This window comes from Ruminococcus sp. Marseille-P328 (assembly GCF_964249465.1).
Classification (GTDB): domain Bacteria; phylum Bacillota; class Clostridia; order Lachnospirales; family Lachnospiraceae; genus Blautia_A; species Blautia_A faecis.
Window position 1 is genome coordinate 1 of sequence record NZ_CAXUBQ010000006.1, and the last position, 57,671, is coordinate 57,671.

The window sequence follows — 57,671 nt, forward strand, 5'->3', positions numbered from 1 at the left end:
CGAGGAGCCGTATGCGGGAAAGCCGCACGTACGGATCTGTGAGGGGCTAAGATTGAGAGGTCTTAGTCTACTCGACTTTGAAACAGAGAAATCGGTAGTTATGGAGGTGAAAAATGTATTTCACAGACGAAAAAGACTATATTATGCGAATGATAAAAGAAATGGTAAGAGTATTATTTTCTTTAATGTTTGGGAAAAAGTATGTTTCTGTTGAACTTGAAAAAGAAAATAAATATGAAGTATCAGGGAAAAATTTGAAAGATTTTCTTGATATGATTGATTCTGGGAAAATTAACGAAGCAGAGAATATACTTTTAGATAGCATTGATTATACAGACAGAAATGAGGTAATGGCAGCAGCTCTTTTCTACCAATATCTTAGTGAGAAGGATAGTGAGTTTTTGAAAAATAATAATTATACAAAAGAAGAAGTGATGTCTGGTTTTAAGCAATTACTTATGCAGTCAGGATATACTGATTTGCTATGTTTGGTCAAAGCTGAAGAGTAATGTAGAAAATTCAAAGAGATAAGAGTGATTGGCTGAAAGGAGAAATTGTATTATATGTTCTATATTGTTTTTGACTTTATGATGGCAGTGATTATGTTTTTGTTTGGAATGTGGTTTTATAAATCAGAAGGAAAAGCTGCTAAATTCTTGTCGGGTTATAATATGAAATCAGCGGATGAACGAAAGAAATACGATGAGAATGCTATGTGTAAGGCATATGGAAAAAGAATGATGTTTATGTCAGTTCCTTTTATTATTGGAATAATCATAGATATCCAATATCAAGGAATAGGCTGTTGGATCGCATGGGGGATATGGCTTATTATGTTTGTTTTGTTGCTTATTGATAGACATAAAAGAGAACGTTAAATTCAAGTTTGTAGAATTAAGAAAATTGGAATTTCGTGGGAGGTGTTATACAAATGAAACTGGCAGATTTATCAACTGGACCAGACTGGGTAGTATATGTTGGATTTATAATATTTGCTGTACTTTCCATAGTTTTGATTTCTGGACATGGAAGTTGGTTAATTTCCGGATATAATACAGCTTCAAAAGAAGAAAAGGCAAAATATAATGAAAAAAAACTATGCAGAACAATGGGAATTGGAATGTCTGTTATAGCAATTCTTCTATTAATTATGGGAGTGTTTGAAAATATTTTACCGGCATTTTTTGTGTATATTGCATTGGGTATTATTTTAGCTGATGTTGTGATAATTATTGTCTTGGGAAATACAATATGTAGAAGGTAACAAATTTCGACTTGTGGACTTTAACAACTCGAAATTTTCAAAGGGACTAACGAATAAATGAACAAAGAACATAATAATGAAAATAAAAATGACGAAGAAGATACTTTAACATTAGCCAAACTTTTTAGTAATTGGTATGTAGGTGCTGTTGTAGGATTTGCACTAGGTACTTTAAAGGGTGATTTAACAACAGCGAGTATAGGTTTGGTTATTGGAGCTACTGTAAGTTGGATATTTAAGAAGTGTTTAATGAGCAAAAAATGAGTTTGTTTGTTAACTTCCGGTTGACCAAGAAAAATAAGGAGGATTCATTATGAGTGAGAAAACAGAGATTACTTTCATGCAAACAAGATTAATCCGGCTTGCTTCAGAAGAGTGGCATTTACCTGTTGAACAGATTATCCACTTGTTTAAAGAAGCTGATGTTCTTGGATATATAGAAAAATGTTATGGAATTTTTCATTGTGAAGGCGATGAAGCTGTGCTTGAAGATATTACTGAATTTTTGCAAGGAAAGGGGATAGAGATTAGTGCTTGAGTTAAAAGATGGATTTGTTCTCTATCATGGAAGCTATTGTGAGGTAAAAGAGCCAGATCTTGCCAAATGTGCAAAGAGAAAAGATTTTGGGCAGGGATTTTATTTAACTACATCCAAGGAGCAGGCAGAAAGTTTTCTGAGAACCTCAATAGCCAAAGCAATCGCAACCGGAACAATTGAAGAGGGACAGAAGTTCGGATATATTTCGACTTTTGAATTCAACCTTTCAGGAAATCTTGAAACGCATATTTATGAAAATGCAGATGTAGACTGGTTACATTGCATTGCAGCTCATCGAAAGAAAAAAATGTTTATCGAAGTTGAACGTGAAATGGCAAGGTATGATATCATTGTAGGAAAGATTGCGGATGATGCAACAAACGCTACCCTTACTGCTTACCTTGCCGGGGCTTTCGGGACAGCAGGCGATAAGGAGGCAGACGATTTCTGCATCAGACAGTTATTGCCCAATAAACTAAAAGATCAATATTGCTTCAAAACAGAAGCCGCCATTAAGTGTCTGAAATTTGTGAAAGGTGAGAAGATATGGCTGAAGTAACAATTCCAAAGGAAAAAATGAATTATACAATAGACCTTCTTATCACTATGGTGACAGATGAGATTGCAGAAGAAACGGGAAAGGACAGAAAAGAGATATTGACAGATTTTCTATGTTCAAAGACAGGAAAAGCACTGTATGATGAGAAAACAAAGCTGTGGTGCAATGGTCCGGCATATATAGCTGAATTGTATAGGGAAGAGTTAAAGAAATCCGGATATCAGATTTGAGATGAATGCATATCCAGATGGTGTTAAAAACTTCCGCTATTATATCGTTGTGACAACTAAATATTTCAAAAACGCTGAGGTCAGCATTTCCTAATCATAGGACAACGACCTCAGTTTTTTTATACCTAGGAATCGGCATTCATGAATCAGCCGGTTCTTTTTGTTTACAGAAAAATGAAGGAGAACGACAAAGTGAGCAGAGCAAAAAATCCGAAATATGAATCCATGTCACTGGAAGAATTGAAGGCAAATATGGAAAAGAGCACACAGGAACTGGAGGTTGCAATCCACAACAAAAACCTTCTGGAGCAGAGAAAAAAGTTAGTGGAACGCAGGGAACGCTCCCACCGGCTGATTGTCAAAGGTGCAGAGTTTGAGAAAGCGTTTCCGTTGTCCAGAGATCTGGAGCAGGAAGATGTTCAGAATATAATGAACCAGCTGCAGAACAGCAGTTACAACAAGAGTATTGTGCGGCAGACTTATATCTCAGCGTCACAAAAAGACCGACAACAGATTGCAGAAGCGGTTAAAAAAACAGAGAAGGGAGATGACAGTTAATGGCATTGTATCATTTTTCAGTAAGACATGTATCCAGAGGGAAAGGGCAGATGGTGGTTGCCTCCGCAGCCTATATTTCCGGGCAGAGGATTTATGACGGTTATTACAATAAGATACATGACTATACAAGCAAGTCGGGCGTGGTATTTACAGAAATTCTGACACCGGAGTATGTGCCGGAGCGTATGACAGACAGGGAAACACTCTGGAACGAGGTGGAGCATGTAGAAAGGAACAACAAGGCGCAGCTTGCCTATTCGTTTGACATTGCCCTGCAGAATGAACTGACACTTGAGGAAAATATAAGACTGGCGAAAGAATTCTGCCAGGAGCAGTTTGTGGTATGTGGCATGATCGTGGATCTGGCAGTCCATGAGGGAAAATCGGATAATGAAGAAGAGCCGGATAATCCACATTTCCATGTGCTTGCCCCAATCCGTCCTTTTACAGAGGAAGGAATCTGGGGCAATAAACAGAGACGGGAATATATTCTTGATGAGGATGGAAACCGGGTGAAGGACGCGAAAGGAAAAGATATGTTCAATGCTGTTTCTACTACCGGTTGGAATGATCCCGAACTTTTAAAAGAATGGCGGCGGGCATGGACAGAGAAAGTAAATGGGAAATTCCAGGAGTGCCACATGGCAGCCAGAATCGACCACCGTTCCTACAAAGAACAGGGGATTGACCTGATCCCGACCATCCATGAGGGATATGAAGTCCGGGCAATGGAGAAAAAGGGAATCAAAACGGTAATCGGAGAACTGAACCGGGCAATCCGGCAGTTCAACCAGATGTTTATTTCTCTAAAAGAGTCTATTCAGTGGATGAAGACAGCTTATGAGGAAATGAAAGCAGAGCTAGATCGCAGACAGAACCCTACACTTCTGGAGAGTTTGCAGGATTATTATGATAAAAAGACACAGGGTAGACCGCCGTTACCAAATTTCTATGCGGAGATGAAACGGAGAGGGAAGAATCTCTCCAATTTACAGGAGTTTTCAAAATCCATCAATTATCTTCAGACCCATCAGATAGAGACGATGGATGACTTGCAGGAACGGATTGAGGAACTTAATGGTGTTGTTTCTGTCAGCAAAAAAGAAATTTCCGAAAAGCGAAAACAGTTAAAGGAACTGGAGAATCTGGAAAAGATGGCAGAGGTGATTAAAACAAACCAGCCATTGATTGATGAGTATAATCGTTTCTATTTTCAGAAAAGACGGGAGAAATATTATCAGCAGCATAAAAAAGAAATCAATTATTACCGCAAATGTGAACGGGAACTAAAACAGCATCTGGATCAAAATGGAAAGGTGCCTACTGCCAGATGGAAACGAGAGAAAGAAGAACTCCAGGCGGTGATCGAAGAGCTGAAAGCAGACAATCAGCCGTATCAGGAAGAACTTGCGTTTGTAAAAAAGGTACAGAGCTGTGCAGACATTGCCAGACGTGACCGGGAAATGGCAGAAGCAGATACTTCCGGGCGTTCAGAAGAAAAAAGGGAGAAGCAGGTGAAATTCCCGGTATTTTATGGAGTTCAGACGGAAGATATTCTTGAAGAAAATGGAAAAGCAGAGCAACAGCCGGTGAAGCAGTCGGAGCAGAAGACAGAAAAGAAGACTTCTCTTCTGAGAAAACTGGATGAAAAGAAGAAAGAGTGTGCAGAGCGTGATGCAAAACAACAGGCAGTGAAGAAAAAACGGAACCATGAGATGAGTTTATAACAGTCTGTCAGCAGGACAGATGGGAAAGGATGAGGAAAATGCAGTATACAGAAGAACAGATTACAAGAGCCAACCAGACCAATCTTGTTTCTTTTCTGAACGCACAGGGGGAACAGTTGGTGAAAAGTGGCAGGGAATATCGTTGGAAAAAGCATGACAGTGTAACGGTATCCGGTAACCGGTGGTATCGTCACAGTCAGGGCAGGGGCGGCTATCCGGTGGATTTTGTGATGGAATTTTACAACGCTACATTTTCGGAAGCAGTTAAAAAGTTAATCGGGGAGGAAGGCGAAGGCAGGAACAGTACCTGCCCCGCCCCGTCCCCTGACTTCCGGTTACCAGAGAAAGAGGAAAATAATGAGAAAATCATCAGATATCTGACAGAAAACAGAGGGATTGAAAAGAATCTGGTGGAGGAATGGATCAGCAGTGGGGATATTTATGAAGAAAAGAAGCACCATAATGTGGTGTTTGTTGGCAGGGATGCAGACGGTATTCCCAGATATGCCCATTGCAGGGGAACAAGTGAAATAAAATACAGGGGAGATGTGGCTGGATCTGATAAATCTTGCGGATTCTGTCACAGAGGGACGGATAATCAGTTGTTTGTGTTTGAAGCAGCCATTGATCTGCTTTCTTTTATCCAACTATTTCCCAAAGACTGGAAAAAGCGGAGCTACCTGAGTCTGGGTGGCATTTCCGGTGTGGCACTGAGGGCTTTTCTTTCTGAACGCCCTCAGATTACTTCTGTATTCCTGTGCCTGGATAATGACCAGGCAGGGAATGAAGCCTGTGAGAAACTGGCAGAAAAAATCCCGGACGGATACAGTGTCATCCGTCTGAAACCGTCCCGAAAGGACTGGAATGAAATCCTTTGCGATAAAAATGCAGACAGGAAGAAAGCAATCATTGAAACAGTTACAATGAAAGCACCGGAGAAGGAAGAATTGGTGCCAATGCTGTGTTATGAAGACATTGAGCAGACCAGCGTAGAATGGCTGTGGTTTCCCTATTTGCCATTTGGAAAACTGACGATTATCCAGGGCAATCCGGGAGAGGGAAAAACTTATTTTGCCATGATGCTGACCGCAGCCTGCACGAACCGGAAGACTTTCCCGAATATGGAAGAAATTGAACCTTTCAATGTGATCTATCAGACCGCCGAAGATGGCATGGGAGATACGATCAAGCCGAGACTGGTAGAAGCAGGTGCCGACCTGAGCCGGGTGATGGTCATTGATGATGCAGAGGAAGCACTGACATTATCCGATGACCGTATTGAAAAGGCTATCCGTCAGAATCAGGTCAGACTTTTAATCATTGATCCGGTACAGGCTTTTATCGGTGCAGATGTGGATATGAACCGGGCAAATGAAGTCCGTCCGGTATTCCGGAAACTAGGGGTGATCGCAGAGCAGACAGGCTGTGCGATTGTGCTGATCGGACATCTGAACAAATCTTCCGGGACACAGAGCACCTACCGGGGACTTGGCTCCATTGACATCATGGCGGCAGTGAGGAGCCTGATCTTTATCGGAAAAGTAAAAAAAGACCCGACCACAAGGGTTCTGCTCCATGAGAAAAGTTCCCTTGCACCTCCGGGTGAGACGATGGCATTTAAACTTGGAGATGAAGAAGGCTTCCGATGGGTGGGAGCTTATGAGATTTCTGCCGATGAATTGTTAGATGGGAAAGAAGGAAAGCCGACAGAGACAAAACTACAAAGAGGGGCAAAGCTGATTCAGGAGCTTTTGACAGACGGAAACACGATCACCATCCGGGAAGTGGATGCAAAAGCAAAGGCACAGGGGATTTCCCAGAGAACCATGCGTGAAGTAAGAAGCCGGATGAAAGAAAAACTGGATTATCAGATGAATGAAAAGCAGGAAAATACTATTCGATTAAAAAAATAAAAGAGAATGGGTGACGGCAGGATTTTGGAGTAAACGGCAGTCTTTATAGATACCCTATCTGCCGCCTGCCGTTTGCCAGTGCAAGGCAATCGAACGAAAACAGTAGGTATCCATACGAAAATAAAAAAATGAAACCAACAGTCTGGGCAGTTAATCTGTAAAAATGGATTAGCTGCTCTTTTTTTGCAAAAAATGGAGGGTTTACAATGGCAGCGAAGAAGAAAATCATCAATATCAAAGTATATTTTGACGGTGATCAGGACGCAAAAGAAGTATTTGCCGAGGTGATTGCACAGAAAATACGTGACACGAAAACAAAAGATAAACTTGCAATAATGAAAGATAAGCAGTATAATGATTATGAGTTCAGTAATCTGAAATCTGCGTAGGATGTGCAACGTAACGGAGGTATCAGATGAACAACAGATATATGAGTAACAATATAGACAGAAATGCAACATGGAGAGTTGGCGTATACTGCCGACTTTCCAAAGATGACGAACTGACCGGAGAGAGTGCCAGCATCTCCAACCAAAGGGACATTCTGGTGAATTACTGTCAGTCACAGGGCTGGCAGGTGGTGGATGTGTTTCAAGACGATGGTTATACAGGATTGAATACAGACCGACCGGACTTGCAGAGACTTCTCAAAGCCTGTGAAAAAGGACTGGTGAATCTTGTGATTACCAAAGACCAGAGCCGACTGGGACGAAATCATGTACAGACAGGATTTCTGATGGAGGAGTTTTTCCCCAAGCATGGAGTAAGGTATATCGCATTATACGACAATGTGGATACCTTTGACGGGGACAATGAGATTGCTCCGTTTAAGAACGTGCTGAATGAGATGTATTCCAGGGATATTTCCAAGAAAGTTCATGCTTCCTACCACCTGCAGGCAACCAAGGGGAAGTTTACAGGCGTTGTTCCACCATTGGGATATCAGAAAGACCCGGAGGAAAAGGGACATCTTCTGATTGATGAGGAGACAGCACCGATTGTCCGGAAAATTTTTCAATGGGCGGTGGATGGTCATGGGATCAACTTCATATCCAGAGAACTGGAACGCCAGCAGATTCCATGCCCTACCTGGTGGCACAGGAAACGGGGACTTCGCACTTACTACACCAAATGGGAAAAGAAAGATCCGGAGAATGGGAAATTTGTCTGGGATGAATCTTATCTCAAGTCCCTGCTGATGAATCCGGTGTACTGTGGTGACATGGCTTCCCAGAAACGGTACTACCGTTTTAAGATTGGCAATCAGGGAGATAAAGCACCGGAGGATTGGATTACAGTCAGAAATACCCATGAAGCAATCATTCCGCAGGATGTATTTGATCTGGTACAGGCGAAGATGACAGGCAGGAAACGTCAGACAGAACAGGGAGAATACAGCATGTTTGCCGGATTGCTCCGCTGTGCAGAGTGTGGCGGTGCATTGACATTAAAGAAGACGCATACCAAAGATCAGCATGAAGTTTATACCTGTTCCACCTATATCCATAAGGGAAAAGCACACTGCACTCAACACCGGGTGGACGCTGATGATCTGTATGATGCAGTCCTTATCAGAATCCAGGAATGTGCAAAAGCAGTCACCGGAGATGGAACAGAACTGGAAAACCGGGTGAAGGAGTTATGCGAAGAAGATACACAGGGACACAGAGACAGTCTGGAGAAGCTGGTATCAAAACAGAAAGACCGCCTGGAGACATTAGACCGGTTGATTGCAAAACTGTATGATGATCTAATTAATGACAAGATTACAGAATCTGTTTTTGATAAGATGTTGGAGAAGACACAGAAAGAGCAGACAGACATCAAAAAGGAACTTTCCCAGAACCAGAGTGTGCTGAATACAGAAGAAAAACTGGATGCACAGTCCCAGCAGTGGAACGAGGATATCAGCGAGTATGTGGACATTAAAGAACTGGATGCCAATCTTTTGAACCGGCTGATCAGTAAAATCGTTATCTCAGAACCACAGGAGAAAGACGGAACAGAGAATTACCGCCGAACTCCTGAAACGGTCACAATGGAAATTCATTTCAATTTAAAACCAATACCGGAGCTTGGAACCATCGAAAGAGGTTCCGGCTCCCATAAATAAGAAAATCTATCAAAATTTAATCTATTTTAATCTTTTCAAGGCTTATTTCGAGCCAATATTTTCTCATAAAAGACATAAAACAGTTGATGGCGGGCGGTGGCATCGTACTGATTGGAATAAACCTGATTCCACAGCTTGCAACTTTGTTTGGATAAATAAATGGGTGGAATAACCGAAAAAATAACAGAGTTCATAAAGGATCTGCTAACAGGCTGGATCACATCAAACCTGGATACCATGTTTACCGATGTAAATACCAAAGTAGAAACGATTGCTGCGGAGGTTGGGAAAACACCCCAAAATTGGAACAGTGGCATTTTTTCCATGATAAAAAATCTGTCGGATAATGTCATTGTCCCCATTGCGGGGATGATTATTACATTTGTACTGTGTTATGAGCTGATTTCCATGATTATGGAAAAAAACAATATGCACGATACGGATACGTTTATGTTTTTCAAATACATTTTCAAGATGTGGGTAGCGGTATATCTTGTTACTCATACTTTTGATATTGCGATGGCAATTTTTGATGTAGCGAATCATGTGGTATCCAATGCTGGCGGTATGATAACCGGTTCCGCATCTATTGATGTTACAGAAGCATTGAAAACGCTTCTTGAAACGCAGATTGAAGATATGGAAATCGGAGAATTACTGGGGCTTGGTCTGGAAACGATGCTGGTCAGTTTATGTCTAAAAATCATATCAGTCCTGATTACCGTCATTTTATATGGACGAATGATAGAAATATATCTTTATGTCTCTGTGGCACCTATTCCGTTTTCAACATTTACGAACAGGGAATGGGGAAGTATTGGAAATAATTACGTGAAGGCATTATTAGCGTTGGGATTCCAGGGATTTTTTATGATGGTATGTGTTGCGATTTATGCGGTTCTGGTAAATGCCATTACAGTTGCGGATAATCTTCATACAGCTATCTGGTCAGTTGCAGCATATACAGTTATTTTATGTTTCAGTCTGTTTAAGACCAGTTCCCTGGCAAAATCAATCTTCAATGCACATTAGGAGGAAACAAGAATATGGCATATGTTCCAGTGCCGAAAGATTTTTCAAAAATAAAGACAAAATTAGCACTGAATTTAACTAAAAGACAAATTATATGTTTTTCTCTGGCAGGAATTTGTGGTGTTCCGGTCTATTTGCTGACAAAAGCAGGACTGGGAACAGATGTGGCAGCAACGCTTATGATCATAGTGATGCTGCCATTTTTCTTTTTTGCAATGTATGAAAAGGATGGATTTCCAGCAGAGAAAATATTGCTTCACATTATCCGGCAGAAATTTTTAAGACCTGGAATCAGGGTCTATCGTTCCCAAAACTTATATGACCGGATTATAGAGTACGATAAATTAGAGAAAGAGGGTGCATGGCTTGAGAAAAAGGCAAAAGAAGCTAGGGAAGCGAGAAATCCGTTCCATTTCCTTAAAAAAGCAGACCGAAAAAAATAAGAAACAGAAAACCGGACTTACGAAAGAAGAAAAAAAGCGTCTGAAAGAACTTCGGATGATAAAAGCGGAGAATCAGAAGAAGAGGAAGCCTTTTATAGCGCAGGATACGATTCCATATAAGGAAATATATAAGGATGGTATCTGCAGGACAGATGATAACTATTATTCAAAGATGGTGCAGTTCTACGATATAAATTACCAGTTAGCGCAGAATGATGATAAAGCGGCTATTTTTGAGAACTATTGTGAGTTCCTGAATTCATTTGACAGCTCTGTTGAGGTACAAATTACATTTCTTAATCAACAGGTGAATTTTGATGAGTATGCAAAAAATATTGATATTCCAGAGCAGGATGACTGTTTCAATGATATTCGGAAAGAATATTCGGATATGTTGAAAATGCAGCTTTCCAAAGGAAATAATGGGCTTGTAAAAACAAAATATATTACATTTTCCATTAAGGCGGATAATCTGCGAAATGCAAAATCCAGGCTGGAGAGAATTGAAGCCAGTGTATTGAATAATTTTAAGGTGATGGGAGCCATGGCAGAGCCTTTAAATGGGGTAGAACGTCTGAAAATTCTGCATGATGTGATGAATATGGACACAAAAGAATCTTTCCATTTCCATTATGGGATGGTTGCAAAAACAGGTCTGCAGACAAAAGACTTTATTGCACCTACCGGATTTGATTTTCGCAATGACAGCTATTTTCGGATGGGACAGACTTTTGGATGCGTGTCATATTTACAGATTACATCACCAGAACTTACGGATAAACTGCTGGCAGATCTGCTGGATCTGGAAGAGAATCTTATCATCAATATGCACCTGCGTCCAATTGATCCCAAGGCAGCTATTAAAAGCCTGAAAAGTACGCTGTCAAATATTCAGAAAATGAAAATTGAAGAACAGAAGAAAGCGGTCAGAAGCGGATATGATATGGATATTATTCCAACGGACATTTCTACATACGGAGAGGATGTGGAGGGATTGCTCAATGAAATCCAGTCCAGGAATGAGAAACTTTTTGAACTTACTTTTTTGCTGATGAATACAGCGGACAATAAGAGAAAACTGGACAATATTGTGTATCAGACTGCAGGAATCGCCCAGAAATATAATTGCAATATACGGAGACTTCAATATCAGCAGGAACAGGGACTTGTGGCATCACTACCACTGGGAATGAACCAGACTGGAATACAGAGAATTATGACTACGACTTCTACAGCAATCTTTGTTCCGTTTACCACACAGGAACTTTTCCAAGGCGGTGAAGCTCTTTACTATGGCTTAAATGCACTGTCAAACAATCTCATTATGGTGGATCGGAAACGATTGAAAACACCTAACGGCCTGATTTTGGGTACTCCTGGTTCCGGTAAGAGTTTTGCAACGAAAAGAGAAATTCTCAATGTTTTCCTGATTACAGACGATGACATTATTATCTGTGACCCGGAGGGAGAATATTTTCCGCTGGTAAATGCCTTAAATGGTGAAGTTATTAAAATCAGTGCAAAAAGTAATGATTACATCAATCCTATGGAAGTGAACCTGGATGTTATTTATCATCCGGAGAAATACAGGATTAATGGCGATGTGGAGGATATTGATACCATTATTGCTGATAAAGCAGAGTTTATCACATCTTTCTGCGAGGTCATTATGAAGAAACCTCAAAATGCAGAATTAAATGGTGATGAGGTTTCCATGATTGACCTGTGTGTAAAAGACATTTATAAAAAATATCTTTACAATGATCCAAAACCGGAAAATATGCCGACTTTGCAGGATTTCTATGAACGTCTGAACTTTTATGCACCAGATAAACCAGCAGCACAGAACATTGCCAACAGTCTGCAGTTGTATGTAACAGGATCGCAGAATGTATTTAACCATCGAAGTAATGTCGATACGCAGAACAGAGTGGTATGCTTTGATATCCGGGAACTTGGAACCACACTACGAAAAGCAGGGATGTTGATTGTCCAGCATATGGTTTGGACAAGAGTATCACAGAACCGCAGTCGCAGGAAATCAACCCGTTATTATGTGGATGAATTTCACCTTTTGCTGAACCAGCCACAGACTGCTAATTATTCTATTGAAATGTGGAAGAGATTTCGTAAGTGGGGTGGAATCATTACAGGAATCAGTCAGAATGTAACAGATTTTCTTGGCTCTCTGGCAGTAGAAAGTATTGTGGGAAACAGTGATTTTATCCTGATGTTAAATCAGCACAGCGGGGATCAGAAGATCCTTGCGGAGAAATTGAATATTTCCAAGCATCAGATTTCTTTTGTAAATAACAGTAATGCAGGAGAAGGGCTGCTTTTTTACGGAAATGTAATCATACCTTTTGCTGACAGATATCCGCAGGATACCAGAACCTATGCTTTGATGAGTACTAAACCGGATGAGATTCAGACTTAACGGACAAAAAAGCAGAGGTGAGGTACATTGGGAAAACAAAAATATACGGCGAAAGAGAAGAAAGTCAGCCGTATGACCAGAAATGGTCTGGTTGAGGAAAATCTTGCAACAAAGGAGACCAGAAAAGTTACAAACAGCGATCAGGAGTTGCCTTATAAACAGAAGGATGTAGAACAGGCATTTATTACTTCTGAAAAGAAGAAAAACTCTCATAAAAAAGCTGAAAAGAAACAATTTTCCGAAAAAGTTCAGGAGGGAAATCCTGCCAAAAAAGAAGAGGCTGCAAACAGTCCTCCGGGAAAACGAAAAACACAGGGACGGTACAGATACCGGGACAAGCCTGCAGGTGTATCTGTGGATTCAGCGGTAGAAATACGTGAGCGCAAAGAAAAACACAGGAGCCAGTATCAGCGACAGAAAAAGAAACAGCAGAGACTGCAGTTTGGAAAACTGGAGACAGATGGAAGTCTGAAGAAAGAAAAGAAAACTTCGGCTGAAACAGATGGAGGACATTTTCAGGCAGAGAAGAATGATGTTTCTACAAACCGAAAAAAAGGAAAGCAGAAATATAGCCGAAAAACAATAAAAACTTATCAGGAAGTGGATAAGGCTGCAAGAAAACAGGAAGCTGAGAGGCAGAACAAAATTCCGAAAGATTCTGTTTATACCAAGAAAACAAATGAGGAACAGAAAGCAAAGGTAAAGTACCATTTATATTTCGACAAAAAAACAGGGAAAACGGATGGTAAAAAGAAAACATTGTCTTCTGTTCCAAAGAAAGCATTAAAAAATGCAGTATATCAGAAAGCAGGCGAAGACGAAGAGGAAAACAGTGCTGTAGATGCAGCACATAAGCTGGTGCGTTCAGGTGAGTGGATATTACAGGAACATAGCAGTAGAAATATCCGGAAGAACCGCAGTCAGATACATAAAGAAAACCGTTTAGAGAAAAGAGCCTGGAAGAGTGCATCCAGGTATCAATATCAGAAATATCTGGAAGAACATCCAGAGATGCAGAAAAAGCTGATCAGAAAATTAATACAGAAGCAGAGGATTAAGCGAGAGTATCAGATGGCATACCGGGCTGGGAAGATTGCAAAAGAAACAAAAGACACCTCAATCCGGTCAGTAAATCTTGCTACTAAAATTGCAAGAAAGGCACAGGAAGTATTTGTAAGAAATGTAACTACTCTGATCTCAATGGGGTTGTTATTGATTTTGCTTCTTTCCGTAATGACAGGATTTGCTTCCTGTTCGGCTATGTTTTCTAATGGAATTTCTACGGTAATCGCTTCCAGTTACATTGCGGATCCGGACGAAATTGAAAAAGCAGAGTTGTATTATACGCAGTTGGAAGCCAGTCTTCAACAGAAAATAAACCAGATGGAAGCCCGGTATCCAGGAAAAGATGAATACAGATATAACATTGGTGAAATCGGCCATGATCCTCATACATTGATCAGTTATCTGACTGCCAGTTATGGGGATTTTAAGTTTGATGAGATAAAAGGAGAACTGGAAACAATTTTTTCTTTACAGTACGGAATCACCGTAGAGGAAAAAAGTGAAACCCGGCAGGAAACATCTACAATACAGGTAGGGCAGTCATTGGGAAATGTTGTGACCAGTGGATACTGTAATTGTCCCATCTGCTGTGGCGTGTGGAGTGGAGGACCTACTGCTTCAGGGGCAATGCCACAGGCTAATCATACGCTTGCGGTTGATGCTGTAAACCCATTTCTTCCAATGGGGACGAAAGTAGTGATGAATGGGATTGAGTACACCGTAGAAGATACTGGAAACTTTGCCCAGTATGGTGTCCAGTTTGATGTTTATTATGATAATCACGCAGTAGCTGAGGCACATGGTCATCAGACCTGGGAATGTTTTCTGGCAGAGGGCAATCAGAACTCTGTGGAAGTTACCCGTACAGTAACTGCAGATGTACTGAATGTTTCTGTTCAGGCAAAACCGCTTAGAAGTGTTATTCTGTCCAGAATGGAAGAGGATGAGCAGGAAATTTATGAAGAGGTCTATTCCAACAGAGGAAATTTACAGACATATAAAACTCCGGTTGAGTTAAACTGGTATGCCTATATCAGTACCTATTATGGGTATTCTGTAAACAATGGAACCGGGCAGACACAACTTCACAGAGGTGTGACGATTAATGTACGACAGGGAACAGAAGTGAAGTCAGCGATGAATGGTTTTGTTGTAGATGTAGGATATAGCGGAACTTTTGGAAATTATGTAGTTACGCAGGATAAAAAAGGTGTGCAGATTAAATACGCTTATCTGCAGAGCATTTCGGTAGCAAATGGTCAGGAAGTAACAACAGATACTGTAATTGGTACAACGGGAAGTACAGGAAGTGCAACCGGAAGCCAGTTATATTTGGAACTGGTCAAAGATGGGGAATATTATAATCCTGTTTTTTATATCAGTACCGGAGATAGCGGGCTGTATGGTGGAGGCGGCAGTTATGATGATGAGACTGTGCGGAGATTATTTGCGGAAGCAGACAAATATCTTGGTATGCCGTATGTATGGGGCGGTTCCAGCCCGGAGACTTCTTTTGACTGTTCTGGTTTTGTAAGCTATGTGTTTACCAATTCGGGTGTCTGCAATATGGGAAGACTTACTGCACAGGGAATTTATGACATTTGTATGCCTGTATCACCAGAAGAAGCAAGGCCAGGAGATATTATCTTTTTCACTGGGACGTATGATGCGGGAGAGCCGGTTACCCACGTAGGAATTTATGCCGGAGATGGACAGATGATCCATTGTGGAAATCCAATTCAGTATACGTCCATTAATTCTGCATACTGGCAGTCTCATTTCTATGCTTTTGGCAGGCCATAAGGAGGGGCGTATTTGAACATTGAACGAATAAAAGAAGAACTTGCAAGAACCTACGTTAAGATTGAAAAGCTACAGAAAAAAGCAAGGGATCTGGAAGAACAGAAGAAACAGGCAGAGGATATGGAGTATCTGAAAATTATCCGAAGCAATGGAGTTTCCGCAGAGGAACTTCAGTTGATGATTGATATCAGTAAGGAGGAACAAAAAAAGATATTGGAAACCAGAGAAAAGGAGCAGACAGAAAATGAAGAAATTTCATAAAAGAGCAGCTGTATTTTTAACCGCAGCTACGTTAGCAGGACTTCCGGCAGGAGCTTTCTTTTATAGTTCGCCCGGAAGTCTGACTGTATGGGCAGATAATGTAGAAGTGGAATCATCAGAAGAAAGCAGCCCGGAAGATGTTGATTTTTCAGATGAATCAGAAGCTGAAATTCTTGCAGATCCAGTGGAACAGGCACAGGAAGATGCAGGAAATGATGTGACGGAAACACCGGAAGTAGGGATTACCTTTACAGAACCCGAAGGCTGGCAGACAGATACGGCAACCGTAAAAATTCAAGTGGAAGATACAAAGAATACAGGTGCTTTTTCTATTGCAAAAGTAGAAGCAAGACTTTCAGAAAATGGAGGATGGTCAGACATAACCGGAAATATGGAAGTATCCATCTCTTCTAATTGTAGTATTTATGTGAGAGTTACCGATCAGAATGGAAATACTTATGAGCAGAATCGTTACATAGAGTGTTTTGATAAAACCAAACCAACTATTATTGCGGCTGCGAAGAATGGGATACTGATCGTGCAGGGAGTTGATGCGGAATCGGGAATTGCTGCTTTGTATGTCAATGGAAATGAATTCACAGAACTGACGAATAATACATTAAATGTCCGTTTGCAAAAAGCGGATACTTCCTATGAATACTTTACCCTGCAGGCAAAAGACAAAGCAGGAAATATGTCAGAGATCTATAAAGTAGGAAACCCTTATTATGAAAATCCAGATGCAGTAAAAGAAAATACAGAGGTTTCCGGAACGGAGCAAAATGCAGCTTCTTTGCCAGCCGATGGAACTGCAAGTAAGCCCACCAGTGCTACGGCAACCGTAACGGAACATCAGACAACGAATGAGACTGCTACTGCACCAACAGAACCAGAAAACACAGGAAATGAAACGGATACAGAAGCAGATACCGGACGGGTGCAGGGAGAAAGTTCTGCTTCCGGCATGACAACAGGAACAGTTCAGGACAAAGGGGGAAAGGAATTTTATACGATCAAGACAAAAAGTGATAAGGTTTTTTATCTGATCGTAGATAAGGATAAAACGGATGAAAATGTTTATCTTCTTACAGAGGTAGGCGAAAATGATCTGTTGAACTTTACGGATACCAACATGGTCACAATTCCACAGAACCAGGCTATTGCAGAATCCGCACTGCCACTTGAAACAGAGAAGATCACAGAGACACCGGAACCAGAAGTTACGATCATACCGGAAGAAAAGGAAGAACCTGAGAAGAAAAGCAATAATTCCGGCACGATTTTATTAATGCTGCTGGTTCTGGCAGGAGTTTGTGGTGCTTACTATTATTGGAAATTTATGAAAGGAAGAAATACTTCTTTTGATTATGAAGAGGACGAGGACGACGATGAGGAGGAAGATACAATTCGTGAGGATGATGAAGAATTAGAAGAATATGAAATGGAAGGTGAAGTAGAAGACGAAGAATCAGAGGAATAACTTTGTTTCACTTAATTACAGCGACAGGTGCAGAAAGGAGATTGAAAATTGCAGCTTGTAATTGCGGAAAAACCCAGCGTAGCCAGAAGCATTGCGAAGGTGCTTCATGCCACAAACGTAAAAGATGGCTACCTGGAAGGAAAAGAATATCTGGTTTCCTGGTGTATTGGGCATTTGATTGAACTGGCTAGTGCGGATCAGTACCGGGATGACTGGAAAGCATGGAAATATGAAACACTTCCCATGATTCCGGAGAATTGGAAATATCAGATTAAAGAAAGTACCAAAGGGCAGTTTCGGGTTTTAAAGGAACTGCTTCACAGAGCAGATATCACAGAAGTTATATGTGCAACAGATGCAGGAAGAGAAGGGGAGTTGATTTTCCGTCTGGTATATAACCAGGCAGAATGTAAACTTCCCTTTAAAAGACTGTGGATTTCTTCCATGGAGGAAAAAGCAATTCTGGAAGGATTTCAGCAGCTGAAAGATGGACATGAATATGATGATCTTTATTATTCTGCAGTGGCGCGAAGTGAAGCAGACTGGCTGGTAGGAATTAATGCCACCAGACTGTTTACGGTACTGTATCACCATCGGTTGATTGTAGGTCGGGTGCAGACACCTACACTTGCAATGCTGGTGGAACGGGAAAAGAGCATCGAGAACTTCCAGAAAGAGAAGTATTATCTGGTTCATCTTCTGATGGATGGATTGGATGCTGTAAGCAGCCGGATAAAAGAGAAAAGTGCTGCCGTTCAGATGATGGAGGATATGAAGGATGAAACTGCACAGATTCTTTCAGTAAAGAAAGAGAAGAAAAAGGTACAGCCGCCGAAATTATATGATCTGACCACATTACAGAGGGAAGCAAATCGTCTTCTTGGATTTACGGCACAGCAAACCTTGGACTATACCCAAAGCCTTTATGAGAAGAAACTGGTGACGTATCCAAGGACGGATAGCCAATATCTTACAGATGATATGGAAGAAAATGCTCTTCTGGTTGTCGGGGCAGTAAATAGTATGTTTCCTGAAATGTCAATAAAGGGTTCAGAACCAGATATAAAGAGACTTTTGAACAGTAAAAAGGTATCAGATCATCATGCAATTATACCAACGGTAGAAATTACAAACATGGATTTAAAAGCACTTCCGGGTGGAGAAAAGGAAATTCTCATGCTGATTGCATCAAAGTTATTATGTGCATCGGAACAGGAATACATATATGAGAGTATTAAGACTGAAATTTCCTGTCATGGAGAACTGTTTACTGCATCTGGAAAGAATGTTCTCCAATATGGATGGAAAGAAGTGGAAGAACGGTTCTTTAAATCATATGGGAAAAATGCAGAAAAGCCAGAAGAGGAGGAAAGTGATTTTCCAGATATAAAAATAGGACAGGTATTTGAATGTGTTGTTGTAAAATTTAGTGAACATTTTACAGCACCGCCGAAACATTATACGGAGGATACGCTCCTTAGTGCCATGGAACACGCTGGAAGCTCGGATACGATAGAAGACGCAGAGAGAAAAGGGCTTGGAACTCCGGCTACCAGGGCAGCGATTATTGAAAAACTGATTGAGAAAGGCTTTATTGAGCGTAAAAAGAAGCAGATATTACCTACAGCAGATGGAAGAAATCTGATCAGGATTCTTCCGGAAATGATCAAATCACCAAAACTTACAGCAGAATGGGAAAATGATCTGACACTGATTTCCAGAGGCCAGAAAAATGTAGAAGAATTTCTCTTCGAAATTGAAAAAATGGTTACCAAATTGGTAAGTGATAATGGACAGCCAGTGGAAGAATACCAGAAACTATTTTCAGATGGTCGGAAAGAAATTGGAAAATGCCCAAGATGCGGCAATAAGGTTTATGTGGGAAAGAGAAATTATTATTGTTCAGGAAGTGATTGCAGTTTTACTTTATGGAAAAATAACCGATTTTTTGAGAGTCAGGGAAAAACACTTGATGAAGCAACTGTCAGGAAGCTGCTGAGTGAGAAGCAGGTGCATTTCAAAGATCTGGTATCAGAGAAAACAAAAAGGAAGTATGAAGCAACTATAAAGATGGAGGTTTCAGAAACCGGAAATCCAAAGTTTCAGTTGATTTTCCCGGAACGGAAGAAAGGAAAAAAGAATGAAGAATAAAAAAAATATGAGAAGATTTTTGTCGGGATTCTTGGCAATGCTTACAGTGTTATCTACAATTCTATCTCCAATACTGTCCTATGCGGCAGATGTAGTGCCAGTGCCAGAAGAGCCACCGTTATACGAAGAAGTAAAAAATGAACTTGATGCAGATGAGGTGGTAAAAGCAAAAGATCTGGAACTGGAAACAGGCAGTATTTTTGAAGTGGAGAAAGATTTTACCGGACTGGAAATACCAGATGAAAAAAAGGTGAAGATCACTTTCCATGAGGCAAAAAATGAGGAAAAGCAGGACTTTACAACAGATTACGAAGATACATACAAAGCTGTTTATTATGTAGAGCCAGTAAGTGGACACCCAATTTATCAGATCAATCGTAAGCTGATTGTAAAGGAAGCGGTGGTGCAGGTTGCTGAATCTGAGAATCAGGAATCTGTAAGCAACCAGGAAGATGAGAATGAAGCAGAAGGCGAGGAACCAGCCATAGGCACTGCAGAGAGTGAAGAACCTGTGCAGGATGAGGTAAATGTAGAAATTCCGTCAGAGGATGAAATCTGTGAAGAAGTAACTCCGACAGAAATTCCGGTTGAGGAAGAGCCAATAGACACATTAATCCCGGAAAACCCGTCTGAGGAAGTTTCAACAGAAGAACCAGCCATAGATAATCCGGATACAGACAGCACATTTGAAGAAATTGCAGATACAGATCCGGAAGAAATGCCAGAAGCGACAGACGATTCTTTTACAGACGGAACAGAGAAAACAGAAGATGCAGATGGAAATTATCAGGTAAATATTGTTCGTGGAGAGGAATTTCATATTGAGCTGAACCATGAAGATGGACAGTATCAGCCAGGAGAAACCGTTGTATTTTCCGGAGATATGCCGCAAGGCAGCTTAATTGCAGTAGGAACAACAAAAGTACAAGCAAATCAGACAGAGAATACAGAAGATTTATTATATTCAGAGGTGACTTATCACGAAGAATCGGATAAATTCAGTTTTGAAATGCCAGCAGATGACATTGATCTAAGTGTTTCCACGGATCAGGCAGAGAACGGTATCATGTTACTTGCAGCCGATACTCCATGGGATGATGCAACAAATATTGAAGCAAATAAATATTACTATTATTCAGATGGCCAGCTTCATCCGTTTGATACAGTTATGGGACAGGGTGGAAATGACAGCTACAAATATGTTCGTTACAAAGCAGGCGGAAAGACTTATACAGTAAATGCGTATTGTATGCAGCACTCCATGCAGTCACCTCCAAGTGGGACAACATATAAAAATATGGTTGAACTGGATGAAGGTGGAGATGATAAATATTTGAGAAAAGCCTTATTCTATGGATATGGCGGTCCAGGATGGGGACATACATTCAATGGATATAATGTAAAATCCATTATGGAAAAATATGGATGCAGTTCTGAGACAAGAGCCATGCAGCATTACCTGGTTGACTATTTATATGATGGCGAATCCGGATTTGGAGGTGCGCTTTCTACAACCGCTAAAAATATGCTGAAAGAGATTAAAGCAGCTCTTGCTAAAATGCCTGATCCGACAGCAATGAAACTTCTTCCAGGACTTTCCGTTAATGCAACGGGAAAGGAAACAGAAAGTTTTACCTGGAAGGCAAATGAAGCATTTACCATTACCATTCATCTGGAGAACGGAGTAAGCCTTGTTAATGAAACCACAGGAAAAACGGCATCTGGAAATGTCACTGTAAAGGGTGGAGAGAAATTCCATCTTGTAGCTACAACAGCCAATATGGGTAGCCTGAAAGGAAAGTATGCGATTACATCTAATTTCCCTTTGGATTTCCATGCAATGCTCTTAAAATTGGAGAGTTCACAGGACATTGGTTTTGGCTACTATACGGATTCCTCTGACCTGCAGATTACAGTTGACTGGCCGGAAGAAGCAGTTATTGAAATTACAAAGAAAGATGGAGATACTGGAAAAAATCTAGCTGGAGCCGTGTATGGGGTATATAGTGATAACGCCTGCACAAAGCTGATTGCTAAAATGCCGCCAACAGACAGCAATGGTTCTTCACGTGTAACTCTTACCAAGACACAGGATACTGTTTACTTAAAAGAGATTACAGCACCGGAAGGTTATGTTGTCCAGGCTTCTTCGTATGGAGTGAAATTAGTAGTTGGCAGTACAACCAAACAGACTGTAACGGACAAAGAGCAGAAAGGAAATCTGACCGTTTATAAAGAGGGAGAAGTTTTTGTAGGAGCTGTATCTGATGAAAATGGAACTTCATTCCAGTATGAGAAACGCCGTCAGAAAGGAGCCGTTTATAACGTATATGCTGCCGAGGATATTGTAACAGCAGGTGGAAAAAAAGTTTACAAAAAAGGCGCAGAAGTAGCGAAAAATCTGATCACAGGTGAGAACGGTTCTGTAACGGTAAAGAATCTTCCGCTTGGAAGCTATAATGTAACAGAAGCACAGGCCCCGGAAAATTTTTATAATGCAAAAGAAACAAAAAAAGTAACCATTTCTTATGCAGGGCAGACTGCAGAAGCGGCTTTCTCAGAGACTACCTTTACAAATGACCGTCAGAAAGCAGTGGTGCAGGTGATAAAGAAAGACAAAGATACTGAAAATACACTATCCGGAGGGCATTTTGCTCTGTTTGCAGCGCAGGATATGAAAACTGTGGATGGAAAAGTAGCAGTAAAAAAAGATGCTCTGATTGAGACTGCAATTACTGGTACTGATGGAAAAGCAGCATTTAAAGCAGATCTTCCAGTGGGATTTTCTTATTATGTAAAAGAAGTCCAGGCTCCGGCTGGTTATGTCAGAAATGAGAAAGATACTTATTCTTTCCAGTTCAGTTATACCAATGATGAACAGGCAAAAATTTCTTTCAGTCATACTTTTGTGAATGACAGGGTCAGTGCTGCAATCTCTTTGAATAAAAAAGATGCCGAGACAAAAGAAAATAAGGCACAGGGAGATGCTTCCCTGGAAAATGCGGTGTATGGACTTTATGCAAGAAACGACATTACCCATCCAGATGGAAAGACAGGCGTTATTTATAAAGCCGGAAGCCAGATTGGTACGCTAACTACCGATAAAGAAGGAAAAGCAAGGATAGAGAATCTTTATCTTGGAGAGTATTATATCAAGGAAATTACCCCATCCGTAGGATATCTGGCAGACGAGCATGAATATGATCTTGTATGCAGTGATGAAGGTGATCTGACAGCGGTTGTAGAAAAAGAGTGTACCTCACTGGAAACGGTGAAGAAACAGCCGTTTGAACTTATTAAAGCTGCCAATAATGGAGACACAGATGCTGCATTACTATCCGGAGCTGGATTTAGTGCATATCTGGTATCTTCTTTGGTGGCAAAAGAGGATGGAAATTATGATTTTTCCTCTGAAGAGCCGGTTGTGATCGGTGAAAATGGAGCAACAGAAATTTTTACAAATGAGAAAGGTTATGTAAAATCCATTGCAATTCCATATGGAACATACCTGGTGAGAGAAACTACAACACCCCATAATTACAAACCTGTAGATGATTTTATTGTTCGGATTACAGAGAATAAACCAACAGAGCCGCAGACATGGAGAGTTCTTTTGGATAAAGAATTTTCTGCAAAACTGAAAATCATTAAACAGGATGACGAGACTAAAAAATCAGTTTTAATTCCGGGAACAGAGTTTAAAATTTATGATCTGGATCATGAAAAATATGTAGAGCAGGTAACTACATACCCGACAACCGTTACACATACCTCTTATTTCACAGATATAGACGGATATCTGATCTTGCCGCAGAATTTAAAAATCGGTCATTATAGAATCGAAGAGGTAACAGCACCGGACGGTTATACCATTAACAAAAATTATGTCGAAATACAGGTGGACACCAATACCCTGTATCAGACTGATCCGGTATCAGGTGATGCAATCATTGAAGTTGTATATGAGAATCATCCGGTGAAAGGAAAACTCACTGTACAGAAAAAAGGAGAGGTTCTTTCGACCTATAAGAATGATTTTAAGTATGAAGTTCAGAATCTTTCTGGTGCAGTATATGAAGTGTATGCTGCAGAGGATATTTATACAGCTGATTTCCAGAAAGATGACACAGGAAAAAGAATCCTGGAATATGCAAAGGGTGCAAAAGTTGCAGAACTGACAACGGATGAATCCGGAAAAGCAGATCTTGATAATCTGCCTTTAGGAGAATACAAAGTGGTAGAAAAGACTGCACCAGAGGGATTTGTATTAAATAAAGAAGAACAGAAAATTTCTTTCGTCTATGCAGACCAGGATACACCAGTGATCTCACAGAGTGCAGAGTTTATAAATGACCGCCAGAAAGTAGAAGTGTCAGTTGTGAAAAAAGATGCTGAAAATGAGAAAGGGCTTTCTGGAGCAGAGTTTGGTCTTTACGCAAAAGAGGATATAAAAGCAGGGGATAAGGTACTGGTAAAAGCAGACGAACTGCTTACAAAAGCGGTAACAGGTGAAGATGGAAAAGCTGTTTTTGAGCAGGATCTGCCATTTGGAACTTATTATATAAAAGAACTGGCAGCACCAGATGGTTTTGTATCTTCTGATGAGCAGATTGAGGTGACTGCGAAATATCAGGGACAGGAAGTAAAAAAAGTAAAACTGGAAACTGTTTTTAGGAATGCGCCGACAACAACTGAATTTACGAAATCAGATATTACAACAGGTGTGGAACTTGACGGAGCAACACTGACGATTTTGGATTCAGACGGAAAAGAAGTAGAAAAATGGACTTCTGTAAAAGGAAAAGCTCATGTAATAAAGAGACTTCATGTGGGAGAAAATTACACACTTCGGGAAGAGTTTGCACCATATGGTTATCTGCAGGCAGAGGAAGTGAAATTTACAGTTTCTGATACTGCAGATGTTCAAAAAGTAGAAATGAAGGATGGTGTTCCGGTTGGACGAATCATCATCAATAAAAAAGGTGAATTTGTCAAAGAAGTTACCTGGAAAGATATGCTGGCAGGCGGCATGGACGCAGCATTTGGTTATGTTACAGGTTCTTTGAAAGATGTTACTTTTGAAATTTATGCAGCGGAGGATATCAAGGCTGCAGATGGGGAAAGCAGTGATTATTATAAAAAGGACGAACTGGTAGCAACAATTACGACAGATGCTCTTGGATATGCCAGATCAGAAGATCTTCCTTTAGGCAAATATTATGTAAAGGAAAAAGAGACGGCGGATGGATATGTTCTGGATGGAGAAATCAGAGAGGTTGATCTGACTTATCGTGATCAGAATACTCCGGTTGTGACTTATGATGAGGACTGGCAGAATAACCGCCAGAAAGCAAAAGTAACTGTAGTTAAGAAAGAAAAAAATGCAGACCGTGTTCTGGAAGGCGGAGTATTTGCACTTTATACAAAGAATGATATTTTAAATGCAGAAGGCGAAGTAATCCTGAAAGCAGATACCATGATCGAGCAGAAAGCTACGGATCAGGATGGAAGAATTGTATTTACGGCAGATCTTCCAATCAATGGCAGCTACTATGTAAAAGAAGTGCAGGCTCCTGCAGGATTTATAACAACAGAAGAAATCAAGGAATTTGACTTTACTTATGCGGGAGAAGATGTTGCAGAAGTATCCTTTGAGTTCACTTATGAAGACGAGCCAACTACTTTTGAAATCACAAAATCAGATCTTACAACTGGGGAAGAATTACCAGGTGCAAAACTGAAAGTATCTGATCCAGAGGGAAACGTTGTGGATGAGTGGACTTCCGGAAGCACACCACACATCATTAAGGAACTGGAAGTTGGAAAGAAATATACATTAACAGAGACAATTCCTGCTGATGGTTATGCAACTGCAGAATCCATTACGTTTGTAGTAGAAAATACTGCAGATATACAGAAAGTAGAAATGCAGGATGATACAACAAAAATTCTGATCAGTAAAGTTGATATGACAGATGGAAGCAGCGAGGTCAAAGGTGCTAAACTGTATATTCTTAATGAAAACCAGGAAGTTATGGAAAGCTGGACATCTGGTGATCAGCCCCATTATGTAGAGAAACTTCCAATCGGTACTTATACATTATTGGAGGAAACAGCACCGAAAGGCTATATTGTGGCAAATAAAGTGACATTTGAGATTAAGGACACCGGAGATATTCAGGGAGTCAAAATGGAAGATGAACAGGCAATGGGCAAGGTGATCTTAAATAAAACAGATAAAGATACCAAGAAGCCAATGAAAGGTGTAGAATTTGCCCTTTGTGACAGTAAAGGTAAAGTTCTGGAAACTCTGGTAACAGACAGTGCCGGCCATGCAGAATCAAAGAATTATCCGATTGCGACTTTTAAGAATGGGCAGTATAAAAAAGCAATCACATATATCCTGAAAGAAACAAAAACACTGGATGGATATCAGCTTGATGAAACAGAGCATAAGATTCAGTTTGAGTATGTCAATGACCGTACTCCTGTGATTGAATATACTTTGGATCTGACAAATGAGAAAGCTTCGGAAAAAGATACTCCGGAAACATCAGAAAACCAGGGAGGCAGCACTCCTGTTTCCCATAGTTCCGATGCGACTTCCGTATCCAGTTCACCAAAAACAGGAGATAACACAAATATTGCTATTTTTGTGCTGGCTCTTGCGGTATCAGCAGGATGCTTGGGAACTGTAGTGGCAGTTAAGAGAAAACGCAAATGATAGTAGAATAAGGCTTTGGAGCTGCAGTTGCAATGCAGCTCCAGATCTTATGATTGTAGTATTTGAGATTTTATATTATTATAAGCATAGATAATATTTGGTAAAATTATTAGTAGTGAGTCATTACTATGTGGGTATAGGAAAATTAATGATTTGGTGATTGGGGAGAATTAAAAAACGTGATTCACTTAATGGTGATGTGAGGAGGCTATTAAATGCAGAATGCAATCCATGAAGGATACGAATATCAAGATTATTTTTCTGTTTCAATAATTTTGCAACTAATGCTTCAGCGGAAAGATGCTGAAATAATTGTTGATCGCAAAGATTTCAACGGAGATAAATTTGATGATTTAAAGGTAAAGTTATCTAATGGAATCACTGAATTTCAGATTAAGTATTCTGACGAGGAAAGTTCCCATAACCTTACAAAAAGTGACTTGTCAAATGGAAATGGACATGATACTGCGTTATGCGATCTTTTTGCATCTTGGAAAACGAGAAAAGAATCCGAAAATAATACTGAGATAAAACTATGTCTTGCGTGGGGAAGGCCGGCAGATGATGATCCGATTGCAAAGTTTCTGAAGCCCATTCAAGAACATACTATGCCTTTTTCAACCGTTGCATACTCATTTGATGGCGCGGCTTTTTGGCCAGCAGAAGATACACCTCCAAAAACGTGGAAGAAATTTAATTTGAAGATTAAGTCGGAGCCTATTGAGAGAGAAGATTTTTTAGCTTTTTGCAATGAACTTACATTTATTCTAGAAATGCCCAAGGCAAGTCTTGATTTAAAGAAGCCTGGTGATATAGAAAATGTAATTATTCAGCAAGTTGAAAAATTGGGCGTAGGAATATATCCAAATGATAATCTTAGAGTAGAGGATGTTATCGGTAAACTCGCAATGGAAGTGAAGCATTCTAGAGCAATAGGGAATAAACTTTATACGAATGTTTTAATGGGACGTCTTGGTTTAATTGCGGATTACGGAAAATTTGATCAAAGATTTCCTGTGGATTCAGCACATCAGATAATACTTAGTGATGAAATTGAACGGCTACATCAAGTAATCCGTGATTCAAAACATGTTATTATTTCTGGCAATCCTGGTTCTGGAAAATCTTGGCTTGTCGATGAATATATAGATAAGATTAAAAAAGAAAACAGTAAAGTTATACATTATAATTGCTTCCAATCATTACAAGATATAAATAGTCTTGAGAGGATACGTGTTGATTCTTTATATGGAAATTTAGTTTCACAGATTGTAGAACAATGTCCAGAGTTAATCGAACATAAAAAAACGATTTTGGGGGCGGATAAAGCAGAACTTGAAAATTTACTTTGCTTGATTGGCGAAGAGATTTATTTAGTAGTGGATGGTCTTGATCATATATCCAGAGAATATGAGCTACATAAAGATCTTATTTCGCGCTCTGAGACAGAAATTATTTCTGAATTATTGGAAATACAATTTCCGGATAATTGTTATGTGTTAATATCATCACAACCAATAAAAGCGTTGGAGAATTTTAGAACCAGGAATTATGGGGTATTTGAAATTGAGTCTTGGAAAATAGATCAGGTAAAATCTTTGATGGAGACTTTTCATATTAAAGATAATATTATTGAAAATGATGATACTTCATCAATAAGTGAATATTTGCTTAAGAAATCTCAGGGAAATGCTCTATATCTTAGTTATATTTTGCGTCAATTGAGAAATTCGGACGTAAATAAAGAATTAATAGACGAAATACCAGATTATGATATAAGTCTGTCTAAATATTATTCCTATCTATATACAAAGATTCATAACAATCGGACGGTTAATGCACTATGTGGGGCAGATTTTTATCTCAGTTCAGACGATTTAATGGAGATTACTGGAGATGGAGAATTTGTGGAACATGATATATCAGTGCTTCAGCCACTGTTAATTGAGAATATTTCAAACGGTGGTTTTTCAATTTATCATGAGAGTTTCAGGCGATTTGTATTGGCTTTATTAAAAGAAAAAAAGGTTGATTTAGAGAGAAATGTTTATGGCATTCTTGCCGATTGGTTACAGGAAAAACCGTTTTTTGAATTTAATAGGTCATTTTATTATCTCACAGAACTATTGTATAAGATTAAGAGAGATACTGAAAATACTGCTTTGATTGAGAAGAAATTTGTTCTTAAATCGGTTTCAGAGGGATATTCGCGGAAATATATAAGAAAGAATTTGAATTGTATTATTCGAAGCGCTGGTAGAAGTGAAAATTTAGTTGCATTGGTAATGGCTGGTGAATTATTGGCAATGCTTGATGATTTGAATGAATTTGAAAGTACTGGAGAAGAATATTTACAAGCAATATCTGATATAAAAGGCGCTTCTAAACTAAATCAATTAATGCAGATTGATGGAGAACCGACTTTTGAGAAGGATACAGGTCAATTGGCATGCTATATTTCTTCAAAAGCAGGTGTTAAACCTTGGTGGGAGTTGTATTTAGATACAGATACTAAACAAGTCGAGATTGAAAATTTTAAATATTATCTTAGATATAATTTGGATGAGCAGGGTGTTAGTATTATTCCTGATCTTATGGAAACAATAGAAAAAGATGACGTTTCTGTAAGAAATGAATGCATTGAGATTGCATATGATGAATTACGAGATTATATAGAAACTACAGAAATTGCTTCTATTGCGGAAAATCGGCAACTGATGCATTGGAAAATATATCTTTCATATATTGAAAACGGATATTATCCGCAAACGGATGTTTCCTTTGAGGATACAATCGGAAATTGGGAAAAAATTAGAAAATTAAAGATGCCAGGAGAAGAAGATGTCAGGATTTTTAAGGAGTTCTTTTCACAAATATATTATCTGGCTAAGCGGGAGAATAAAAAAGCAATAGAGACAATTTTAGGCGATTGCGGAAATATTAACTGGTTTTATAATTGGATAATTTATTCTGTAAAAATGGCAGAATTGTGCGCTCGAACAGCACGAATGGATTCTAAATCTATTTGCGAATTAGCGCTTAGTAATTTAGAACTATTGATACAGGATACGGAAGTATTCAAGGGAGAACCGCGTACTTGTGATTTGTATTTTCTCCGGAATGAGTTAACAATATCATATGAACGGGCAGTAAAATTGATTGTTCAAAATGGAACGATAACGGATTTGAAAAAAGCATTAAGTATTCTTGAACAGCTTGATGATGAGACTGGAACAAGCTTAGATCATAGCATGGAAGGTCCATTAACTGATGCAGAATTTATGAAAGTAATATCTCGTTTTTTGACTATTGACAATTATGAGGCTTTAAAACCGTATTTATTAAGGACTCAAGAAAAAATAGAAAAAAATGAGGTATATGACCGCATTGCTGTGGCCAAGCTTCGATTTGCTAGTCTTATTTCAAAATATAATCAGATTGAGGCTTTAGAGTATTTTGAGATGTGTACGCGTTATCTTGTTGCGTATGGCTTTCATAAGGATGTTATCCTGGAACAAATCATGGATTCTTATAATATATTTTTCGAATGTGTTGCAGAAAATTCGAAAAATGAACGTGACACAATAACAGAAATGACAATGGCACTTTGGAATCATACTGATGGAAGAGAAACAAAGCATTTCTTAAATCATTGGTTTGATAAATTACTCAAGACCGATTCAAGGTATGCGCTTGCTTTTTTGAATGAGTTACAGATAAAAAATGGAAAATGGTGGGTTGTGGAACGCATGTTATTGTCTGCTATAGAAAAGTATTGCAATGATCCTGCCTATTTAGATATTGTAATTGGATTGATTGAGTCACTTCCAAATGATACAAGTCCAAGGCTTATTGATTCGGCCGCATCTGTATTTAGAACATTAGCACGGATGTGCATAGAGAGCGACGATAAAGAAAGATTACGGCTTAAATGGCGTATGAATGAGCTTGTTACCAATGTTGTTTCGAGATTTAATATACTGGATAGGCCTTGGTCAGAAAATGATCCTTGGAAAGATGGAAGTATGAAAGATTTCTTGTTAACAGTCGAGACAGCAGGATTTAATGTTTCACAGTATATAGAGTATTTTCATATCAAGCAAGCTGATAATACGAACGAAAAAGACAGTAAAAAAACAGTTGATATTTTTGAAGAAAATAGAATGCATTTTGAAGCCTCAACCTTGGAAGAAGCAAAGAAATGGTTTGAAACACATGATTTGATGGAACGAGATGTGAAACATATCTGTGGATTCCTTAAGCCTTATCAGAACGATAAAGATATTATACTTGGTCTACTGAAATCTATAATTATAAAAAGTAATAGATGGGGTTATAATAGCAGACAAAAGGATATCATCCTGCAAATTATAAATCAGTTAGAACTGGATGACAAGGAAATGTCAGAAATTCATATGTTGATGTATCTTTATTCATATGAATGGGGAAGTTCCTTAATGGATAAAGATGAATTTATCAATAGTATGCGGCTGAATTCGGATGTGGCTCGTGACACATTTTATCGTGAGGTCCCTGAAGTTATTATTTTGCATTCAGGTAGAATTACAAAAGGGCTTTTGGATGCACTTTGGGCAATTGAATTTAACAAAGAGAGTATTATTATGATTTGGAGAGGTGCATTCGATATTATGAAGCTTCGCTTCCCGAATCTCGATCAGTATTCTGTTGATAATGTTTTGATGGAAAAGGATGAACTGTCAGAACTACGTAACTGTTTGTTAATGCGGTTTATTGATGGAGGCAAGGAATCGTTTCTAGCAACTTATGCTTATTTGGCAAATGCTGCTGAAGAAGAGAAGTATTCAGAATTTACAAAGTCGATAGTATTTTGTTTAGAGCAGTATGAAAAATATAATCTTGTGACACAAATAGCAATTGCAGATTTAGTAAAATGTTACTGCTTTCATCTGAGAAAGTTGGATAAAGAGCGAGTTATAAATGCAATCAATACTGTTTATCCAACTGGAAATTTGCTTTTAGATGTTATATTCTCGGAGCTTACAATATATAAGAACTTTCTTTTAAATCATTCTGATAAACATGTGCCAGATTATATGGAACAGGAAGATATTGAGTTTTATTTATCAGAAGAACTCTATGATCTTGGCAAAGAAAAGGCACAAAAAGAAATTGATAAATATGCTAAGAATTCAATATATCGAGATCCAATTATGGGGGTGATTAAGAGCTGTGGTATTGATTATGTGAATCTTTATAAAAAATTACATACATCAAAAATATTGAATGAAAAAATACAAGATTTTATTGGGGCATCAAGTAAGATCCCTGAAATAAATACTGTATACAAATCATATGTAATTCAATATGCACTTCATGCGATTATTGAAAAAGCTTTTAGGGATAGAAAACCGGAATTAATTCCACAGAATTTACTACGATTGATGCCAGATTATCAAGGAATGTATAGATTATTTAAGTGCCGTAAAATACAACCTCAAAATCATCTATATGATAAGGATAATTCGTGTGAGCCGTTTCTCCCAAGTAATGAGGATGAATACATTCTAATCGGAGCTTTTGAGAAAAAATCACACATTGATTATAAACAGGCATCTTGTATATTTGCATATCAAGGAATAATAGGTTTGGATGATAAAAAACAGAAGAAACCCTTTCAAGAATGTCTTGCGCCAGGAGTTGAAACAGGAGAACTCTATGTAATTTTAGATAATTCGGAAGCACTGATTAATTTAATTGAAACATTAGATAGGGAATTAGAAGATGAAAATTATCTGTGGCCGAAAAATTCCGTTTTTAAACTATTTAATGTCCATATTGAATTTGATTTTTTGCATAGAAGATATATTGCAGTCAATCAAGAAGATGACATTATCTTTATCATGAAAAAATGGTCGTCTAGTTATAAAGGTGACAGTGAATATCCAGGAAATGTGATTCCATTATATAGTGGCACTGAATTGTATATAAAGAGAGAATATATTGGAATATTAGAACAACAGTTTGGAACGCTGATGATGGAAACTTGTGTGGAAGCATGTACGCAAACTTATTGATAAAGGGAGAATGAAAATCATACTAACATTAATATTAGAAAAAGTGTAAGCTGATTTCTGAAATGCAGATGTGTAATGTTTATGCACATCTGTATTTTTGTTATTGTTTCGTGGCTGTGTATCGCACAACCTTATTTGAAAAAGGAGAAGAAATTGAAATTAGGAGCAAGAATAAGAAAAATCCGTATGTTTCGCAATATAACTCAAAAAGAACTGGGGCGCAGGTTAGGGTATGGAGAAAATAGTGCAGATGTGAGAATCGCCCAATATGAAAGCGGACAGCGTACACCGAAGCAGGAAACGCTTATCCGGATAGCAGAAATATTGGAAGTTGATGTCCGAAATTTTTTAAGTCCTGGAATTGCGACAATGGACGAATTAATGGAAACTTTATTCTGGATGGATGAAGAAAATAGAGGGCTTTTTCATCTGTTCCTGCTAAATGATTCAGAAAGTGAAATAGTTGGAATCACAATGAGGGATAAAAAAACAATGTCTTATCTGCAGGAATGGATGGGGAAAAAGCAGAAACTGGGCGATGGAAGAATTACAGAAGAGGAATATCTGGAATGGAAACTGCATTGGCCAGAGGATAAGAGAAAAACAGAATATAAAACCGTATGAAGTAAAAAGGAATTGCTTTGCGGAGAGTTACCTGTTAGAATATTACTGGAGCAACCGTGTACAGGGTTGGTAAAAACCTCCTGGATTTTCAGATTCCGTTAAGGGATACAGAAGAAGGGAGGTGGAGCGAATGGATACATACGAAGTCTTGAGCTTATTGTTCTTAGGCGGTACGTTTCTGATTGCTTTGCTTGCCTATTTGGATAATAGGGACAACAAGCGAAAAAAATAGCCTACCCTGTCTGCCAACAGGATAGGCAGCTCTCTTTGAGAGCAAAATAAATTAAAACCTAATCCAGGAGCATCCACCTTGTGGGCGGTTACTCTTTTCAATTAGAATATAGCATTTTCTCTCCGAAAAGTAAAGTACATTTTATGCAGCCAATTCTAAAAAGAGTGGGCTGTTTTTTTATTGACAGGAGGGAAGTTAAATGTCTAAACTACAGGACATCCGAAACTTGGTGCAGGAACATGCCGTATTGGTGAGTAGTTCGCCAGGGGATTGGATGGATTATATGGACACAGCATCAAGGTTATATCGTTATTCTTTTTCAGACCAGCTTCTGATCCATGCACAGCGTCCAGACGCAACAGCCTGTGCATCACTGGAACTATGGAATGAAAAGATGTTACGCTGGGTAAATCGTGGTGCAAGAGGAATTGCCCTGTTTGATGAAACCTGGCAGAATACCAAACTTCGTTATGTGTTTGATATTTCGGATACCCATATGGTAGCCGGGGGCAGAAGCCCGTATCTGTGGCAGATGCAGGAACACCAGAGAGAAGAGATCCTCACCCATCTGGCAGAGGTCTATGCTCTGGAAGAAAAGGATGCGGCAACTTTGCAGGACGCATTGATGGCGGTCGCAAGGGAAATGGTCAATGACAATCTGGAGGAATACCTGGATGGATTGGAATATGCTGTAGAAGGTACTTATCTGGAAGATCTGGATGAGGTGACGATTCGCAGTGATTTCCGTCAGCTGGCAACAGACAGTGTTTACTATCTGCTTTCCAGGCGATGCGGGCTTGACCCGATGGAACTTCTGGAAGAAGAGGACTTCATGCATATTACAGATTATAACCATCTGTCAGTTCTCACCTTCCTTGGAAATGCGGCAAGCCAGCTCAGTGAGAGTATTCTGATTGATATTGGAAAGACCGTACATAAAATTTCTCTGGAAGAAGCGAGAAAAGAGGTTGAAAATTCCAATGAAAGGAATTATAATAACTTTACCACGTTAATGCGCGAAATTAAAAACCAGGATGCAGAAACGAAAAAAGAAGAAAATATTGAAAATGAAGGAGGAACCGATTATGGAACTGACATATCATCGCAAGGGAGATTACCTGTTTCCGAATCTGACCGTCGAAGAGGAAGAAGTAACGATCGGGAAATACGGGATGCTGCGGAGGACATTTCTGAAAGAACACAAGAACAGCCTTTATCAGAGCCTGTTCCTGACCGGGAAGCTGAACAGCCATCTGGAACAGATCGAGAAAGCAGCACAGGAGAGAATGGACAGCCAGATGGAGAAACTGCTGGAGAAGAATCCGGCACCGGACAAGGAAGCAGATCCGATGGCATGGACAGCACACATGAACGTACTGATGGCAACAGCGGAAGAGAGCATCTTGACGGAATTGGTATACAGTTAGTCGAAGATACAAGAGAAGATGGATTGAGTAAAGCAGAGGAAGAGATCGCCTCTGCTTTATCTTTGCCCGAATATCCCACCGCAGATGAACAAAGGCGGCAGATCGAGGAAAGAGCAGCTGCCCTTTATGCCGGAGAAATCCCGATTCCAGAGGAAGTTGTCGATGAGATCTTACGGACAGGAGGAAACCGGAAAGCAAGCCAGCTCCGGATCATCTATAATTTCATGAGTGAACAGACACCGGAGGAATATACGGAGTTTGTGAAGCGTGAATACCGCAAAGGGGGAAAAGGTTTTCAGATTGATGGAAATGAATATTCGGTCTGGTTTGATGAAATCGGGATGCAGATCGCAGTGGGGCATACGGTTACAGACCATATCTTAGAAGAGATAGACAGACCATTTACGGATGATTTCTTCTGGGAAAAACCAGGAAAAGAAATGGTAGCAGTTTTAGAGAATCCAGAGCAGACAGAAGAACTGTTACAGAAGATGGATGCAGCGTTGGCAGCTCTTCCATTGGATTTTGAAGCGTATGGGACAAACTATCAGCAGAAAACAGAACTTCTTTCAGAACTCCACCAGTATGCAGAAGGAACCTATACGATATTTCCGACACCGGAAGCAGAACCATCCTTTACAGAACCGTCAGGGCACCAGATGACCATGTTTGATTTCTTGGATACGAAGGCAGTGGCAGAACCGACCGTAGTAGATATGTCAGATGTGGAGGAAATAGAAGAGGAAGAGGTTACTGCCAAAGAAGATATTCCGGAAAGTCAGGAACAGGAAAAAGCTGTGTTAGAACCACACAACTTCCGTATCCAGGATAATGACCTTGGAGCAGGCGGTCCGAAAGCAAAGTATAAAGCAAATATGGAGGCCATCCATTTGTTACAGACTTTGGAGAAAGAAGAACGTCTGGCAACACCCGAAGAACAGGAAATCTTATCACGCTATGTTGGCTGGGGTGGCATCCCGCAGGCATTTGAAGAGAATAACAGCAGCTGGGCAGATGAGTATCTGGAATTAAAGAATACTTTATCGCCGGAAGAATACAGTGCAGCAAGGGCATCGACCTTAAATGCTTTTTATACGTCCCCGATAGTGATCCGAAGCATGTATGAAGCACTGGAAAATATGGAACTGAAACAGGGAAATATCCTGGAGCCGTCCTGTGGTGTCGGTAACTTTATGGGAATGATCCCGGAGAGTATGAGCAAAACCAATATGTACGGTGTAGAACTCGACCCGGTTTCGGGAAGGATCGCAAAACAGCTTTACCAGAAAAATAAGATTGCCGTGCAGGGATTTGAGGAAACCAGTTATCCGGACAGCTTTTTCGACTGTGTGATAGGCAATGTTCCGTTTGGAGCGTATCAGGTCAGTGACCGCAGGTATGACCGCCATCATTTTATGATCCATGATTATTTTATTGCAAAATCCCTTGATCTGGTCCGTCCGGGCGGCGTAGTTGCAGTGGTAACTTCCAGTGGAACGATGGATAAGCAGAACCCAGCAGTGAGACAGTATATCGCAAACCGGGCAGAACTGCTTGGAGCCATCCGATTACCGAATAATGCGTTCCAGAGAAATGCCAATACCAGCGTTGTTTCTGATATTTTGTTTTTCCAGAAAAGGGACAGGGCATCCATTGAGGAACCGGAATGGTTAAATCTAAAGGAAACACCGGAAGGCTATTCGGTCAATGCTTATTTTGCAGAGCATCCGGAAATGGTGCTTGGTGATTTTACTACAGAAAGTACCCAGTACGGAAAGCAGGAAGTGACTGTAAAACCAAAAGAAGGCATTACCTTAGAAGAACAATTAAAGGAAGCCGTCCAGAATATCCATGGCACGATCACGGAACTGGAACTTTCGGATACAGAGTTAGAAGAGGATGTTGTCTCTATCCCGGCAGACCCGGATGTAAAGAATTTCAGTTTTACCGTAGTGAATGAGGAAGTCTATTACCGGGAAAATTCTGTGATGAATCGCATGGAGCTTCCGGCAATGACAGCGGAACGTGTCAAAGGGATGGTGAAGATCCGTGATGTTACGAATGAACTGATCCGGTGTCAGATGGAAGAGGGAAGCGATGAGCAGATCACAAAGCTGCAGGAAAAACTCAATGAAGAATATGATATCTTTACAGCAAAATATGGTCTTATCAGCAGCAATGCCAATAAGAGGGCATTCAGTCAGGACAGCAGCTATTGTCTTTTGACTTCTCTGGAATTTCTGGATGATAAGGGAGAACTGAAACGGAAAGCGGATATTTTTACCAAAAGGACGATCCGCAGGGCAGAAACGGTAACTTCCGTGGATACTGCCAGTGAAGCACTTGCGGTTTGCATTGGTGAGAGGGCAGGCGTTGACCTTTCCTATATGGCACAGCTTTCAGGGAAAACAGAAGAGGAGCTTACAGAAGAACTGGCAGGGGTGATCTTTAAGAATCCGATCGGTGAAAAATGGGAGCCGTCGGACGAATATCTTTCTGGAAATGTGAGGGAGAAACTGCAGATCGCAAAACAGTTTGCAGAAGATCACCCGGAATATCAGGTGAATATGCAGTATTTGGAGCAGGTACAGCCAAAAGATCTGGATGCATCAGAGATTGAAGCAAGACTTGGGGCAACCTGGATCTCCGAGGATTACATTACACGGTTCATGGCAGAAACATTCCATACACCAAGATATTATGTAGGGAGCAAGGTCAAAGTCCAGTATGCCGAAGTGACCGGACAGTGGAATGTTATGGGAAAAAATGTGGACAGCTACGGAAATGCCCTTGTTACTTCCACATATGGAACACAGAGAGCCAATGCCTACCGCCTTTTGGAAGATGCCTTAAACCTTAGAGATACCAAGATTTATGACACGGTACAGGATGCCGATGGGGAACACCGGGAATTAAATCGGAAGGAAACGATGCTGGCACAGCAGAAGCAGGAGCTGATCAAAGAGGAATTTAAGGAGTGGATATTTAAAGATCTGCACCGACGGGAAGATCTCTGTAAAATTTATAATGAACGATTTAACAGCATCCGTCCACGGGAATATGATGGAAGCCATATTCAGTTTGTCGGCATGAACCCGGAGATCACCTTGATGCCGCATCAGAAAAACGCAGTGACTCATGTGCTGTATGGAAATAATACGTTACTGGCTCATTGCGTAGGAGCAGGAAAGACGTTCCAGATGATCGCAGCCGGTATGGAATCAAAACGGCTGGGACTCTCACAAAAGAATCTTTATGTTGTGCCAAACCATCTGACCGAGCAGTGGGGCAGTGATTTTCTACGTCTCTATCCGGGAGCAAATATCCTGGTGGCAACGAAGAAAGACTTTGAGCCGGCAAACCGAAAACGGTTCTGTTCCCGTATTGCGACAGGGGATTATGATGCCGTGATCATCGGCCATACGCAGTTTGAGAAAATCCCTCTTTCAAGAGAACGGCAGATTGCCATGCTGGAAGATCAGATCGCAGATATTACGTTTTCCATTGAAGAAGCGGCACATCAGGCAGGGCAGAATTATACCATCAAGCAGTTGGAAAAAACAAAGAAGAGTCTGCAGGCGAGGATGAAGAAACTCAATGACCAGACCAGAAAGGATGATGTAGTAACTTTTGAGCAGTTGGGTGTAGACCGGCTGTTTGTGGATGAGAGCCATAGTTTTAAGAACCTTTTTTTGTATACAAAAATGCGGAATGTGGCGGGTATCTCACAGACGGATGCACAGAAAAGTTCGGATATGTTTATGAAATGCCGGTATATGGATGAACTGACAGGCGGCAGAGGAATCACCTTTGCTACAGGTACTCCTGTATCAAATAGTATGACCGAGCTTTACACTATCATGCGTTATCTCCAGTATGACACACTCATGCGTATGGGTATGGGACACTTTGATTCCTGGGCGGCAACGTTTGGGGAGACAGTAACCGCAATCGAATTATCACCGGAAGGAACGGGCTATCGTGCGAAAACACGGTTTGCCCGTTTTTTTAATCTTCCAGAGCTGATCTCCATTTTTAAGGAAGCTGCGGATATTCAGACATCGGATATGCTGAATCTTCCTGTACCGGAAGCAGAGTTTATCAATGAAGTCTTAAAACCAAGTGAAGAACAGCAGGAAATGGTCAGTGCCTTTTCGGAACGTGCGGAAGAAGTAAGAGCCGGTCTTGTGAATCCAACGGTGGACAACATGCTCAAGATTACCAATGACGGAAGAAAATGTGCATTGGATCAGAGACTATTAAATGAACTCCTTCCGGATGCAGAAAAAAGCAAGGTCAATACCTGTGTGGAAAATGCTTTTCAGGTATGGGACGAGGGAAAAGCAGATCGGACAACACAGCTGATCTTTTGTGACTTGTCTACTCCAAAAGGGGATGGGACTTTCAATGTATATGATGATGTCCGAAACAAACTGGTTGCCAGGGGAATCCCGAAAGAAGAGATTGCTTTTATCCATGAATACAACACGGAGGCAAAGAAAGCGGAGCTGTTTGCAAAGGTGCGGGCCGGACAGGTGAGAATCCTTATGGGTTCAACTCCAAAACTCGGTGCTGGTACCAACGTACAGGACAGACTGATTGCTCTCCATCACCTTGACTGTCCATGGAAGCCGTCTGATCTGGAACAGCAGGAAGGACGTATTTTAAGACAGGGAAACCAGAATGACAAAGTAAAGATATTCCGGTATGTGACGGAAAATACTTTTGATGCGTATATGTGGCAGATTTTGGAGAATAAGCAGAAGTTCATCAGCCAGATCATGACCAGTAAATCCCCGGTCAGGGCTTGTGAAGATGTGGATGATACGGCACTGTCCTATGCAGAGATCAAGGCACTTGCCACAGGTAATCCGTACATTAAAGAAAAAATGGATCTGGATGTGCAGGTGAGTAAGCTGAAACTCTTAAAGGCAAACCATACCAGTCAGATTTACCGTCTGGAATCCGATATTGCAAAGAATTTCCCGGTACAGATCAGTGCATTGAAAGAGCGGATTGCCGGGATGCAGGTGGATTCGCAGGTAGTAAAAAGCGTGGATTTACAGGATAATGACACGTTTGCCATGACGGTAGGGAATGTCCTTTATGAAGATAAGAAAGAAGCTGGCGAAGCGTTGATCGCCGCCTGTGCAGGTTTAAAAACCGTCAGCACCGGCGGAAAGGTTGGGGAATATCATGGGTTTACGTTATCTGCTTCCTACAATATGTTCTCCAATGCGTTTGAACTGACGGTCAAAGGAAAATGCTCTTATAAGCTGGAAATCGGAAAAGACCCGGTAGGAAATATGCAGCGTATCCATAACACCCTTTCTTCCATTGACAGGAAGCTGACGGAAAGTGAGCAGAAATTGGAAACTGTACAACAGCAGCTTGCTACTGCACAGGAAGAGGTAAAGAAGCCATTCCCGAAAGAAGCAGAGCTGAATGAAAAGATGGAACGATTATCCGAGTTAAATGCCCTGCTGAACATGGATGAAAAGGGCAATGAGACGATTATGGCAGATGAGGATATTGGCAGAGAAGGAAGCAGCACAGACAGCAGGGATGCCGTAGAAGAAAAAGAACTTCCGGAAACAGCAGACAGAATCCATAAGCCGTCTATTCTGGAACGCTTAAAACAGGAGAAGGCACAGCAGAATACAGCGGAACCGACCGTTACACAGAAAGCTGCAAAGAAAAAACATGAACAGGAGTTATAAAAGATTTCCCGTCAGAGTTTTCTCTGGCGGGACATAAAATGGAGGGTTTGTTTATGGCAAATAATATAGAAAAACAGTTAAAAGAAATATCGGAACGGCTGGAGCAGGGAGTAAAAGAAATCTTTACTTCGGAGAGATATACCGAATATCTGAATACCATGTCAAAGTTCCACAATTACAGCTTTAATAACACGCTGCTGATCACCATGCAGAAACCGGAAGCAACACTGGTGGCCGGGTATCATGCATGGCAGAAGAAATTTAACCGTTATGTAAAACGTGGAGAGAAAGGAATCCAGATCATCGCACCAGCACCGATACGGGAGAAACAGGAGATTGAAAAGATCGACCCGGTAACAAAAGAGCCTGTGATCGGGGATGATGGACAGCCGGAAACAGAGATTGTGGAGATGGTGATACCGAGATTCCGTGTAACGACAGTGTTTGATGTCAGCCAGACAGAGGGGGAACCGATCGCAGAACTGGAGGTGCCGGAGCTTACCGGAAGTGTACAGTTTTATGATACGTTCATGCAGGCATTGCAGAATATTTCTCCTGTGCCGATCCGTATGATGAATGTGGAAGGGGATGCAAAAGGCTATTATCACCAGACAGAAAAATATATTGCGATAAAGGAAGATATGAGTAATGTACAGACGATGAAAACTGGAGTCCATGAGGTGAGCCACGCATTGCTGCATGACCGGGAAGTAATGGATGCGGAAGGAGTCTTAAAAGACCAGACAACAAAGGAAGTGGAAGCAGAAAGTATTGCTTATATTGTCTGCAACCATTTTGGTCTGGATACTTCAGAATATTCGTTTACCTATATCGCCAGCTGGTGCGAGAGCAGGGATATGAAGGCGTTGAAAGCATCAATGGATACCATCCGAAAAACATCTGCAGAGATCATTGGGAACATTGAGGAGCAGATGCATGAGCTGGAAAGAGAAAATATCATGCAATATGAAGAAAAAGAAGCATCTGCCACCAGACAGGAAAAACTGGAACAGGACAGTGCGGAAAAGATTGATGAAACTTTGCTTTTTCATGGAGAAAGCGGTCGTTTTGCAATCTATCAGATGGATACGGGCGGAGAGCATACTTATCAGTTTATGGGTTTTGAATCGGCTAAAAAATTAGGCTATACCATTGAGGGGAAAGACTACAGGATGGTGTATGCGGCTCCGTGGACACCAACGATCACATTAGAGGATATTTTTGAGAGATTTAATATCAACCGCCCGAACGATTTTCGTGGACATTCCTTATCGGTAAGCGACGTCATAGTTATAAACCGGACGGCGGAGACAAAGGCTTATTATGTGGATTCTTTCGGCTTTGAGGAACTTCCGGACTTTGTACAGCAGAGAATGGAGATGCTGGAAAATAATCATACCAGAGCCTATCCGCCAGTTTATAAAGGAACACTTGCTCAGGCAATGGAAGAACGGGATGTAGATGCTTATCTGGATTCCAGAAAGTTAAATATTGATTGTAAGAAAGCAATCGAGGAAGCAATCGCATTAAATTTTGACGGGCTGCATTTAAAGGAAGATGCCGCAAAACAAGTGCTGGAACAGTTTGGAGAAGAACGTATGACGTTTGTTATGGCAAATACGCTTCGGGAACTTTCTTATGACGGCAGATTTTCCAAACAGAACAAAGACTGGGCAGAACATATCGAAATCCCGGAAAATATCAATCAGGGGAAGAATCTGAATCAGGATTATGTGATAGAAAGCCACCCAGCGGTGTTAGATGGATTTATTGATATGGCAAGGGCAGAGATCCGTATGCAGAAGATTGAACAGGCATTAGATGAAGCGGAAGTCACCATTACAGCAGATACCAGAGGATTTGAAGCAGATGGACATGCAGGAACCTGGCATACAGTAGATGAAAGAGAGTATGCAGGGGAGAAGTTCTTCTTCATGGAACATGATGAGTATGGTTCAGATGTGGCAGGGATTATCGTATCGGAACATGGTCAGCTTGTCGCAGAAGATCTCTGGAATGGGTATGATGCAGGAGCATTGGAAGCTATTTCAGAATATCTGCAGGAGAAAGGGATTTCTGTGGAAGGACTTATGCCGGAACTGGAACCGGATGAACTGGCATATAAGATTGACGATAGGTATTTTGCAATCCAGAGAACAGAGGAAGGCTATGATTATACCTTTTATGCTTTGGATTACGATGAGATCGACGGCGGTGCCTATGACAATCCGGATATTTCTATGCAGCAGGCAATGGAAGATATTCTGGAAGATGAAGAAATGTCCCTGGAAAATGCAGTTCCCGTTGACTATGAGGATTTGATGGCAGAAGTGGAAGAAGCAGGCGAACGGCAGATGCAGCTGGCACAGTTATTAAAGAATTGTCCACCAAGTATTTTTGAGGATTATGACAGGGAAAGAGCAGTGGATACCTGTGAGGGAATTGTAATGCAGTTTACCAAGAGCAAAGGGTATCTGACCGTACAGGCAACGGAAGAAGGCTATTTTTATATTTTTTATGATTCTGACCTGCACGAAATCCATTCCAATGATTATGACGATCCCAAAGTATCTGTTCAGAAAGCTACTTATGAAATCTTAAAAAGTGAAAGAATGGATGATATGGAATGTGTCAAAGTGGACTATAAAGAATTTGAGGCAATGACCATCCAACATTCAAAGGATTTACTACAGGCAGGTGAGCTTCGTGCGACTTCTGAGATTGGAAGAGATGAAGCAGCATTAAATGGTCTTAGCAGGGCAGAAGTGGAACGGGGTGTCTTGTATCACGCACAGGGTATTCTGGAAGATATGGGATTAGAAAATGAAGTAGAGCTGCTTGCAGCAAGGGTGCATGGTTCCAGAAGCAGAGAGGAACTTTACAGAGATGATTCTGACCTTGATGTGGTGCTTTCTTATCGTGGCAATATCCGGGAGGACAGTTTCTTCAATGAATTAAATGCTCATGGTATAGCAATGGCAGGTATTAAGGTGGACATCAATCCTATCGCAGAAGAAAGAATCACTCTGGCAGAATATATGAAAGAGTCAGAAGCCTATCTTGATCAGAAGGAAATCGAAAAGCTGGCGGCTGATTTAGATAATTTCAGTTATGAATATGACACTTACGAATATAAAGATACCGTTGAGAACAGGGAAGAACAGGTGGAGAAGATCACAGAGGACATTTTGAATCAGAAAACAGGGTGTTTAAAGGACTGGCTGGTTGAAGTATCGGAAGAATCTGATATAGACAGTGATGTGATAACTGCCAGGTCATTACTTTCCCGTCTGGAAAATGCAGAAATCCTTTCTATCTTTACCAGAAAACCAGAACAGGAACAGCCAGAAGCTACGATTACTTTTTATGTAGCAGAGTGTATGGAGTTTCCGGTCATGGGAGAATACCATAATAATCTTACTCTGGAAGAAGCGATTAAGATTTATGAAAGTATTCCGGCAGATCGACTACATGGAGGCAAAGGGATTGGTTTTGACCTGCAGGACGGGGATAAGGATTATTCTGGAGAGTACGAACTGATGTGTTGGGACAGAGTAGACAGGGAACTGATAGATATGATTCCTCATTATAAGGAAAGTCCATTGGTACAGAAAGCAATTAACGATATGGAAAAGTATCTGAATGAGAAACATGGAAAAGTGCAGGAAGCAGAACAGACTGTGGAAGTGAAACAGGAAGTTCCAGAAACACCAGTCAAGAAAGAATCCGTATCAGTAGAACCGAACCAGACGCAAAAGAAAGAGCCTATAAAGGGCGAAAAAGGAGAACTGAAAAAATCTGTGCTGCAGTCGTTGAAAGAATTTCAGGCAAGGGCAAAAGCACAGGAACAGAAAAATAAAGAAGCAGAAAAACCCAAAGCACATAAGAAGGGGGATGTAGAATTATGATGGATCTGGCAATGAACTTTGATACAGATGAATGTTTAGTAACGGCAATGTTTGATAAAGGAAACAGAAATGACACAATGGAAGCTATTGACCAGATCATTCCATTTCTGAAAGGGGATGCGGATATGATCGGACTTGTCTGCAATACCCTAAGAAAGCTGTTCTGCATGAGTGATGAAGGCTATGAGACTTTTCTTATGGACTTGGAAGATTATAAATCGGAACTGGAAGAGGGGGAATGAATTCAAGCCAGAGTGCAGTATAGCAGGTGAAAGATGAGAAGCGAAGGAAAAAGTGTCAGCATTGAGAAGTGTTAACAGGTATATATTGGAAGAATTCAGCCAGGGAAACTCTGGCTGATATAAAAACACATCTGCAGAAACAGTGACTGAAGAAATTTTGAGTAGTGGAATTGGGAAGAAGTATTTAGATACTATAATAAAGAGATTAGCTGGCTTGTATACTAACAGAGAGGACATAGTAAACAGATTTGCGTTATTATCAGGGATTGTAGGGAGATTCCGAAGAGCTTTTGTTCAGATGATGAAACAATAGGATTGGTACAGGAAATATATGGAACAAAAGTTAATAAAGGGATTTGTTGCGTTTTCTGCTATAATAATCTGCCAGCAAAGAATGTGTTGTCTGAATATGTTTGTGATTATAAGAAACGAGCAGGGTTATTTCAAAGATCAGCAGATTTAGAGTAGTTCTTTTTTTTCTGAGAGAAAATTAAAAATCGTTTTTGGTTCTTCTGGAGAGTGATTATAGCGTTTGGGAAACATCCGGAGAAACCATTACCTCAGAGTGTCGTAAAGTTCTTTATCAAAGAAGGCTTTGAGATGCCCTTTCTTTTTTATGCAAATCTTTTCTCTTGTCTACATATATAAACCTAAGAAAAAGCTTGACGTTTAAATATTACAAGTGTAATATTTAAGAAAATATGAAAAAAGGAGAAATAAAACTATATGAGAAAAAAGAAAAGAAAAAAACACACGAAGATTATTACAAAAATAGTTTTATTTAGCGGTATATTGATTGGTGGTGGAATCGGTATTGTAACAATAATGAATTGTAATGTTCCTGAAAAAAGACTAATGGAATATATGAAATATATTGAAAAAGGGGAATATGAGCAAATGTATGCCATGCTGGATCAGAAAAAAAGCAGCATGAACAGTAAGGAAGAATTTATAGAACGAAATTCTAAAATATATGAAGGCATTGAGATGTCTGATCTGTCCATAACCGATATTACAGTAAAAAGACAAGAAAACGGAAATGCGGCAGTTTCCTATACAACAAATATGCAGACTGCTGCAGGAAATGTAGAATTTACCAACGATGCGGTATTTTCACATGATTGGACAGGATATCATTTAATCTGGCAGGATCAGTTGATTTTTCCAGAGTTATCTGCAACGGATAAAGTTCAGGTAACGTCAGAAGAGGCAAAGAGAGGAGATATTTTAGACAGAAATGGTCGTCAGTTGGCTGGAGAGGGAACTGCATCTTCGGTAGGAATTGTTCCGGGCAGGATGGAGAACAGAGAAGATACAATAAAAAAACTGGCAGAGTATCTTGGAATTGGAGCAGACGAAATTGAGGATAAGTTAAAAGCCGGTTGGGTAAAAGCAGATTCTTTTGTACCAGTAGCAACAATTCCTAAAATACAAGAGGTCGATCTTTTGACAGTGAATCCGGATAAAACTGTTCTGGAAGAAAAAGAAAAGCAGGACACATTATTGAAGATTCCAGGTATTATGTTATCTGATGTAAAAGTACGAACTTATTATCTAAAAGAAGCTGCCTCTCATCTGGTAGGGTATGTACAGGCGGTTACAGCCGAAGATTTGCAGGAACATAAAGGGGAAGGGTATCGTACAAACAGTGTGATTGGAAAGACTGGACTGGAAACGCTTTATGAAAAAGAACTAAAAGGAACAGATGGGTGTGAAATCTGTATTGTAGATGCAAATGGAAATAAAAAAAGTGTTATTGCATATGAGCCTAGAAAAGATGGAGAAGATATCCATACTACGATTGATGGTGATCTTCAAAGTACTCTTTATGAACAATTTAAAGAAGACAGAGGATGTTCTGTAGCTTTGAATCCTTATACAGGGGAAGTATTGGCGTTGGTAAGTACGCCATCTTATGATAATAATGATTTTGTACGTGGAATGGACAACAGCCAGTGGAGTGCATTAAATGAAAATGAAGACAGGCCTTTATACAACCGCTTTCGCCAGACATGGTGTCCTGGCTCAACTTTTAAACCTGTAATTGCTGCAATTGGATTAAAAGTGGGGGCATTTACTGCAAATGACGATTTTGGAAATGAGGGTCTGGCGTGGCAGAAAGATTCCTCGTGGGGAGATTATACAGTGACTACACTTCATGATTATGAACCTGTGATCTTGAAAAATGCGCTTATTTATTCAGATAATATTTATTTTGCAAAAGCAGCATTAAAAATTGGTGCGGATCAACTGATGCAGTCTCTAAATCAAATAGGATTTAATCAGGAACTTCCATTTGATATTAAAATGTCAGAGTCCCAATATTCTAATATGGACAAGATAGAAACAGAAATCCAGCTTGCTGACAGTGGGTATGGACAGGGACAGATTCTGGTAAATCCTTTGCATCTTGCAAGCATTTATACGGCTTTTCTAAATGATGGAAATATGATAAAGCCATATCTTCACGCGGATGGTGGAAGCACTTCCAGTGAAATCTGGATAAAAGATGCTTTTTCACCACAAATTGTTTCGGAGGTTATGGAGGGGTTAGAGGGTGTAGTGAATAACCCGGAAGGAACTGGTTATGGAGCATGCCGGGAAGACATTAGATTAGCAGGAAAAACCGGAACAGCGGAACTGAAAGCTACAAAAGAAGATACATCTGGAACAGAAATTGGCTGGTTTACAGTTTTTACTACAGATAGAGATACAAAGAATCCTATTTTGCTCATCAGTATGGTAGAGAATGTGAAAGATATTGGAGGAAGCGGTTATGTGGTGGAAAAGGATAAGGCGATACTGGATGAATATCTTGGTAATGAATAATTTTTACCTTTAAATATTACAAATGTAAGAGGAAAATGATATGAAAAAAATTTGGAAAATATTTGTGGGAGTTATTTTTCTTGCTGTCTGTAGTGGATGTGGCATAAAGAAAGAGCAGAAAAAGACAATTGAAGATACGAAAGAAAAAATTTACAGAGAGTGTGAAATGCTAGCAGAAGGCTATCGGAACATATATGAGAATGCTGTGAAAGAAAATGCACTATATGAGCTGAGTACAATACAAAAAAGTATGGATTATTTTGGAAAATATGGATATGCAGTAATTGATTCCTACAATCAGCTGGATATGGTTCAAAGTATTAAAGTAGATGATTTTTTGAAAAAAGCAGAAAAAGAGAAAAATGGAAAAACTACTATATTTCAAGTTATAGCAGGGGATCATTTTATCCGGTATGATCTGAAAACCAAACAGGGGAAAATAGACGTTGAAGTAAGCTCTTTTAAATGGAAAGAGGACACTTGGCAGGAAACATATTATCATGAGTTTAGAGCTAATTCATGGAAATATACAGAAAACGGGTATTTCTTTATGGAAGAATATCATCCGGCTGGATATGATGGACCGTCTGGATATCGGGCCTTTCGGGTAGTGCCGTTAAATAAAAAATGCAGGGAGCTGAATCGAAAATATATACTTCCTTTTGGATATACACTTAATAAATTGTTTACTTCTAATTGGAGTGAAAAAAATTATGATGGAATAAATTTTTATGATGTTTTTGACCGTTTACTTTCAATGGAAGAAAAAACTGATGAATTTAAGGAAGGAAAGACTTATGAAATCCCAAAAGAATCATTTGAAGCGATATTTCAAAAATATTTTAATATAAGCGCAGAGATACTGCAGACAGGAACGGTATTTCACACGGAAACACAGACATATCGGTATCGAACCAGAGGAATCGTATATGATTTTGCTCCCACACCATATATTCCATATCCGGAAGTTGTTTCCTACATAGAAAATCAAGATGGAACAATAACACTGGAAGTAAATGCGGTATGGCCACAAAAAGAATTAGATCAGGCGTTTTGTCATAGCGTAACCATTCGGCTGTTAGATAAAGATAGATTTCAATATGTATCCAATTATGTATCAAGGTCAGAAATAGAGGTTACCTGGTATACGGAAAGATTATCAGACGAAAAGTGGGAGGAATGTTATGGAGATAATTGATATGAGTACAAAAAGAAAACTGAAAAAGATGGTGAGTGTTTTATTTATTTTGGGATGCTTTTTCATAGGAAATACAAAATGTAAAGGGGCTGATTTAGAATATATTTCACAGGAAACTGCGAATTATGCTGTACAAGAAAGAGGATATGATTTGCCAGTAGATGAAGTCGTGAAAGAAGAAGCTATTGAAGATTGTAAGAATGTTATGAATCAGATGAAAGCCATTTATCAAAAGGCGGATAAAGGAACTTCATCGAATGTAGTAGTTTCTGAGACAGTAATGGAAGAAATGCAGGAAGTATTAAAGGAAAAAAATGTCCCTGTTATTACATCAGCGCCGTATTCAAATATGGCTAATTATTCTAAAATGGAAGAATTTCTTTTCAAGGCAGAACAGGATCTGCCAGGAGATATCGTCTTATATAGGATTAACAGGGATGGTGGGATAGAAAGACTCAAATTCAATTATGATGGGACAGATATGTATTTGTTGGCTGTGAAAGTTGTTTGGGGTATGAACGACAATCCATCTATTGTATATGTTTCGTATACAAGGATAGAAGAATGGAAATATACAGAAAAAGGCTGGTTTGGTTATACGCTATGTGTTCCAAAATATCCGGAAGTATCAGAAGCGGTTGATGGCAGTTCTATGATAAGAATTAAACCTTTAAGTGATGAATGCAGGGAAGTTTCAAAGAGGTGTGTGTATTTGCTTGGATATCAGGGGAATAATCTTTTATGTTCTGATTGGGATAGATCTGATATGGAAGGGTTAGATTATAATGGTTTATATGAATATTTATATCGAATGAAATACGGGGAGAGATATGAGTTTTCAGGTAACTCAAGTGGAATTCCGGCAGAAGAGTTTGAAAATCTGATAATGGAGTTTTTGCCGATAACAGCGGAGCAAATTAAAAAATGGGCAGTATTTGATTCGGAACATCAAACTTATGACTGGGAACGATTAGGTTGTTTAAATTATAGCCCTACTTATTTTGGAACATCTTTACCGGAGGTCGTTGAAATAAGAGATAGCGGAGAGGGAAACAATGTGCTGGTTGTTGATGCTGTATGTGATACATTTATATGTAATGATGCCGTTATTACAAGTGAGCTGACTGTTAAGTTCAACGATGATAAGAGTTTTAAATATATGGGGAATAAAATTCTGAATAATGGTACGAAAGAAGTTCCCAAATATCAATATAGAATAAAAAGAAAGAACTGATAACAACTATCAGCCCTTTCATATTTGTTAATTCCATATATGTAATTTTTTTAAGATATTAGAAGTGATTTCAAATGCTTTTTTTCCAGTTGCATTAGAATCACTTTGGATATTGGTTGCAAAATAATAGCTGTTATCGGAAGTTTCTACATATCCGATAAACCAGCCGTTGATATCCTGTCCGTTGACACGACCGGTTCCAGTTTTTCCGTAGAAATTACCATTAGGTGTACTGGCAATTTTTATAGCATTTTTAACAGAAAATACATTTTGGGAATTTAGATGGAATTCATTTGTGTTAAATTTTTTCAATAATGTTACTTGCTCTAAAGGCGAGATTTTTAATGAAAAATCGGACCAGTATAAATCCAGATTTGAACTGGTTGTCTGGTTTCCATATTCTATTTTATTCAAAAATTCCTGGACTCTGTTAATTCCGAGCTGCGAATCAATTGCCTGGAAATACCAGTTAACGGAATTTTGCATAGCAGAGTTTAAATCCTGATCAGCTTCCCAGGATGGAAAAGGAAAGGCATCACCATTCCATGTCATGGAAGAGTGTTCTGGTGTGATGATTCCGGATTCCAACCCTAATAATGCATCGTATATTTTGTAGGTAGACTCTGGCGGAATACGTTTGGTGGCTTCTTCAAGATCGTATATTTTCCAGGAATCCAAATTATTGTCATACAAAACAAATGATCCATCATATGTTCCAAATGTTTCGGATATATCTAACAGGGAGATATTTTTGTCTGTATCACTAAAATGATATACGTTTTGAGTAGAGGCATCAATGGATAAAATGGGTGTACATCCAATAAAAACAGCACTAATGACCAGATAAATTATCAATGCTCTCATTTTTTGATAAAGAGTTTCTTTCCTAAAAACGGCGATGTTGAGAATACGTCGTTTCATCTGCCTGAAATTTCCGGACATTCCAACTGCCAGTGGAGAGGAAAAAGAGGATATTTTTTCTGCAAAATTAATCAGTGTAGTTCCATAAGCTTGGTATTCATCAGCAGAAATCATCTGCAATACAGCAGAATCACAGGCTATTTCACGGTCACAGAGAATTTCTTTTAAAGTGTACCAAACAAAAGGGTTAAACCAGTAGAGTATATTACTTATGACCATGAGGAAGCCAATAAATGTATCTTTGTGACGGTAATGCTGTAATTCGTGTAGCAGCATAAAACGCATATCATCAGGATTCAGTTCGGAAATTAAATGGATGGGAATGTAAATTCTGGGATGTATTATTCCGATTAAAACTGGTGATTTTAAAAATGCAGTACTGTAGACTGATACTGGGTGAGAGATTTTAAGTTCCTTTAAACAATTGTAATAAATAGTTTTTACCTGCTGATTTTGAAGCGGGAGAGCAGATCTTTTTATGGAACGTACATAGTTTAATGAATGAAGGGTGAGGACTGACATAATCATAACACCCGTTATCCATATTAGAAAGAGTATGGTATTCAAGCCTCCAGAAAATTGACTACTGATGGAAACTGAAAAATCATTCACCTGGTTTAACAAAATATTTTGTGTATTACTGGTAAGTTCGGATAGCGTGTCGGTACCAGAGTTAAGTCCTGAGTCAGTTTGAAAAAAATGTAACCATGAAAAAAGTTGTGAGCCATGAATCTGTACAGGAAAAAATGGCACGGCAAGTAATAAAAATAAAAGAAAACAGAGATGGTACTGTGTAGTCGCAGATAAATATTTTTTCAGAAGTTTTTTTGTTCCGATTATTACAAGTGTAAAAATACATATGAAGATATTACTGATTAAAAAGTGGATGATCCAGTTGCTCATTCAAAACCTCCTATTTCTGATGTTTTGATAATAAATGGCGTAAGTTATCAATTTCTGTTGAAGAGAGCTTATCGTCTTCAAGGTAAGAAGCCAGCATAGAAGAAAGATTTCCATTATAATATCGCTTTAAAAAAGAATTGCTTTCCTGGCGTATATATTCATCTTCTTGGACTAATGGAGTATAGACAAATACCCGGCTTTGTTTTTCGCAGGAAAGAGCTTTTTTGGAAACAAGTCTCTTGATAAGAGTTTGAATTGTTTTTGGACTCCAGCTGGTAGTTAGAGTAAGTTTTTCTGTAATTTCATTTGTATTGATGGGAGCATATTTCCATACAATTTTCATAACTTCAAATTCGGCTTCTGAAATCTGGGGTAGTGACATAATAAAATCCTCCTGCTAAATCCTACATATGTAATAAATATATTATATTACTTGTAGAAGAAAAAAGTCAAATGGCAGATGATATATAGAATATAAAATTAATAATGTAGAGGCAATAAAGGTGAAAAAGATAGAAATTATTGAGAGAATCACAGATGCTAATGGAAGCATAAGTGAAAACATATTGACTAGCTGGGAACATAAAAACCAATTCATACCGGAAATTATAAGGTTTGGAGAATTAAAAATATATCTACAGGAACGAATTGTTAAAAAGAATGATAGTGATGTTCATCTTTCAAAATATGAATATGATATTTTACTTTTTTTAGCGAAAAGTCCAGGTAGAATATTTGGAAAAGAAATGGTTTATGATCTGGTATGGAATGAACCTTATTCCGGTGATTATAATGTGGTTATGCGACATATCTGCAATATCAGAGAAAAAATAGAAGATGATCCTGGACAACCATTATATATACAAACAGTACGAGGTGTAGGATATCGGTTTAATGGGAATTTAGGCAGCGAGTGAAATCGCTGCCTATTATTATGGTTTTACAAAGAAAGGAGTTGGTTATGAGAAGATCTTTGTATTTCAGGAGCATCCTGTTTGAGATATTTGGATAGGTTTTGATGTATCAATTCCAACTCTTTTATTTCTTGCTTAAAGGAAACGTATTGAGTATTTAGTGATTCCTTTCTGGAAATAAGATCTGCAATTTGCTCTTGTAACTTATTGGAATTAAGATGTTTCAGGTCTATACCATTTTCCTGTAACATATGTTCAGCACCAGCGAAAAGAATAATTTGAGATTCATATTTACGGAAATAACGATCCGGATCTTTGGAACTTTTATAATGGTTATCGTAAATTTTATTTTTCTGATATTGTTCGGCATATTTCAGCATTTCTCGAAGATGACGTATCTGAGACTCGAGAGAAACAACAGAGGTATTTACCTCTTTTTGCTGCATATGTAACAAGGCTATGCGGTCTTCAAGTTCTGAAAAATTATGTAGATTATGTGTGAGCATCTTGTTATATTCAGCAGAGACAATTTTTAAATTTTCCTTATTTGCCCATTTCTGAAGTCCAATGTTTCCTGCTATATTGGGAGTGTTGGTGTCTATTAACTTATTACGAACAGAAGGAACAGTAGTTCTGTGAAGCTTATTATTAATGCGTTCTTTGATACGTTCCTTGGTAAAATTTTTTCCTAAAGATTTAGCACTTCCACGCACTGGACGGGACATATCGGGAGAACGAAAGGTAATGTATTTCCTGCTGTTTTCGCCAAATTCTGCGTTTTTTATCTCATATCCTTTAGCTTCCATAAATGTAAGAAATTCTGAATAAGTGGAAATGATTCGGATTGTCTGGTTGATATCTTTTCGCAGCTGCGCTTTTTTACTGGATTCAGATTTATTTGCAGCCCATTCATTGTATTTCATTCCTTTTTTACCATCTGGCATAATTGTGGACAGGTTATGTTCCTGGCATAAAGTGTCGCTGAGATTTCGTATTTTCCAGTAATTCTTTTTACAGTCATGATAATGAGAAAAAGTGATATTATCTGCAGAACAGAAAATCAAATGGTTATGTACATGACCTTTATCAGTGTGTGTTGTCAGAACATAGGAGTATTTTCCCTCCAGTAAGCGATCCGCAAGTTCTTTGCCAATCTGATGGGCTTCCTCATAGGAAACTTCATCAGGGGAAAATGCCTGAATCAGATGAAATGCCTTATTTGCATTATGCGCATCTCGGCAGTCATGTGTGTGATCCAAAGTGTATTTAAAGTCAAGAACTGCTGTTTCAGGAGAGCAGGCAAAGGAAGAAATATATAGTTTCTGGTCAGTTTTATCTGGATTGCAGATGTATTCTATTGCTTTATCAACGGTTGTTTTGATACCATGGATTTTTGTAACTGCCATATTTTTTCCATTAACTCCTTTATATCGTCCAGGTCCTTTGGGTAAACTGTATTGGTACTGTTTATACGATGGGTGATCTGATTCAAATTGCTGCTGATATTGCCCAGCAGGGTATTCATTTTTCGGATATGAGAGTAGTTTACTTCATATACAAATCCATATAAGATCATTTTCCGTAGAAAGGCAGATTTGCTTTTCATCCTGGAAAGACGATATTTTTCTTCTAAAATGTATTGTTCGTCATCATTCAAATAAAATTGTACGGGATGAATTCTGGTACGTTTGCTCATTGAAATCCTCCAATTCGTTTTTTTCTATAAAAAGAGTACAAAAAAACTGTCTAACCAGTTCGGCTATGACAGTTATGGTACTTGGTTTTTTGTTGGTTTGGACAGATGTATCTGTAAGTTATTTTAACAGGACTGGGTGAAAGCGTCAAATTAAGAAATTATAAAATATGAGAGGGCCAGGGATACTCCCTGATACATTTTGGTAGAATGAACCGGAAAGGGAATTTGACAAAATGAGCCAGTTGTCATGACACTGGCAGTGCTTGCTTCTTTTGGGGTGTAGCCTGCAAAGCAGGCTATGCAAAAGCTATAAAACATAAATGGAACTGTGAGAAGTGGTTGAGAATATAATCCTGATAGCGTATAATCAGAGCAAGAAATCGTAAGTGAGGGATAAATTTGAAACGTGAGGAAATTTTTCAATATGTGAAAGAGCAATATGGAACGGAACCGGAATATTTATGGAAAAAAGATCCTGATTCTGCGGTGCTTCGACATAAAAATGGAAAATGGTATGCTATAATTATGGCAGTGGAAAAGAAAACACTGGGATTAGAAGAAGATGGAAAAATTAATATCCTGGATGTAAAATGTGACCCTGATCTGGTTGGGATGTTAATTCAAACGTATGGATTTTTACCGGGGTATCATATGAATAAGCGACACTGGATTACGATTCTTTTGGATGAATCTGTTAGTGAAGCTAAGACGCTAGATTTTCTGGATATGAGTTATGATTTAATTGACAGTGGGAAGTAATTAAAATTAAAAAGGAAGCCTTTCAGAAAAATCTCTGATCGGCTCCCAGGTATTCATTCTGGATATGTATAAGTTGATCTTTGCAACAGGATATTTTCCCAATCTCGTTCATGGCGCAACACTCGGAGAATATGAATCTCTTTTGTTTCTTCCATTATAATATAAAAAATAATAGATGGCGGAAAAGATCTTTTATGTATGGAATATCCTCTGTACAGAATTTGAGTTCGGGGAAAGGCAGTACTGAACTGGCCTAAATTCTGCATTTGTTCTTTCAGATCAGATTGAAAACGGTCAGCACGTTGCTGGCCGAATTCTTCTTCAATATAATCTGCAATGTCTGTGACATCGTAAATTGCTTCCCAGGTTAAAATAATTTTATATTCTTGCATTTCTTCGTGCATCCCTTAATTCTGTGATTTTGCGAAAAGCATCTTCCAGTGGCAATTCACGACCAGCTTCCATATCATCAATTCCCCGGTCTAACATGCGGAGAAGATGATTGTTTTCCTGGTTTTTATCGGTTGTAGGGACTTTTTTTGTTAATTCCATGAAATCACTCCAATCATACGGTTTATAAATAGTGTATGTTGTTCAGAAGTATCTATCCATAGTTTAGCATAGAATGGGCAGCAATACAATTGAATTATTTTGCAGGAGCGTCCGTCAGACCAAGAAGATATTCACAGGAAACATTAAATACTTCGGCCAGTGCGACAACTTCGTAGTCGGGAACGAAACGTGTGCCTTGTTCAATTCGCAGGATTGCCAGATCATTAAAATCATATCCTGCAAGTTGTAATTTGGCAGCGAGTGTTTTCTGAGTAAGATTATGAGCCTTTCGTAATTCTTTTACCCGTTGTCCTATTCTGTTTTTACTGTTCGTTTTTTTATCCCAATAAATAATCATTCTGATCCTCAAAAGTTTCTAAAGATGAAGTATTATTATTGATTTTAAGGAAAAATATTGTTACTATACTTCTAAAGATGAAATTTTTGGAAAGTTTATTTGATTTTTGAAATAAGAAAATGATAATGCTGCCTGTAATGAGAAATAATTCTAATGAGAGGTGGAAAGAAGATGAATGAATTTTATGAAGCAGTATCGAATTTATTTGAGGAATTGCGCTGTGACTCCGGAGAAAGAGAATATACAGTACAGCCGGAAGAATGGAAAGAAGCAGAGAAGAATTTGAAACAAATACAAAAGAAGCTGCCACTACATCTGGAAAAAATCCCAGAGCGTGAGCAGAATTTCTGGAATAAATATCTGGATCAGTTAGAACATTTCCATTATGAAGAGGAGCAGCGGGCTTATTACCAGGGAATGATGGATGTAGTTGAGTTTCTTATTAATATAGGGGCAATAAAGAAATCCACGAATGTTAAGAGAATGATAGAAAAATATGCACGTTAAGAGTGGCGGTATGGGAAACCATACCGCTTCTTCAGAATAATTCAGATAGAATTCAAATGAATTTCAGGGATCTTGTTTATCGTGGTCTGTAGGAATTTTGTATGTGCGCAGGTATGCTTCTACGATGGCAAGGATAGCGGTAATTTGCTCATCGTTGCATTTTGACAGGTACATGAGCAGGCGTTGATAATCAAGATTATCTGTATGATTGTTTGGATAAAACAATGGTTCAGGAGGAACATTTAAAGCGCGTACCAGTTTTCTGATTTTATGAAAACTGGGAACTCGGCCCCCATTTTCAATTTCCTTTAAATATCGGCTGGACATTTCTGCTTTTTCAGCTAATTCTTCATAAGTCAATTTTTGCTCGTGTCGGGCGTTCTTAAAAAACAATCCCAGTTCTTTATCTGTTTGTTTTGGCATATGATACACCTCCATGTTTAGTGTATAGTTCCCTTTATTGAAAGAAAATGAACTAATATTTCACTAAAAAAGAGGGTGATATTTCACTTTTTAAAAGACATATAAAATTCTGAATTTCCGTAAAACAGATCCGGAGGTATAGGAAAGATTAAGAATTTTATTGTCTGGTATCATATCCGTCATTACGTGACGGATGAAATAGATAAATAGTTCAAAAAAGCAAATAAATTTCTTTACCTCAAAAAGTGAATTATATGCCACAAAAAATGATGGCAAAATATTATCTTTTGATATAAATAGCGTCCGATGGGCTAAAAACTACCCATTAGGACGTTTTTTATATACCTCAAAATACAGGAAAAACAATTTTCTCGTATTTATTAAGAAATTTTTTAAAAATTTCTTCCCACACCCCGACAAATGCACTCATCCGTTTGGGATATGTGTGAAGGGGAAGCAAGAACTTTGCTTATTGCCTACCGGCGGGGAAGGAGGTGAACTCTTATGGAGCAATCCTCTTTTCAAGATGAGCAGACAGTCAGACATCAGTTTGATTCTCTGTGCAAGCTGGCATTGAAAAGTGAAGTTATTAATTATGAAAAGCATATGGCATATCGCCAGAAGTATGAAGTGATGTTGTCAGAATTATCAGAAAAGGAGTTGAGCAGACTTTTTATAATGGATGAGCATGAAATGGAAACACATCGTTTTCAGGTCCTGGGTTACGACATAGAAGTCAAAGATGCATTGATTGCTGAAGCACTGCAGACACTTACTGAAAAGAAAAGGAATGTTGTGTTATTATCATATTTTATGGATATGAGTGATGCAGACATTGCCAGAGAAATGAATCTTGTACGCAGCACAATT

The 57,671-nt window shown here is 39.2% G+C and carries 41 protein-coding genes and 2 pseudogenes (1 of these 43 running past the window's edge); 35 read left to right on the top strand and 8 right to left on the bottom strand.

The genetic code is table 11. The features are described 5' to 3' along the window. Positions 1-113: 113 nt before the first annotated feature. The 31 genes and pseudogenes from ACESTK_RS05720 to ACESTK_RS05870 all read left to right on the top strand — a co-directional run bounded on the left by ACESTK_RS05720 (position 114) and on the right by ACESTK_RS05870 (position 49,768). Positions 114-509 (top strand): DUF6483 family protein, encoded by a 396-nt coding sequence (locus ACESTK_RS05720; protein ID WP_005337294.1) that lies wholly within the window; start codon positions 114-116, stop codon positions 507-509. Between the two features lie 54 nt (positions 510-563). Beyond that, positions 564-878 carry a DUF3784 domain-containing protein gene (locus ACESTK_RS05725; protein WP_005341847.1) on the top strand — a complete coding sequence of 105 codons (315 nt, stop codon included), beginning with the start codon at positions 564-566 and terminating at the stop codon, positions 876-878. A 53-nt stretch (positions 879-931) separates the two neighbouring features. Then, positions 932-1,264, top strand: coding sequence for a DUF3784 domain-containing protein (locus tag ACESTK_RS05730; RefSeq protein ID WP_015542405.1), 333 nt, complete (start codon positions 932-934; stop codon positions 1,262-1,264). 57 nt (positions 1,265-1,321) lie between these two features. Beyond that, entirely contained in the window at positions 1,322-1,528 is a 207-nt protein-coding gene (locus tag ACESTK_RS05735) for a hypothetical protein (RefSeq protein ID WP_158372263.1), read from the top strand. 49 nt (positions 1,529-1,577) lie between these two features. Next, entirely contained in the window at positions 1,578-1,802 is a 225-nt protein-coding gene (locus ACESTK_RS05740; protein WP_015553412.1) for a DUF3791 domain-containing protein, read from the top strand. Further along, positions 1,795-2,361: a DUF3990 domain-containing protein gene (locus ACESTK_RS05745; protein WP_373119104.1), complete on the top strand. Its 567-nt coding sequence runs from the start codon at positions 1,795-1,797 to the stop codon at positions 2,359-2,361. Before ACESTK_RS05740 ends, ACESTK_RS05745 begins: the two co-directional genes overlap by 8 nt. Next, positions 2,349-2,591, top strand: coding sequence for a hypothetical protein (locus ACESTK_RS05750; protein ID WP_055307231.1), 243 nt, complete (start codon positions 2,349-2,351; stop codon positions 2,589-2,591). Before ACESTK_RS05745 ends, ACESTK_RS05750 begins: the two co-directional genes overlap by 13 nt. A gap of 192 nt (positions 2,592-2,783) precedes the next feature. After that, complete coding sequence (locus ACESTK_RS05755) at positions 2,784-3,149, top strand: DUF3847 domain-containing protein (protein ID WP_373119107.1); 366 nt, start codon at positions 2,784-2,786, stop codon at positions 3,147-3,149. Continuing rightward, positions 3,149-4,876, top strand: a complete 1,728-nt coding sequence (gene mobQ, locus ACESTK_RS05760) for a MobQ family relaxase (protein ID WP_173793783.1) — start codon at positions 3,149-3,151, stop codon at positions 4,874-4,876. Before ACESTK_RS05755 ends, mobQ begins: the two co-directional genes overlap by 1 nt. Before the next feature lie 38 nt (positions 4,877-4,914). Beyond that, the gene (locus ACESTK_RS05765; protein WP_370814231.1) at positions 4,915-6,789 is read left to right on the top strand and encodes an AAA family ATPase; all 1,875 of its coding nucleotides are present in this window, start codon (positions 4,915-4,917) and stop codon (positions 6,787-6,789) included. Between the two features lie 206 nt (positions 6,790-6,995). Next, positions 6,996-7,178: a hypothetical protein gene (locus tag ACESTK_RS05770; RefSeq protein WP_158372257.1), complete on the top strand. Its 183-nt coding sequence runs from the start codon at positions 6,996-6,998 to the stop codon at positions 7,176-7,178. A gap of 26 nt (positions 7,179-7,204) precedes the next feature. Further along, positions 7,205-8,902 carry a recombinase family protein gene (locus tag ACESTK_RS05775; RefSeq protein ID WP_370814228.1) on the top strand — a complete coding sequence of 566 codons (1,698 nt, stop codon included), beginning with the start codon at positions 7,205-7,207 and terminating at the stop codon, positions 8,900-8,902. 74 nt (positions 8,903-8,976) lie between these two features. Beyond that, a pseudogene (locus ACESTK_RS05780) lies at positions 8,977-9,057 on the top strand (Maff2 family mobile element protein); the annotation flags it as partial. A 4-nt stretch (positions 9,058-9,061) separates the two neighbouring features. Continuing rightward, positions 9,062-9,934: a VirB6/TrbL-like conjugal transfer protein, CD1112 family gene (locus tag ACESTK_RS05785; RefSeq protein ID WP_118169861.1), complete on the top strand. Its 873-nt coding sequence runs from the start codon at positions 9,062-9,064 to the stop codon at positions 9,932-9,934. Positions 9,935-9,948: 14 nt separating this feature from the next. Further along, complete coding sequence (locus ACESTK_RS05790; RefSeq protein WP_005426563.1) at positions 9,949-10,377, top strand: PrgI family protein; 429 nt, start codon at positions 9,949-9,951, stop codon at positions 10,375-10,377. Beyond that, on the top strand, positions 10,346-12,814 hold the full coding sequence (locus ACESTK_RS05795; protein WP_181988210.1) for a VirB4-like conjugal transfer ATPase, CD1110 family: 2,469 nt from the start codon (positions 10,346-10,348) through the stop codon (positions 12,812-12,814). The genes ACESTK_RS05790 and ACESTK_RS05795 overlap by 32 nt, the downstream gene beginning before the upstream one ends. A gap of 27 nt (positions 12,815-12,841) precedes the next feature. After that, positions 12,842-15,682 carry a CD1108 family mobile element protein gene (locus tag ACESTK_RS05800; protein WP_243006120.1) on the top strand — a complete coding sequence of 947 codons (2,841 nt, stop codon included), beginning with the start codon at positions 12,842-12,844 and terminating at the stop codon, positions 15,680-15,682. Between the two features lie 12 nt (positions 15,683-15,694). Further along, positions 15,695-15,943, top strand: coding sequence for a DUF4315 family protein (locus ACESTK_RS05805; RefSeq protein WP_021652602.1), 249 nt, complete (start codon positions 15,695-15,697; stop codon positions 15,941-15,943). Next, complete coding sequence (locus ACESTK_RS05810; protein WP_118169859.1) at positions 15,927-17,423, top strand: CD1107 family mobile element protein; 1,497 nt, start codon at positions 15,927-15,929, stop codon at positions 17,421-17,423. The genes ACESTK_RS05805 and ACESTK_RS05810 overlap by 17 nt, the downstream gene beginning before the upstream one ends. Positions 17,424-17,471: 48 nt before the next feature. Continuing rightward, positions 17,472-19,574: a DNA topoisomerase 3 gene (locus ACESTK_RS05815; RefSeq protein WP_373119115.1), complete on the top strand. Its 2,103-nt coding sequence runs from the start codon at positions 17,472-17,474 to the stop codon at positions 19,572-19,574. Then, the gene (locus ACESTK_RS05820; RefSeq protein WP_118170690.1) at positions 19,564-26,298 is read left to right on the top strand and encodes an LPXTG cell wall anchor domain-containing protein; all 6,735 of its coding nucleotides are present in this window, start codon (positions 19,564-19,566) and stop codon (positions 26,296-26,298) included. Before ACESTK_RS05815 ends, ACESTK_RS05820 begins: the two co-directional genes overlap by 11 nt. A 215-nt stretch (positions 26,299-26,513) precedes the next feature. Further along, entirely contained in the window at positions 26,514-32,354 is a 5,841-nt protein-coding gene (locus tag ACESTK_RS05825) for an ATP-binding protein (protein WP_117640031.1), read from the top strand. A gap of 153 nt (positions 32,355-32,507) precedes the next feature. Further along, entirely contained in the window at positions 32,508-32,978 is a 471-nt protein-coding gene (locus tag ACESTK_RS05830; protein ID WP_117592951.1) for a helix-turn-helix domain-containing protein, read from the top strand. A 130-nt stretch (positions 32,979-33,108) separates the two neighbouring features. After that, complete coding sequence (locus ACESTK_RS05835; RefSeq protein ID WP_015524590.1) at positions 33,109-33,210, top strand: putative holin-like toxin; 102 nt, start codon at positions 33,109-33,111, stop codon at positions 33,208-33,210. A 1,085-nt stretch (positions 33,211-34,295) separates the two neighbouring features. Then, on the top strand, positions 34,296-34,637 hold the full coding sequence (locus tag ACESTK_RS05840) for a TnpV protein (protein ID WP_117640027.1): 342 nt from the start codon (positions 34,296-34,298) through the stop codon (positions 34,635-34,637). 806 nt (positions 34,638-35,443) lie between these two features. Next, positions 35,444-40,357: pseudogene (locus tag ACESTK_RS05845) on the top strand (Eco57I restriction-modification methylase domain-containing protein); the annotation flags it as partial. 53 nt (positions 40,358-40,410) lie between these two features. Further along, complete coding sequence (locus ACESTK_RS05850; RefSeq protein WP_373119121.1) at positions 40,411-44,265, top strand: DUF3849 domain-containing protein; 3,855 nt, start codon at positions 40,411-40,413, stop codon at positions 44,263-44,265. After that, positions 44,262-44,507: a transposon-transfer assisting family protein gene (locus tag ACESTK_RS05855; RefSeq protein WP_373119124.1), complete on the top strand. Its 246-nt coding sequence runs from the start codon at positions 44,262-44,264 to the stop codon at positions 44,505-44,507. The genes ACESTK_RS05850 and ACESTK_RS05855 overlap by 4 nt, the downstream gene beginning before the upstream one ends. Positions 44,508-45,233: 726 nt before the next feature. Then, positions 45,234-47,336, top strand: a complete 2,103-nt coding sequence (locus ACESTK_RS05860) for a penicillin-binding transpeptidase domain-containing protein (RefSeq protein ID WP_062807811.1) — start codon at positions 45,234-45,236, stop codon at positions 47,334-47,336. 40 nt (positions 47,337-47,376) lie between these two features. Then, entirely contained in the window at positions 47,377-48,534 is a 1,158-nt protein-coding gene (locus ACESTK_RS05865; RefSeq protein ID WP_118063462.1) for a DUF6070 family protein, read from the top strand. After that, a complete protein-coding gene (locus tag ACESTK_RS05870; RefSeq protein WP_117628249.1) occupies positions 48,521-49,768 on the top strand; it encodes a DUF6070 family protein in 1,248 nt (415 codons plus the stop codon). The genes ACESTK_RS05865 and ACESTK_RS05870 overlap by 14 nt, the downstream gene beginning before the upstream one ends. A gap of 27 nt (positions 49,769-49,795) precedes the next feature. Here the strand turns inward: ACESTK_RS05870 and ACESTK_RS05875 are convergent, their stop codons facing one another. Both ACESTK_RS05875 and ACESTK_RS05880 read right to left on the bottom strand, forming a co-directional pair. Continuing rightward, positions 49,796-51,592 carry a BlaR1 family beta-lactam sensor/signal transducer gene (locus ACESTK_RS05875; protein ID WP_373119128.1) on the bottom strand — a complete coding sequence of 599 codons (1,797 nt, stop codon included), beginning with the start codon at positions 51,590-51,592 and terminating at the stop codon, positions 49,796-49,798. Positions 51,593-51,602: 10 nt separating this feature from the next. Beyond that, positions 51,603-51,977, bottom strand: a complete 375-nt coding sequence (locus ACESTK_RS05880) for a BlaI/MecI/CopY family transcriptional regulator (RefSeq protein WP_026077000.1) — start codon at positions 51,975-51,977, stop codon at positions 51,603-51,605. 118 nt (positions 51,978-52,095) lie between these two features. On the opposite strand from ACESTK_RS05880, the gene ACESTK_RS05885 reads away from it, so the two are divergent. Then, positions 52,096-52,509 (top strand): response regulator transcription factor, encoded by a 414-nt coding sequence (locus tag ACESTK_RS05885; protein WP_019162151.1) that lies wholly within the window; start codon positions 52,096-52,098, stop codon positions 52,507-52,509. 23 nt (positions 52,510-52,532) lie between these two features. Here the strand turns inward: ACESTK_RS05885 and ACESTK_RS05890 are convergent, their stop codons facing one another. After that, positions 52,533-53,912: a relaxase/mobilization nuclease domain-containing protein gene (locus ACESTK_RS05890; protein ID WP_373119130.1), complete on the bottom strand. Its 1,380-nt coding sequence runs from the start codon at positions 53,910-53,912 to the stop codon at positions 52,533-52,535. Then, a complete protein-coding gene (mobC, locus tag ACESTK_RS05895) occupies positions 53,861-54,202 on the bottom strand; it encodes a plasmid mobilization relaxosome protein MobC (protein WP_373119133.1) in 342 nt (113 codons plus the stop codon). The genes ACESTK_RS05890 and mobC overlap by 52 nt, the downstream gene beginning before the upstream one ends. 399 nt (positions 54,203-54,601) lie before the next feature. On the opposite strand from mobC, the gene ACESTK_RS05900 reads away from it, so the two are divergent. Beyond that, positions 54,602-54,961: an MmcQ/YjbR family DNA-binding protein gene (locus tag ACESTK_RS05900; protein WP_008703804.1), complete on the top strand. Its 360-nt coding sequence runs from the start codon at positions 54,602-54,604 to the stop codon at positions 54,959-54,961. 53 nt (positions 54,962-55,014) lie between these two features. On the opposite strand, the gene ACESTK_RS05905 is transcribed toward ACESTK_RS05900, so the two are convergent. The 3 genes from ACESTK_RS05905 to ACESTK_RS05915 form a co-directional block, all read right to left on the bottom strand. Next, positions 55,015-55,353 carry a type II toxin-antitoxin system RelE/ParE family toxin gene (locus ACESTK_RS05905; protein WP_019162149.1) on the bottom strand — a complete coding sequence of 113 codons (339 nt, stop codon included), beginning with the start codon at positions 55,351-55,353 and terminating at the stop codon, positions 55,015-55,017. After that, a complete protein-coding gene (locus ACESTK_RS05910; RefSeq protein WP_005426514.1) occupies positions 55,340-55,513 on the bottom strand; it encodes a hypothetical protein in 174 nt (57 codons plus the stop codon). Before ACESTK_RS05910 ends, ACESTK_RS05905 begins: the two co-directional genes overlap by 14 nt. A 94-nt stretch (positions 55,514-55,607) precedes the next feature. Continuing rightward, positions 55,608-55,871, bottom strand: a complete 264-nt coding sequence (locus ACESTK_RS05915) for a helix-turn-helix domain-containing protein (RefSeq protein ID WP_015541275.1) — start codon at positions 55,869-55,871, stop codon at positions 55,608-55,610. Between the two features lie 171 nt (positions 55,872-56,042). Here ACESTK_RS05915 and ACESTK_RS05920 point away from each other — a divergent pair, with 171 nt between their 5' ends. Continuing rightward, positions 56,043-56,378, top strand: a complete 336-nt coding sequence (locus ACESTK_RS05920; protein WP_005426510.1) for a hypothetical protein — start codon at positions 56,043-56,045, stop codon at positions 56,376-56,378. A gap of 63 nt (positions 56,379-56,441) precedes the next feature. Here the strand turns inward: ACESTK_RS05920 and ACESTK_RS05925 are convergent, their stop codons facing one another. Next, on the bottom strand, positions 56,442-56,801 hold the full coding sequence (locus ACESTK_RS05925; RefSeq protein WP_015524620.1) for a helix-turn-helix domain-containing protein: 360 nt from the start codon (positions 56,799-56,801) through the stop codon (positions 56,442-56,444). 504 nt (positions 56,802-57,305) lie between these two features. Here ACESTK_RS05925 and ACESTK_RS05930 point away from each other — a divergent pair. Then, a protein-coding gene (locus ACESTK_RS05930) for an RNA polymerase sigma factor (protein ID WP_005426505.1) crosses the window boundary here: on the top strand, positions 57,306-57,671 show its 5' portion. Its footprint extends 72 nt past the window's final position; the window shows 366 of its 438 coding nt (coding positions 1-366); the start codon lies at positions 57,306-57,308; its stop codon lies beyond the right edge, outside the window.

Excerpts from the sequence above, each read along its gene's own strand:
- ACESTK_RS05720 (WP_005337294.1), top strand. The coding sequence starts at position 114 with ATGTATTTCACAGACGAAAAAGACTATATTATGCGAATGATAAAAGAA.
- ACESTK_RS05725 (WP_005341847.1), top strand. The coding sequence starts at position 564 with ATGTTCTATATTGTTTTTGACTTTATGATGGCAGTGATTATGTTTTTG.
- ACESTK_RS05730 (WP_015542405.1), top strand. The coding sequence starts at position 932 with ATGAAACTGGCAGATTTATCAACTGGACCAGACTGGGTAGTATATGTT.
- ACESTK_RS05735 (WP_158372263.1), top strand. The coding sequence starts at position 1,322 with ATGAACAAAGAACATAATAATGAAAATAAAAATGACGAAGAAGATACT.
- ACESTK_RS05740 (WP_015553412.1), top strand. The coding sequence starts at position 1,578 with ATGAGTGAGAAAACAGAGATTACTTTCATGCAAACAAGATTAATCCGG.
- ACESTK_RS05750 (WP_055307231.1), top strand. The coding sequence starts at position 2,349 with ATGGCTGAAGTAACAATTCCAAAGGAAAAAATGAATTATACAATAGAC.
- mobQ (WP_173793783.1), top strand. The coding sequence starts at position 3,149 with ATGGCATTGTATCATTTTTCAGTAAGACATGTATCCAGAGGGAAAGGG.
- ACESTK_RS05765 (WP_370814231.1), top strand. The coding sequence starts at position 4,915 with ATGCAGTATACAGAAGAACAGATTACAAGAGCCAACCAGACCAATCTT.
- ACESTK_RS05770 (WP_158372257.1), top strand. The coding sequence starts at position 6,996 with ATGGCAGCGAAGAAGAAAATCATCAATATCAAAGTATATTTTGACGGT.
- ACESTK_RS05775 (WP_370814228.1), top strand. The coding sequence starts at position 7,205 with ATGAACAACAGATATATGAGTAACAATATAGACAGAAATGCAACATGG.
- ACESTK_RS05785 (WP_118169861.1), top strand. The coding sequence starts at position 9,062 with ATGGGTGGAATAACCGAAAAAATAACAGAGTTCATAAAGGATCTGCTA.
- ACESTK_RS05790 (WP_005426563.1), top strand. The coding sequence starts at position 9,949 with ATGGCATATGTTCCAGTGCCGAAAGATTTTTCAAAAATAAAGACAAAA.
- ACESTK_RS05810 (WP_118169859.1), top strand. The coding sequence starts at position 15,927 with ATGAAGAAATTTCATAAAAGAGCAGCTGTATTTTTAACCGCAGCTACG.
- ACESTK_RS05820 (WP_118170690.1), top strand. The coding sequence starts at position 19,564 with ATGAAGAATAAAAAAAATATGAGAAGATTTTTGTCGGGATTCTTGGCA.
- ACESTK_RS05825 (WP_117640031.1), top strand. The coding sequence starts at position 26,514 with ATGCAGAATGCAATCCATGAAGGATACGAATATCAAGATTATTTTTCT.
- ACESTK_RS05835 (WP_015524590.1), top strand. The coding sequence starts at position 33,109 with ATGGATACATACGAAGTCTTGAGCTTATTGTTCTTAGGCGGTACGTTT.
- ACESTK_RS05840 (WP_117640027.1), top strand. The coding sequence starts at position 34,296 with ATGGAACTGACATATCATCGCAAGGGAGATTACCTGTTTCCGAATCTG.
- ACESTK_RS05850 (WP_373119121.1), top strand. The coding sequence starts at position 40,411 with ATGGCAAATAATATAGAAAAACAGTTAAAAGAAATATCGGAACGGCTG.
- ACESTK_RS05855 (WP_373119124.1), top strand. The coding sequence starts at position 44,262 with ATGATGGATCTGGCAATGAACTTTGATACAGATGAATGTTTAGTAACG.
- ACESTK_RS05860 (WP_062807811.1), top strand. The coding sequence starts at position 45,234 with ATGAGAAAAAAGAAAAGAAAAAAACACACGAAGATTATTACAAAAATA.
- ACESTK_RS05865 (WP_118063462.1), top strand. The coding sequence starts at position 47,377 with ATGAAAAAAATTTGGAAAATATTTGTGGGAGTTATTTTTCTTGCTGTC.
- ACESTK_RS05870 (WP_117628249.1), top strand. The coding sequence starts at position 48,521 with ATGGAGATAATTGATATGAGTACAAAAAGAAAACTGAAAAAGATGGTG.
- ACESTK_RS05875 (WP_373119128.1), bottom strand. The coding sequence starts at position 51,592 with ATGAGCAACTGGATCATCCACTTTTTAATCAGTAATATCTTCATATGT.
- ACESTK_RS05890 (WP_373119130.1), bottom strand. The coding sequence starts at position 53,912 with ATGGCAGTTACAAAAATCCATGGTATCAAAACAACCGTTGATAAAGCA.
- mobC (WP_373119133.1), bottom strand. The coding sequence starts at position 54,202 with ATGAGCAAACGTACCAGAATTCATCCCGTACAATTTTATTTGAATGAT.
- ACESTK_RS05905 (WP_019162149.1), bottom strand. The coding sequence starts at position 55,353 with ATGCAAGAATATAAAATTATTTTAACCTGGGAAGCAATTTACGATGTC.
- ACESTK_RS05910 (WP_005426514.1), bottom strand. The coding sequence starts at position 55,513 with ATGGAATTAACAAAAAAAGTCCCTACAACCGATAAAAACCAGGAAAAC.
- ACESTK_RS05915 (WP_015541275.1), bottom strand. The coding sequence starts at position 55,871 with ATGATTATTTATTGGGATAAAAAAACGAACAGTAAAAACAGAATAGGA.
- ACESTK_RS05920 (WP_005426510.1), top strand. The coding sequence starts at position 56,043 with ATGAATGAATTTTATGAAGCAGTATCGAATTTATTTGAGGAATTGCGC.
- ACESTK_RS05925 (WP_015524620.1), bottom strand. The coding sequence starts at position 56,801 with ATGCCAAAACAAACAGATAAAGAACTGGGATTGTTTTTTAAGAACGCC.